The sequence below is a fragment of the Belnapia moabensis DSM 16746 genome, from assembly GCF_000745835.1.
GTDB lineage: Bacteria > Pseudomonadota > Alphaproteobacteria > Acetobacterales > Acetobacteraceae > Belnapia > Belnapia moabensis.
The window spans coordinates 1-53,758 of sequence record NZ_JQKB01000026.1 but is presented as its reverse complement, the minus strand read 5'-3'; the positions used below and the strand labels follow the sequence as shown (position 1 = coordinate 53,758).

At 71.9% G+C, this 53,758-nt stretch carries 57 protein-coding genes (1 of these 57 cut by a window edge); 30 read left to right on the top strand and 27 right to left on the bottom strand.

Features of this window, described 5'->3' with window-relative positions; translation table 11 throughout:
* The 4 genes from ispG to EP26_RS17135 all read right to left on the bottom strand — a co-directional run.
* Positions 1–98, bottom strand: the 5' portion of a protein-coding gene (ispG, locus tag EP26_RS17150) for a flavodoxin-dependent (E)-4-hydroxy-3-methylbut-2-enyl-diphosphate synthase (protein ID WP_043340293.1). Its footprint begins 1,033 nt before the window's first position; 98 of the gene's 1,131 nt are visible here — the first part of the coding sequence; its start codon is at positions 96–98; the stop codon falls past the left edge of the window.
* A 74-nt stretch (positions 99–172) separates the two neighbouring features.
* Positions 173–1,084 carry a helix-turn-helix domain-containing protein gene (locus EP26_RS17145; protein WP_245624435.1) on the bottom strand — a complete coding sequence of 304 codons (912 nt, stop codon included), beginning with the start codon at positions 1,082–1,084 and terminating at the stop codon, positions 173–175.
* A gap of 101 nt (positions 1,085–1,185) precedes the next feature.
* Positions 1,186–2,226, bottom strand: coding sequence for an NAD(P)H-dependent flavin oxidoreductase (locus tag EP26_RS17140; RefSeq protein WP_052389304.1), 1,041 nt, complete (start codon positions 2,224–2,226; stop codon positions 1,186–1,188).
* Positions 2,226–3,449 (bottom strand): aspartate kinase, encoded by a 1,224-nt coding sequence (locus EP26_RS17135; protein ID WP_043340291.1) that lies wholly within the window; start codon positions 3,447–3,449, stop codon positions 2,226–2,228. The genes EP26_RS17140 and EP26_RS17135 overlap by 1 nt, the downstream gene beginning before the upstream one ends.
* A gap of 108 nt (positions 3,450–3,557) precedes the next feature.
* On the opposite strand from EP26_RS17135, the gene ubiG reads away from it, so the two are divergent.
* Entirely contained in the window at positions 3,558–4,250 is a 693-nt protein-coding gene (gene ubiG / locus EP26_RS17130) for a bifunctional 2-polyprenyl-6-hydroxyphenol methylase/3-demethylubiquinol 3-O-methyltransferase UbiG (RefSeq protein WP_043340289.1), read from the top strand.
* A gap of 3 nt (positions 4,251–4,253) precedes the next feature.
* Here the strand turns inward: ubiG and EP26_RS17125 are convergent, their stop codons facing one another.
* The 5 genes from EP26_RS17125 to EP26_RS17105 form a co-directional block, all read right to left on the bottom strand.
* Positions 4,254–4,721, bottom strand: a complete 468-nt coding sequence (locus EP26_RS17125) for a DUF1178 family protein (RefSeq protein WP_043340288.1) — start codon at positions 4,719–4,721, stop codon at positions 4,254–4,256.
* Between the two features lie 99 nt (positions 4,722–4,820).
* A complete protein-coding gene (grxC, locus tag EP26_RS17120) occupies positions 4,821–5,078 on the bottom strand; it encodes a glutaredoxin 3 (protein WP_043340287.1) in 258 nt (85 codons plus the stop codon).
* Positions 5,079–5,109: 31 nt separating this feature from the next.
* Entirely contained in the window at positions 5,110–5,343 is a 234-nt protein-coding gene (locus tag EP26_RS17115; protein WP_043340286.1) for a hypothetical protein, read from the bottom strand.
* A 51-nt stretch (positions 5,344–5,394) separates the two neighbouring features.
* Positions 5,395–6,144 (bottom strand): ComF family protein, encoded by a 750-nt coding sequence (locus EP26_RS17110; protein WP_084112619.1) that lies wholly within the window; start codon positions 6,142–6,144, stop codon positions 5,395–5,397.
* The gene (locus EP26_RS17105) at positions 6,141–7,727 is read right to left on the bottom strand and encodes a rhodanese-like domain-containing protein (protein WP_043340284.1); all 1,587 of its coding nucleotides are present in this window, start codon (positions 7,725–7,727) and stop codon (positions 6,141–6,143) included. Before EP26_RS17105 ends, EP26_RS17110 begins: the two co-directional genes overlap by 4 nt.
* A gap of 79 nt (positions 7,728–7,806) precedes the next feature.
* On the opposite strand from EP26_RS17105, the gene rlmB reads away from it, so the two are divergent.
* The 4 genes from rlmB (at position 7,807) to EP26_RS17085 (ending at position 10,408) form a co-directional block, all read left to right on the top strand.
* Positions 7,807–8,586, top strand: a complete 780-nt coding sequence (gene rlmB, locus EP26_RS17100) for a 23S rRNA (guanosine(2251)-2'-O)-methyltransferase RlmB (protein WP_211259461.1) — start codon at positions 7,807–7,809, stop codon at positions 8,584–8,586.
* Positions 8,587–8,600: 14 nt separating this feature from the next.
* On the top strand, positions 8,601–9,365 hold the full coding sequence (locus tag EP26_RS17095; protein ID WP_043340281.1) for a 2-keto-4-pentenoate hydratase: 765 nt from the start codon (positions 8,601–8,603) through the stop codon (positions 9,363–9,365).
* A gap of 109 nt (positions 9,366–9,474) precedes the next feature.
* Positions 9,475–9,702: a hypothetical protein gene (locus EP26_RS17090; RefSeq protein WP_043340280.1), complete on the top strand. Its 228-nt coding sequence runs from the start codon at positions 9,475–9,477 to the stop codon at positions 9,700–9,702.
* A gap of 127 nt (positions 9,703–9,829) precedes the next feature.
* On the top strand, positions 9,830–10,408 hold the full coding sequence (locus EP26_RS17085) for a LysE family translocator (protein ID WP_043340278.1): 579 nt from the start codon (positions 9,830–9,832) through the stop codon (positions 10,406–10,408).
* Positions 10,409–10,500: 92 nt separating this feature from the next.
* Here the strand turns inward: EP26_RS17085 and EP26_RS17080 are convergent, their stop codons facing one another.
* The gene (locus EP26_RS17080; protein WP_084112617.1) at positions 10,501–10,977 is read right to left on the bottom strand and encodes a zinc-ribbon domain-containing protein; all 477 of its coding nucleotides are present in this window, start codon (positions 10,975–10,977) and stop codon (positions 10,501–10,503) included.
* A gap of 11 nt (positions 10,978–10,988) precedes the next feature.
* On the opposite strand from EP26_RS17080, the gene EP26_RS17075 reads away from it, so the two are divergent.
* The 4 genes from EP26_RS17075 to EP26_RS17060 are packed head-to-tail and all read left to right on the top strand — an operon-like array spanning position 10,989 to position 13,924.
* On the top strand, positions 10,989–11,654 hold the full coding sequence (locus tag EP26_RS17075) for a cell division ATP-binding protein FtsE (protein WP_043340276.1): 666 nt from the start codon (positions 10,989–10,991) through the stop codon (positions 11,652–11,654).
* Positions 11,647–12,543 carry an FtsX-like permease family protein gene (locus EP26_RS17070; RefSeq protein WP_043340274.1) on the top strand — a complete coding sequence of 299 codons (897 nt, stop codon included), beginning with the start codon at positions 11,647–11,649 and terminating at the stop codon, positions 12,541–12,543. Before EP26_RS17075 ends, EP26_RS17070 begins: the two co-directional genes overlap by 8 nt.
* The gene (locus EP26_RS17065) at positions 12,540–13,166 is read left to right on the top strand and encodes a YdcF family protein (protein ID WP_052389303.1); all 627 of its coding nucleotides are present in this window, start codon (positions 12,540–12,542) and stop codon (positions 13,164–13,166) included. Before EP26_RS17070 ends, EP26_RS17065 begins: the two co-directional genes overlap by 4 nt.
* A complete protein-coding gene (locus tag EP26_RS17060; protein ID WP_043340269.1) occupies positions 13,166–13,924 on the top strand; it encodes a lysophospholipid acyltransferase family protein in 759 nt (252 codons plus the stop codon). Before EP26_RS17065 ends, EP26_RS17060 begins: the two co-directional genes overlap by 1 nt.
* Before the next feature lie 225 nt (positions 13,925–14,149).
* On the opposite strand, the gene EP26_RS17055 is transcribed toward EP26_RS17060, so the two are convergent.
* Positions 14,150–14,680 (bottom strand): gamma-glutamylcyclotransferase, encoded by a 531-nt coding sequence (locus EP26_RS17055; RefSeq protein WP_043340266.1) that lies wholly within the window; start codon positions 14,678–14,680, stop codon positions 14,150–14,152.
* Between the two features lie 59 nt (positions 14,681–14,739).
* Between EP26_RS17055 and EP26_RS17050 the strand changes: the two genes are divergently transcribed.
* From EP26_RS17050 to EP26_RS33275, 5 genes are all read left to right on the top strand, one after another.
* On the top strand, positions 14,740–15,753 hold the full coding sequence (locus tag EP26_RS17050; RefSeq protein ID WP_084112616.1) for a DUF2125 domain-containing protein: 1,014 nt from the start codon (positions 14,740–14,742) through the stop codon (positions 15,751–15,753).
* A 173-nt stretch (positions 15,754–15,926) separates the two neighbouring features.
* Positions 15,927–16,199: a hypothetical protein gene (locus tag EP26_RS17045; protein ID WP_043340260.1), complete on the top strand. Its 273-nt coding sequence runs from the start codon at positions 15,927–15,929 to the stop codon at positions 16,197–16,199.
* Positions 16,200–16,289: 90 nt separating this feature from the next.
* The gene (locus EP26_RS17040; RefSeq protein ID WP_043340259.1) at positions 16,290–17,720 is read left to right on the top strand and encodes a cytochrome ubiquinol oxidase subunit I; all 1,431 of its coding nucleotides are present in this window, start codon (positions 16,290–16,292) and stop codon (positions 17,718–17,720) included.
* The gene (cydB, locus tag EP26_RS17035; protein ID WP_043340257.1) at positions 17,717–18,745 is read left to right on the top strand and encodes a cytochrome d ubiquinol oxidase subunit II; all 1,029 of its coding nucleotides are present in this window, start codon (positions 17,717–17,719) and stop codon (positions 18,743–18,745) included. The genes EP26_RS17040 and cydB overlap by 4 nt, the downstream gene beginning before the upstream one ends.
* Positions 18,726–18,839 carry a DUF2474 family protein gene (locus EP26_RS33275; protein ID WP_084112615.1) on the top strand — a complete coding sequence of 38 codons (114 nt, stop codon included), beginning with the start codon at positions 18,726–18,728 and terminating at the stop codon, positions 18,837–18,839. Before cydB ends, EP26_RS33275 begins: the two co-directional genes overlap by 20 nt.
* Here EP26_RS33275 and EP26_RS17030 read toward each other — a convergent pair.
* Genes EP26_RS17030 through EP26_RS17015 form a run of 4 tightly spaced genes read right to left on the bottom strand, consistent with a single transcriptional unit; the run spans position 18,814 to position 22,149 of the window.
* On the bottom strand, positions 18,814–19,299 hold the full coding sequence (locus EP26_RS17030; protein WP_052389302.1) for a DUF29 domain-containing protein: 486 nt from the start codon (positions 19,297–19,299) through the stop codon (positions 18,814–18,816). The two genes, EP26_RS33275 and EP26_RS17030, sit on opposite strands and share 26 nt — an antisense overlap.
* A 32-nt stretch (positions 19,300–19,331) precedes the next feature.
* A complete protein-coding gene (locus EP26_RS17025; protein WP_043340256.1) occupies positions 19,332–20,219 on the bottom strand; it encodes a prephenate/arogenate dehydrogenase family protein in 888 nt (295 codons plus the stop codon).
* Complete coding sequence (gene hisC / locus EP26_RS17020) at positions 20,216–21,307, bottom strand: histidinol-phosphate transaminase (protein WP_043340254.1); 1,092 nt, start codon at positions 21,305–21,307, stop codon at positions 20,216–20,218. Before hisC ends, EP26_RS17025 begins: the two co-directional genes overlap by 4 nt.
* Positions 21,307–22,149, bottom strand: coding sequence for a chorismate mutase (locus tag EP26_RS17015; protein WP_043340253.1), 843 nt, complete (start codon positions 22,147–22,149; stop codon positions 21,307–21,309). Before EP26_RS17015 ends, hisC begins: the two co-directional genes overlap by 1 nt.
* Before the next feature lie 99 nt (positions 22,150–22,248).
* Here EP26_RS17015 and metX point away from each other — a divergent pair, with 99 nt between their 5' ends.
* Positions 22,249–23,403, top strand: coding sequence for a homoserine O-acetyltransferase MetX (gene metX / locus EP26_RS17010; protein ID WP_043340251.1), 1,155 nt, complete (start codon positions 22,249–22,251; stop codon positions 23,401–23,403).
* Here metX and EP26_RS17005 read toward each other — a convergent pair.
* From EP26_RS17005 to EP26_RS16995, 3 genes are read right to left on the bottom strand one after another with little or no spacing between them, the layout of a single operon-like run.
* Positions 23,400–23,711 carry an AtuA-related protein gene (locus EP26_RS17005; protein ID WP_043340250.1) on the bottom strand — a complete coding sequence of 104 codons (312 nt, stop codon included), beginning with the start codon at positions 23,709–23,711 and terminating at the stop codon, positions 23,400–23,402. The two genes, metX and EP26_RS17005, sit on opposite strands and share 4 nt — an antisense overlap.
* 2 nt (positions 23,712–23,713) lie before the next feature.
* Positions 23,714–25,048: an acyclic terpene utilization AtuA family protein gene (locus EP26_RS17000; protein ID WP_043340248.1), complete on the bottom strand. Its 1,335-nt coding sequence runs from the start codon at positions 25,046–25,048 to the stop codon at positions 23,714–23,716.
* Positions 25,049–25,052: 4 nt separating this feature from the next.
* A complete protein-coding gene (locus EP26_RS16995; protein WP_043340247.1) occupies positions 25,053–26,042 on the bottom strand; it encodes a Bug family tripartite tricarboxylate transporter substrate binding protein in 990 nt (329 codons plus the stop codon).
* A 194-nt stretch (positions 26,043–26,236) separates the two neighbouring features.
* Between EP26_RS16995 and EP26_RS38160 the strand changes: the two genes are divergently transcribed.
* Positions 26,237–28,678, top strand: coding sequence for a sensor histidine kinase (locus tag EP26_RS38160; RefSeq protein ID WP_157033595.1), 2,442 nt, complete (start codon positions 26,237–26,239; stop codon positions 28,676–28,678).
* A 15-nt stretch (positions 28,679–28,693) separates the two neighbouring features.
* On the opposite strand, the gene EP26_RS16985 is transcribed toward EP26_RS38160, so the two are convergent.
* Positions 28,694–29,122, bottom strand: a complete 429-nt coding sequence (locus EP26_RS16985) for a DoxX family protein (protein ID WP_043340245.1) — start codon at positions 29,120–29,122, stop codon at positions 28,694–28,696.
* A gap of 115 nt (positions 29,123–29,237) precedes the next feature.
* Here EP26_RS16985 and EP26_RS16980 point away from each other — a divergent pair, with 115 nt between their 5' ends.
* Positions 29,238–30,188, top strand: a complete 951-nt coding sequence (locus tag EP26_RS16980; RefSeq protein ID WP_043340244.1) for a LysR family transcriptional regulator — start codon at positions 29,238–29,240, stop codon at positions 30,186–30,188.
* Positions 30,188–31,798 (top strand): GMC family oxidoreductase, encoded by a 1,611-nt coding sequence (locus EP26_RS16975; protein ID WP_043340243.1) that lies wholly within the window; start codon positions 30,188–30,190, stop codon positions 31,796–31,798. The genes EP26_RS16980 and EP26_RS16975 overlap by 1 nt, the downstream gene beginning before the upstream one ends.
* A 2-nt stretch (positions 31,799–31,800) precedes the next feature.
* On the opposite strand, the gene EP26_RS16970 is transcribed toward EP26_RS16975, so the two are convergent.
* Positions 31,801–32,589 carry an MlaA family lipoprotein gene (locus EP26_RS16970; RefSeq protein WP_052389300.1) on the bottom strand — a complete coding sequence of 263 codons (789 nt, stop codon included), beginning with the start codon at positions 32,587–32,589 and terminating at the stop codon, positions 31,801–31,803.
* Between the two features lie 77 nt (positions 32,590–32,666).
* On the opposite strand from EP26_RS16970, the gene hpnI reads away from it, so the two are divergent.
* From hpnI to EP26_RS16950, 4 genes are read left to right on the top strand one after another with little or no spacing between them, the layout of a single operon-like run.
* On the top strand, positions 32,667–33,800 hold the full coding sequence (hpnI, locus tag EP26_RS16965) for a bacteriohopanetetrol glucosamine biosynthesis glycosyltransferase HpnI (protein ID WP_043340241.1): 1,134 nt from the start codon (positions 32,667–32,669) through the stop codon (positions 33,798–33,800).
* Positions 33,801–33,808: 8 nt separating this feature from the next.
* Positions 33,809–35,251 carry a hopanoid biosynthesis associated radical SAM protein HpnJ gene (gene hpnJ, locus EP26_RS16960; protein ID WP_211259460.1) on the top strand — a complete coding sequence of 481 codons (1,443 nt, stop codon included), beginning with the start codon at positions 33,809–33,811 and terminating at the stop codon, positions 35,249–35,251.
* A 35-nt stretch (positions 35,252–35,286) separates the two neighbouring features.
* Positions 35,287–36,087, top strand: a complete 801-nt coding sequence (hpnK, locus tag EP26_RS16955; protein ID WP_043340239.1) for a hopanoid biosynthesis-associated protein HpnK — start codon at positions 35,287–35,289, stop codon at positions 36,085–36,087.
* Positions 36,084–37,049: a lysylphosphatidylglycerol synthase domain-containing protein gene (locus tag EP26_RS16950; RefSeq protein WP_043340237.1), complete on the top strand. Its 966-nt coding sequence runs from the start codon at positions 36,084–36,086 to the stop codon at positions 37,047–37,049. The genes hpnK and EP26_RS16950 overlap by 4 nt, the downstream gene beginning before the upstream one ends.
* Here the strand turns inward: EP26_RS16950 and EP26_RS16945 are convergent, their stop codons facing one another.
* Entirely contained in the window at positions 37,050–37,796 is a 747-nt protein-coding gene (locus tag EP26_RS16945; protein WP_043340229.1) for an SDR family NAD(P)-dependent oxidoreductase, read from the bottom strand.
* 227 nt (positions 37,797–38,023) lie between these two features.
* On the opposite strand from EP26_RS16945, the gene EP26_RS16940 reads away from it, so the two are divergent.
* The 3 genes from EP26_RS16940 to EP26_RS16930 are packed head-to-tail and all read left to right on the top strand — an operon-like array spanning position 38,024 to position 43,495.
* Positions 38,024–39,157, top strand: coding sequence for an efflux RND transporter periplasmic adaptor subunit (locus EP26_RS16940; protein WP_157033594.1), 1,134 nt, complete (start codon positions 38,024–38,026; stop codon positions 39,155–39,157).
* Positions 39,158–39,164: 7 nt separating this feature from the next.
* Positions 39,165–42,296, top strand: a complete 3,132-nt coding sequence (locus EP26_RS16935) for an efflux RND transporter permease subunit (RefSeq protein ID WP_043340227.1) — start codon at positions 39,165–39,167, stop codon at positions 42,294–42,296.
* Between the two features lie 8 nt (positions 42,297–42,304).
* The gene (locus tag EP26_RS16930; RefSeq protein WP_052389298.1) at positions 42,305–43,495 is read left to right on the top strand and encodes a TolC family protein; all 1,191 of its coding nucleotides are present in this window, start codon (positions 42,305–42,307) and stop codon (positions 43,493–43,495) included.
* Here EP26_RS16930 and EP26_RS16925 read toward each other — a convergent pair whose 3' ends face one another.
* The 5 genes from EP26_RS16925 to EP26_RS16905 form a co-directional block, all read right to left on the bottom strand.
* The gene (locus tag EP26_RS16925) at positions 43,496–44,083 is read right to left on the bottom strand and encodes an ABC transporter substrate-binding protein (protein WP_043340225.1); all 588 of its coding nucleotides are present in this window, start codon (positions 44,081–44,083) and stop codon (positions 43,496–43,498) included. It lies immediately after the preceding gene.
* A gap of 62 nt (positions 44,084–44,145) precedes the next feature.
* Complete coding sequence (gene trpS / locus EP26_RS16920; protein ID WP_043340319.1) at positions 44,146–45,147, bottom strand: tryptophan--tRNA ligase; 1,002 nt, start codon at positions 45,145–45,147, stop codon at positions 44,146–44,148.
* Positions 45,148–45,179: 32 nt separating this feature from the next.
* The gene (locus EP26_RS16915) at positions 45,180–45,380 is read right to left on the bottom strand and encodes a heavy-metal-associated domain-containing protein (RefSeq protein ID WP_043340222.1); all 201 of its coding nucleotides are present in this window, start codon (positions 45,378–45,380) and stop codon (positions 45,180–45,182) included.
* Complete coding sequence (locus tag EP26_RS16910) at positions 45,374–45,775, bottom strand: MerR family transcriptional regulator (protein WP_043340220.1); 402 nt, start codon at positions 45,773–45,775, stop codon at positions 45,374–45,376. The genes EP26_RS16915 and EP26_RS16910 overlap by 7 nt, the downstream gene beginning before the upstream one ends.
* Positions 45,772–48,096, bottom strand: coding sequence for a heavy metal translocating P-type ATPase (locus tag EP26_RS16905; RefSeq protein ID WP_043340217.1), 2,325 nt, complete (start codon positions 48,094–48,096; stop codon positions 45,772–45,774). The genes EP26_RS16910 and EP26_RS16905 overlap by 4 nt, the downstream gene beginning before the upstream one ends.
* Between EP26_RS16905 and EP26_RS16900 the strand changes: the two genes are divergently transcribed.
* The gene (locus EP26_RS16900; RefSeq protein ID WP_043340215.1) at positions 48,095–48,814 is read left to right on the top strand and encodes a hypothetical protein; all 720 of its coding nucleotides are present in this window, start codon (positions 48,095–48,097) and stop codon (positions 48,812–48,814) included. The two genes, EP26_RS16905 and EP26_RS16900, sit on opposite strands and share 2 nt — an antisense overlap.
* A 32-nt stretch (positions 48,815–48,846) precedes the next feature.
* Entirely contained in the window at positions 48,847–49,911 is a 1,065-nt protein-coding gene (locus tag EP26_RS16895; protein WP_043340317.1) for a trypsin-like peptidase domain-containing protein, read from the top strand.
* Here EP26_RS16895 and EP26_RS16890 read toward each other — a convergent pair.
* Positions 49,892–50,386 (bottom strand): hypothetical protein, encoded by a 495-nt coding sequence (locus tag EP26_RS16890; protein ID WP_052389297.1) that lies wholly within the window; start codon positions 50,384–50,386, stop codon positions 49,892–49,894. The genes EP26_RS16895 and EP26_RS16890 overlap by 20 nt on opposite strands.
* A 272-nt stretch (positions 50,387–50,658) precedes the next feature.
* On the opposite strand from EP26_RS16890, the gene EP26_RS16885 reads away from it, so the two are divergent.
* The 3 genes from EP26_RS16885 to EP26_RS34940 all read left to right on the top strand — a co-directional run bounded on the left by EP26_RS16885 (position 50,659) and on the right by EP26_RS34940 (position 53,472).
* Positions 50,659–51,147, top strand: coding sequence for a hypothetical protein (locus tag EP26_RS16885; protein ID WP_157033593.1), 489 nt, complete (start codon positions 50,659–50,661; stop codon positions 51,145–51,147).
* Positions 51,144–52,415: an AAA family ATPase gene (locus EP26_RS32085; RefSeq protein WP_052389296.1), complete on the top strand. Its 1,272-nt coding sequence runs from the start codon at positions 51,144–51,146 to the stop codon at positions 52,413–52,415. Before EP26_RS16885 ends, EP26_RS32085 begins: the two co-directional genes overlap by 4 nt.
* Positions 52,416–52,635: 220 nt before the next feature.
* Positions 52,636–53,472: a hypothetical protein gene (locus EP26_RS34940; protein WP_157033592.1), complete on the top strand. Its 837-nt coding sequence runs from the start codon at positions 52,636–52,638 to the stop codon at positions 53,470–53,472.
* Positions 53,473–53,758 lie beyond the last annotated feature (286 nt).

Below are 53,758 nucleotides of genomic sequence, written 5' to 3'. Positions count from 1 at the left end.
TGGACGGTGATCGGGGCGTCGCCGCCGACCGGCACCTTGCCCACCATGATCTGGCGCGACTTGCGCCGGGTGATCATCTGGTACGGGCGATAGCTCATGCGGTGAAAATCCCGTTTGGGTCCTGGCGGGCAATATGGCAGCGCGGGCACGGATGCCCAAGCCGCCTGGCGGATCATTGCGCGGGGCGAGGCGCCGGCGCGGGAGTGGCGGCCTGGAGCGGCTGGCCGGATTTCAGCCGGTCCGGCTCCAGCAGCAGGTCGCGGCGAACGGACTGGGCGCCGCCCAGGGCGGGGACGGGCTGGCCATCCACCAAGATGTCGAGGCCGCCGGCATTGCCGGTGGTGAAGAGCAGGCCGTCGCGTGGCGGCACCGTATAGGTCTCGCCGGGGCGGAGGACGCGGTTGAGGATGACCGTGCCGGTGGCGCGGTCGCGGAGCTGAATCCAGGCATCGGCCTTGGCGCGGAGGACGATACGGCCTTCCGGCGTGGCGGCCGCAGGCGGCGGCGCGGGGGGCGGCGGGGCGGCCTGGGCGTTCAGCGGCGAGGCGGCGGGGGGCGCGGCCAGCGAAGGCGGCGGGGCGGCGAGGTCGGGAGCCGGGGCGGGCGGCGGCTCTGGCCGGGCGGCCCGCTCGATGCGGGCCGGAACGGGAGGGACGGCATCGACCGTGCGGTTGCCGCTGCCGGACCATTGATACCAGCCGATATAGGCGCCGACCGCGAGCACCGCGCCGACCAGGATCACGGCGCCGGCGGGCAGGCCGCGCTCCGGCACCGGCTCGGGGAAGACAAGGTCCGTCTTGCGCTGCACTGCCGGGCCGCTGGCCTCGCGGAAGCGGCGGACGACCTCATCCTCGTCGAGGCCGAGGGCGCGGGCATAGGTGCGGACGAAGCCGACGGCATAGGCGGGGGCCGGCAGGTCGCGCACCCTACCCTCCTCCAGCGCCACCAGATAGGGACGGCGGATGCGGAGCGAGGCGGCGATGTCCTCGATGGAGAAGCCGAGGGCGAAGCGGGCGTCGCGCAGCTCCTCTCCGAGGCGGGCGGCCTCGCCGGCAGAGGGTTCGGGGCGGAAGGGGCGTTTCATGTCGTCCAACACGTTTCCGGGATGTAGACCCTGGTCGGCCTTGCGGCAAACCGAATCGCATCCCCGGTTGTACGCGTCACCCGCCCGTCACCCGTTGCGGCTCAGGCTCCGCGGCGAGCCAGGGCGGCGGCGGCCTGGCCGATCAGCTCGGCGATGATCTCCGCCGCCGGGGCCTCGCGGTCCACCATGCCGACGGACTGGCCGGCCATCAGGCTGCCGTTCTCCACATCGCCGTCCACCACGGCGCGGCGGAGGGCGCCGGCCCAGAAATGCTCGATCTCGAGCTGGGCGGCTTCCTTCGACAGCTCACCGGCCTGGAATTTGGCCAGCATCTCGGCCTGATGGGCCATGAAGCGCTTGGTGCCGGCATTGGTCAGCGCGCGGACCGGGATGACGGGGAAGCGCTCGTCGATCTGGAGTGTCGGCACGGCGTCGCGGGCGGCGCCGCGGATGAAGGCGCGCTTGAACAGCGGATGGGCGACGCATTCCGTCGCGCAGACGAAGCGGGTGCCGAGCTGAGCGCCGGCGGCGCCCATTTCCAGGTAGGAGAGCATGGCCTCGCCGCGGCCGATGCCCCCCGCCACGAAGATCGGCACCTGCTCGGCCATGGCGGGGAGGATCTCCTGCGCCAGCACGTTGAGGGAGACGGGGCCGATATGGCCGCCGGCCTCGGAGCCCTCGATGACCAGGGCATCGGCGCCGGAGCGGACGAGCTTCTTGGCGAGCGCGAGCGCCGGGGCGAAGCAGACGACCTTGGCGCCGCCCTCCTTCGCCCGCTTGATGGCCGAGCCGGGCGGGATGCCGCCGGCGAAGACGATGTGGCCGACCTTCGCCTCGAGGCAGGTCTCGACCAGCGCGTCGAGGCGCGGGTGCATGGTGATGAGGTTGACGCCGAAGGGGCGGCGCGTGAGGGCCTGGGTGCCCGCGATCTCCTGGGCCAGCCGGTCGGGCTCCATCGCGCCGCAGGCGATGACGCCGAAGGCGCCGGCATTGGAGAGGGCGGCGACGAGGTTGCGCTCGCTGACCCAGGACATGGCGCCGCCGAGGATGGCGTAGCGGCTGCCGAGGAAGGCGGCGCCGCGCTCCATCAGCCGGTCGAGGGCGGCCATGCCGGGGGCGGCGGTGGGGGTGATGCCGTCCATCAGCCGGGGCCGTCCAGGCCGTAGGCGGTGTGGAGGGCGCGGACGGCGAGCTCGGTGTAGTCGGCGCCGACCAGGACGCTCACCTTGATCTCGCTGGTGGAGATGACCTGGATGTTGATGCCCTTCTCGGCCAGGGCCCCAAACATGGTGTTGGCGACGCCCGCATGGCTGCGCATGCCGACGCCGACGACGCTGATCTTGGCGACGTCGGGGTCGGCGACGAGGCTCTCGAAGCCCATCTCGGCGCGGGCCTTCTCCAGCACGTCCTGGGCGCGGGCGAGGTCGGCCTTGCCAACGGTGAAGGTCATGTCCGTGGTGCCGTCGGCGCCGATGTTCTGGACGATCATGTCCACGTTGACATTCGCCTTCGCCAGGGTGCCGAAGACATTGGCGGCGACGCCCGGCCGGTCCGGCACGCGGCGGAGCGTCACCTTGGCGTCGTCACGGGAATAGGCGATGCCGCTCACGACCGGCTGTTCCACGATCTCGTCCTCATCCACCACCAGGGAACCTGGCTTGTCCTCGAAACTGGATAGCACCTGCACCCGCACGCGCTGCTTCATGGCGAGCTCGACCGAGCGGGTCTGCAGCACCTTGGCACCCACCGAGGCGAGTTCCAGCATTTCCTCGTAGCTGATTTGCTCCAGCTTGCGGGCGCGGGGGACGATGCGGGGGTCGGTGGTGTAGATGCCGTCGACATCGGTGTAGATGTCGCAACGGTCGGCCTTCACCGCGGCGGCGATGGCGACGGCCGAGAGGTCGGAGCCGCCGCGGCCGAGCGTCGTGATGCGGTTGCGGACGGGCTCGAGGCCCTGGAAGCCGGCGATGACGGGGACCTGGCCGGATTGCATCCGCTCGATCAGGAGGGTGCCATCGATGCTCTCGACGCGGGCCTTGCCATGGGCGGCATCGGTGATGATGGGCACCTGCCAGCCCTGCCAGGAGCGGGCATCGACGCCGATGGTCTGCAGGGCGATGGACAGCAGGCCAATGGTCACCTGCTCGCCGGTGGCGACGACCGTGTCGTACTCGCGGGCGTCATGGAGCGGCGAGAGCTCCTGGCACCATTTGACCAGCTGGTTCGTCACGCCGGACATGGCGGAGACCACCACGGCGACCTCGTTGCCCGCCTCCACCTCGCGCTGGACGCGGCGGGCGACGTTGCGGATACGGTCGAGATCGGCGACGGAGGTGCCGCCGAACTTCATCACGATGCGGGCCATGGCGGGGCGTCTGGGTCCGAAATTAGGCCGCGGCGGCGGTTGCGACCGCGCGAAAGGCGGCACAGATACCGATCCGGCCCGCGGGCCGCAACCGGAAGAGGAGCGCGCATGCCGGGACCCGGAACCGCAATCGGCGCGGAGATCGCCAAATTCGACCGGCTGGCGGCGGAATGGTGGGACCCGAAGGGGCCGATGGCGCCGCTGCACGCGATGAATCCGGCGCGGATGGGCTGGATCATCCAGCGGCTTGGCGGAAAGCTCGACGGGCTGCGGGTGCTGGATGTCGGCTGCGGGGCCGGGCTGGCGAGCGAGGCACTGGCGCGGGCCGGGGCGCGGGTGACGGGGCTCGATGCCGCGGCCTCGGCGCTCGGGGCCGCGCGGGCGCATGCGGCGAGCCAGGGTCTCGATATCGACTACCGGGAGGGGATGCCGGAGGCGCTGGAGACGGACGGCTTCGATGCCGTCATAGCCCTCGAGGTGATCGAGCATGTGGCGGACCGGGTGGAGTTCTGCCGGCAGCTGGCGCGGCTGGTGAAGCCGGGCGGGCCGGTCTTCCTCTCGACGCTGAACCGGACGCCGCGCTCCTTCCTGATGGCGAAGCTCGGGGCGGAGTACCTGCTGCGGCTGCTGCCGGTGGGTACGCATGACTGGCGGATGTTCGTCCGGCCGGCGGAGCTGGGGGCGGACCTCAGGGCGGCGGGGCTGCGCGTCGCCGACATCGCCGGGCTGAGCATGGGCGCGGGCGGCGGCTGGCGGGTCAGCCGCGATGTCGGCGTCAACTACATCGTCATGGCCCGATAGGGGCTAGTCGGCCAGCGGCACCCAGGGGATGCGGGCGACCTCGATGCCTTCGTCGCGCAGCGCCTCGGCATCGGCATCGGAGGCCTCGCCGTAGATGGCGGTGCGCTCGCTCTCGCCGCGGTGGATCTTACGGGCCTCCTCGGCGAAGTCGCGGCCGACATAATCGGCGCTCTTCTCGACCTCGGCGCGGATGCGCTGGAGGAAGGCGACCATTTGCGCCGGGATGGGCGGCGGCGGCGGGGCCGCAGGGGCCGCGGCGACGGGGGCCGGGGGCTGGGCCGGGGCCTCCTTCGCGCGGGTGCGGCCCTTCTTCGGGATGGCCGGGGCCATCAGCCGCTTGCTGACATCCTTCGAGCCGCAGACCGGGCATTCGACGAAACCGGCCTTCGACTGGGCGGCGAAGGCCTCGCTGTCCTTGAACCAGCTGTCGAAGTCGTGCCCGGCGCCGCAGCGCAGATCGTAGTGGATCATTCCCCGCTCATCCCTGGGCCCACCTGCGGGCCGCAACCGATCCGCAATATAGCCTGGCAGTCGAGCAATTCGAGTGCCAGACCCTTGCGCCGGCGGAATTCAGGCGGCGAGCAGCGGGTCCAGCCTGCCGGCGCGCTCGAGGGCGGTGAGGTCGTCGGAGCCGCCGATCGCCTGCCCGTCGATGAAGATCTGCGGCACGGTGGTGCGGCCGCCGGAGCGGGAAATGGCGTCCTTCCGCGCCTGGGAGCCGGTGGGGGCGTCGATCTCCTCGAACGACACGCCCTTCCGGCCGAGCAGCGCCTTGGCGCGCTCGCAATAGGGGCAGAACGGGATGGTGTAGATTTCGACCTTGGGCATGCCATGGAGCTTGGCACCCGGCCCATCCGGATCAAGGGCCGGGGAGGATCGCGAGGCTGAGCAGGACTGCCGCCGGGGCGAAGACCAGGGCGAGGGCCAGGGCGAAATGGCGGAGTGCGTTGTCCTCCTCCATGCTGCGGCTGGATTGAGTCGGGGCCGGGCCGGGCGGCTCGGACGGTGGCGGCGGCGGGGTGCGGCGGCTGAGGATGGGCTCGGCCGGCGGGGGCGGGATGGTGAAGGGATCGGGGTCGGGCGTTCCGGGCATCTTGCCGCATCCTTCCGTATTGGGGGACGCGGGCAGGATGCCGGATTTGCATTAAGCGGCGGTTAGCGCCGAATCGGACCGGGGATCGGGGACGCGGGCAGCGGCGAGGATGTCGACCGCGGCGGCGCCGCCATCGAGCAGGATGCGGGCGCAGGCCTCGGCGGTGGCGCCGGAGGTGAGGATGTCATCCACCAGCAGCACCCGGCGGCCGGCGATGCGCGGGCCGGCGCGGAAGCCGAGGGCGAAGGCGCCGCGCAGGACCTCCTCGCGCTCGTCGGCGCCCAGCTCGCCCAAGGGGATGGTGCGGCGGATGCGGCGGAGCAGGCGCGGCGCATAGGGCTTGCGGGCGCGGCGGGCGAGGCGGGCGGCGAGCAGCCCGGCCTGGTTGTAGCGGCGGGCGAATTGGCGGCGCCAATGCAGGGGCACGGGGGCGATGAGGTCGGCGCGGGCCAGCAGGGAGGCGCCGGCGGCGGCCATCTGGCGGGCAAGGAAGCCGGCCAGCTCGGTGCGGTCGGCATATTTGAAGGGCAGCAGCAGGCGCTGGGCGGCATCGTCGTAGCGCAGGGCGGCGCGGGCGGCGGAGAAGGCGGGGGGCTGCATCTCGCAGGTGAGGCAGAACGGGGCGGGCTTGGCGAGCGGCACGCCGCAATGCGGGCAGAGGGGCTCGGCCAGGAAGGCGAGGCCGCCATGGCAGGCCTCGCAGAGCGTGCCCTGCTCGCCGACCTCTGCCTCGCAGGTGAGGCAGTGGGGTGGGAGCACGGCATCCAGGAGGCGGATGCCGAGGCGGGCGAGGATGCTCACATCTGGCCGAAGCGGGCGTCGCCGTCGCGGGCGACCTCGTGGACCAGGTCGATCTCCCAGGAGAGGTATTCGTGCATGGCCGCCTCGACGCCCTCGTTGCGGTCATAGGGGCGGAGATAGGTGTCGAGGCAGTCGGCATCCTCCGGGGTGCGGCGGTTGGCCGCGAGGGGGAGGCCGGCCTCGCGCCAGGCGGCGAGGCCGCCGGACAGCAGGCGCACCGGGGCAGAGGTCAGGGCCTGGAGTTCGGGGATGGCGAGGCGGGCGGTGGCCTCGTCGGGCGCCGTCACCACGACCGGGCGGCCGGCGGTGAGGCGGCGGGCAAGCGCGGCGAGGCGGGTGCGGATGCCCCAGAGCGCGCCGGGGATATGCGCCTCACGGAAGTCGATGGAGCGGGAGAGCTGGACGACCTGGGCGCCGCCTTCGGCGAGCAGCGCGGAGAGCTCGGCGGGGGTGACGGTCTCGGCCTCGATGGCATCGGCCTCGGGGCAGGCGGGGCGCCAGAGGCCGGTTTCCAGCGGGCCGCTGAGGCCGTCTTCCAGCACATGGACCTCCCACTGGCCGAGCTGGCGGAGCCAGCCGCCGGCCATGCGGGCGCGGACGCCGGTGTCGTCCACCAGCACGACGCGGGCGCCGCGGACGGCGACCCACTGGTCGGTCGCCTGGACCAACTGGCCGCCGGGGGCGCTGCGGCTGCCGGCGAGGTGGCCGGCGGCGTATTCGGCCGGGTCGCGGACGTCGAGGAGGTAGGTGGTGCGGCTCGCATCCGCCATGAGGGCGGGAAGGTCGGCCCGGCGGAGGGTCTTCACCCCGGCCCGCCCGGCGAAGGCGGTGGCGCGGGCGAGGGCTTCCGGCAGGCTTTCGGGCGTACCGGGGCGGTAGGTGTCGGTGCGGCCGGTCTCGCAGGCGAAGCCGGCCAGCTCCCAGCCCATGGTGCCGTTGCGCAGCGCCACGATCTTGTTGGGCAGGCCGGCGCTGCGGAGGCTCTCGGCGCCCATGATGCTGCGGGTGCGGCCGGCGCAGTTCACCACGATGGTCGTCTGCGGGTCGGGGGCGATGTCGCCGATGCGGTAGACCAGCTCGCCGCCCGGCACGTCGATGGCGCCGGGGATGGACATGCGGCGGAACTCGTCCATCGGTCGGCTGTCGAGGATGACCATGCGCTCGCCCGAGGCGCGCATCGCCTGCAGCTCGGCCGGGTCGATGGAGGGGGTGTGGTAGTGGTGCTCCACCCATTCGCCGAAGGCCTTGGAGGGCACGTTGACGCCGGAGAAGAGGACGTAGCCGGCGGCTTCCCAGGCGGGGGTGCCGCCTTCCATGACCGAGACGTCGGTGCAGCCGATGCCCTCCAGATAGGTGGCGAGGCGCTCGGCGAGGCCGCCTTCGCCGCCATCGACGCAGGCGATGCGGGTGGCGAGGCGGGGCAGGATGGCCCGCGCCCGCAGCTCGGCGCGGGAGAGGCCGCAGGGATTGGCCCAGAACAGGTGGGAGCGGCCGAACTCGCCATCCTCGCGGGCATCGAGGATGGCGAGCTCCTGCCCGTCGCCGATCCAGGATTTGAGGGTGGCGGGGGTGATCCTCTGCATCTGTCGCGTCCTCGGTCTTGCGGCGGAGGGTATGTCGCAGGGGCATGGACAGCAACACGGGCGCGGGCCAAATGGACGCATGCGTCGATCGAGCCAGACCCCGCCCGCCCCTCGCCGTCCGCCCCAGGCTGAGGCGCGTGGAGGGGCCGGCGGGCTGTGGCTCTACGGGCTGCATGCGGTGGCGGCGGCGCTGGCCAACCCGGCGCGGCGGCTGAAGCGGCTGCTGGTGACGGAGGATGCGGAGGCGGCGCTGGCGGCGCGGCTCGGCGAGCGCTGGCGGGTGGCGCCGGAGCGGGTGGAGCGAGGGCGCTTCGCCACCTTCCTGCCGGAGGATGCGGTGCATCAGGGCGCGGCGCTGCTGGTGGAGCCGCTGCCGAACCTGACGCTCGACCGGGCGGTGGAGCATGGCTCGGGGCCGGTCCTGGTGCTCGATCAGGTGACGGACCCCAGGAATATCGGGGCGATCCTGCGCTCTGCCGCGGCCTTCGGGGCGTCGGCGCTGGTGATGCAGGACCGGCATGCGCCGCCGGAGACGGGGGCGCTGGCGCGGGCGGCCTCGGGCGCGCTCGAGATCGTGCCGGTGGTACGCGTGGTGAACCTGGCGCGGGCGCTCGACGAGCTGAAGAAGGCGGGACTTTGGGTCGTCGGGCTGGCGGGCGAGGCGCCGGTGACGCTGGCGCAGTCGGGCCTCGGCGGGCGTAGGGTGGCGCTGGTGCTCGGGGCGGAGGGCGACGGGATGCGGCGGCTCACGCGGGAGGGCTGCGACGAGCTGTGCCGGCTGCCCATCGCGCCGGAGATGGAGAGCCTCAACGTCTCGGCTGCCGCCGCGGTGGCGCTGTATGAGTTGGGGCGGAAGTAATAACGGAGGAAGCGATGGGGGCGGCGGCGGAGGCGATCCTCGAGGCGAGGCGGGGGCGGCGGGTGTTGGCGCCGCTCGGGGGCGCGGCCCCCAAGAATGAGGCCGAGGGCTATGCGGTGCAGCGCGAGGTTGCCGCGGCGCTGGGCGCCCTGCCCCCGGCCGGCTTCAAGATCGGCGCGACGACGCGGAAGATGCAGGAGTATCTCGGCCTCGGTGGGCCGGCGGCGGGGTTCGTGACGGCGGCGAGCGTCAATCCGAGCGGGACGGAGTTCCGCTTCGCGGATTTCGTCGCGCCGGGGGTCGAGTGCGAGATCGGGGTGCGGCTCGGGCGGGACCTGCCGGCCGGGCCCTGCACCCGGGCACAGGCGGCCGAGGCTGTGGGGGAGTTGTTCCCCGCCATCGAGATCGTCGAGCGGCGCTATGGCGACCTCATGGAGTTGGGGACGCCGGCGCTGATCGCCGACCAGGTCTTCCATGCTTCGGGGGTGATCGGGGCGCCGGTCGCGGGGTGGCGGGAGATCGACCTCGCTTCGGTGCGCGGCCGCTTCCACATCGGCGGAAAGGTGGTGGCGGAGGGGCATGGGCGGGAGCTGCTTGGCCATCCGCTGGAGGCGCTGGCCTGGCTCGCCGGGTCGGGGGCGGCGCGGGAATTCGGCGGGCTGCGGGCGGGGCAGGTGGTCTGGCTCGGCTCGGTGACACTGCCGGTCTGGCTGGAGGGGCCCTGCGAGGTCATCGCCGAATTCGAGGGGCTGGGGGAGGCGCGGCTCCGCTTGGTGTGATGGCGGCGGAAAGGGGGCGTTAATCGGCGATGGGGCAGGATGCAGCGGCCACCATGTGGTGGCTAAGTATTGGCTTCCGCCAGGATGGCGACAGGGATTGGGAAACCCCATGCCGCCCGCCGACTGGAATTTGCTGACCGACGACCTGCAACTCGCCCTCTCGCGCGAGGCGTTGCGCCGTGCCACGGAGACCCTGGCGGAACATGCCAGGCTGCTGGCCATCGAGATGGAACAGGGCACGCTGAGCGATCGCGGCGGGCCGGATGCGCTGCGGCTCTTCGCCGCCGTGGTGACGGCGACGAGCTACGATGCATTCGGGCCGATCGGGCATGCCTGAGACCGGGCCCGCAGCGGGCCGGGGCGGCTTCAGCGTGGTGCTCCGGCAAGCGAATACCGCCGGCTGGATGATTCCATCCGGCCGGGGTTTGCTCTAAGCGCCTCGGGACATTGCCGCCCGAGGACCCATGAAAGACCCGCTGCTTTTCGCCCTTGCCGTGCTCGCCGTGCTGGCGACGCCGGGGCCGACCAATACGCTGCTGGCGACCTCCGGGGCGATGGTGGGGCTGCGGCGCTCCCTGCCGCTCGTGCCGGCGGAGGCGGCGGGGTATGGCATCGCCATCCTGACGCTTGGCCTGGTGTTGGGGCCGGTGATGGCGGGGCAGCCGCTGCTGGCGGCGGCGCTGCGGGCGGCGGTCGGGGCCTATCTGCTCATGCTGGCCTGGCGGCTGTGGCGGCGGGGCGCCGGCGCGGTGGTGGGGGCGGGGCTGGTAAGGCCGCGGCAGTTGTTCCTCACCACGCTGCTCAATCCAAAGGCCATCGTCTTCGCGCTCGGCATCGTCCCCTTCGGCAAGGCGCCGGTGCTGCCTTACATGCTCGGCTTTCTCGCGCTGCTGGTCACGGTGGCGGTGGGCTGGATCGGGCTCGGCGCGGTGCTGGGGCGGGCGGCGGCGCGGCGGGGCATCGCCGGGGTTGTGCCGCGGCTCGGGGCGACGGCGGTGGCGGGGTTCGGCGTGCTGCTGCTGGTGGGGCCGTTGCTGCGGTAGGGCTCAATCGAAGTCCAGGGCGTGAATCGCTGGCTCGACACGGGCAAGACCGGCATCGGCTTAGCAACGGTTGGGCGGATGCCGGCCTCGGATCAGGCGCGGCCGAGCAGCACGTAGAGGCGGGCGGCGGGGGGCCAGGCGGCGGTGATCGGCGCCTGCCAGGCGAGCAGGGCGATGACGAAGCCGATGAGCACCAGCGCGGAGGCGGCCCAGGCGGCGGCGAGGGCCAGGCGGGCGCGGCGTGGCGGCTTCGGCGGGTCGATGGGCTGGTGCAGGCGGTTCTGCGTCGGGATCGGCGGCGGCAGGGGCCGGTCCGGCTCGGGCGGCGGCGGCTTCGGTGATGGTGCTTCGGGCGGCGCGGCGGGGGGCGGCGGGGCGGCCTCGGCCCATTCGTGGCGGCACTTCACGCAGCGCAGCATCCGCCCGCCGGCGATCAGCCGCTCCGGCACGTCATAGGCGGCTTGGCATTGGGGGCAATGGATGCGCATCGGGGCCGTAATGTGCGGCCCCCCTGCCCGCGCCGCAAGCGCCCGCGCACGGGCCTTGGCGTGCCGGCCCGGCGGCGGCATTGTCCGGCCCCATGGTGCGCTTCGATGATGTCGGGCTGCGATACGGGTCCGGGCCGGCGCCGGAGGTGCTGCGCGACGTCAGCTTCGTCCTGCCGCAGGGCAGCTTCCACTGGCTGCTCGGGCCATCGGGCGCGGGGAAGTCCTCGCTGCTCGGGCTGATGCATCTCGCCCTGAGGCCGAGCCGGGGGGAGGTAGAGGTGCTGGGCCAGCCGCTTTCCCGACTACGGCGCGGGGCGCTGCCGGGGCTCCGGCGCAGGATCGGCGTGGTCTATCAGGATTTCCGGCTGCTGCCGCACCTCACCGTCTTCGACAACGTGGCGCTGCCGATGCGCATCGCCGGGCGGGCGGAAGCGCAGCTGCGGGCGGATGTCGGCGAGATGCTGCGCTGGACGGGGCTCGATGCGAAGGCGGGGGCGCTGCCGGCGACGCTCTCGGGCGGTGAGCAGCAGCGGGTGGCGCTCGCCCGGGCGGTGGTGATGCGCCCTGCCCTGCTGGTCGCGGACGAGCCGACAGGCAACCTCGACGGCGTGCAGGCGCGGCGGGTGCTGGCGCTGCTGCGGGAGATGCATCGGCTGGGCACTACCGTTGTCGTGGCGACCCATGCGGAGGGTCTGGTCGCCGAGCATCCGGCTCCGGCGCTGCGCATGGAGGAAGGACGGCTGGTGGCGCATGGCTAGGCCGCCAAGAGTAAGGCGCAGCCGGGGGCGGGATCCGCTCGGGCTGCGACGGGCGCTGTCGGACCGGCTGCTGCCGGCGCTGGTGGCGGCGATGGCGTTGCTGGCGGCGCTGGCCCTCGCCGGAGCGCAGGGGGCGGCGGAGCTGACGGCGCGGTGGGAGGCCGGCGCCGCCGCGGCGGTGACGGTGCAGCTGCCGCCGGCCGCCGCCTCGGGCGGGCGGCTGGAGCGGGCGCTGGCGGCGCTCGAGGCGCTGCCGGAGGTGGCCGAGGCCAGAGTGATGAGCGAGGCGCAGATGCAGGCGCTGCTCAGGCCCTGGCTGGGCGAGGCGCCGGCAGTCGCGCTGCCGCTGGTGATCGAGCTGCGGCTGGCGGAGCTGCCGGCCTCGCCCGACGAGCTGGCGGGGCGGATCGCGGCGGCGGTGCCTGGGGGCGTGGTCGAGTCGCATGGCGTCTGGGTGGCGCGGCTGGTGGCGCTGGCACGGAGCCTGCAAACGGTGGCGCTCGCGGCGCTGGTGCTGGTGGCGGGGATCGCGGCGGCGGTGGTCGCGGTCGCGGTGCGGGCGGGGATCGCGGCGCGGCGGGCGGCGATCGCCCTGCTGCACGACATGGGTGCGACGGATACCGATATCGCCGGGCGTTTCGCCGGGCGGGCGGGGCTGCTGGTGGGGACCGGGGCGCTGCTCGGGACGCTGCTGGCGGCGCCGGTGCTGGCGGGCTTCGCCGATCTGGCGGCGCCGCTGCTCGGGCAGGTGCCGGCGGGGTCGGTGGCGGGGCTGCCCTGGGGGAGCGTGCCCTGGGCGGCGCTCGCCCTGCTGCCGCTGCTGGGCGCGGCGCTCGGCTGGCTGACGGCACAGGTGACGGTGCGGCGCTGGCTGCGGCGGCTGCCGTGAGCGAGGCGGCCCTCCGGAGCAGGAAGAGGCGGCGCTGGCTGGTGCTGGCGCCGGTGCTGGGCTTCAGCCTGCTGGTTCTCGGCTTCGGCTGGTTCCTGGTGGTGGCGGGGCAGGGGCCGGCGGAGCCGGGGCGGCATACGGATGGCATCGCGGTGCTGACCGGCGGGGCGGAGCGCGTCGAGACCGGGTTGCGGCTGCTGCGCGAGGGGCGGGCGGAGCATCTGCTCGTCTCCGGCGTGCATCCGCAGGTGACTTTGGCCGACCTGGCGCGGCTGGCGGCGCTGGAGCCGGAGGCGCTCGGCGAGCGCGTCAGCCTCGGGCCGCGGGCGACGACGACGCGGGGCAATGCCGCCGAGATCGCCGATTGGGCGCGAGCGAAGGAAATCCGCTCGCTCCTGGTGGTGACGGCGGGCTATCACATGCCGCGGGCGCTGCTGGAGCTGCGGCGACGCCTGCCGGAGGTTGTGCTGGTTGCCCATCCCGTGGTGCCGGCCAGGCTGCGCGACCCGGCAGCGGGCGGACGGGCGAGGACCTGGTCGCTGCTGGCGGGGGAGTACCTGAAATTCCTCGCAGCCTGGGCCGGCCTGCCCTACCTGCTCGGCCTGCCCCTGGATCCCCCTTGATGACCTGGCTTCGTTCTGTTCTGTTCAACATTGCCTTTTTCGGCAGCACGGCGATGGTCGCGGTGCTAGCGACGCCGGTGCTCCTGGCGCCCGGCCGCTGGACCATGCCGGTGATCCGCTTCTGGGCCTGGCTGGTGGTGCAGGAGCTGCGGCTGATCTGCGGCATCCGCCTGCATGTAACGGGGCGGGAGCACCTGCCGCAGTCCGGGCCGGCGCTGATCGCGGCGAAGCACCAGTCGGCGCTCGACACCATCATCTGGCTGCTGCTGGTGCCGCGCTGCTGCTACGTGCTGAAGCAGGAATTGCTGCGCATTCCCTTCTACGGCTTCCTCGTCGCCAAGGCGGGGATGATTCCGGTGGACCGCGAGGGCGGCGGGGCGGCGATGCGGCAGCTGCTGAAGGACGGGCGAAAGGCGATGGCGGCGGGGCGGCAGCTCGTCATCTTCCCCGAGGGGACGCGGGTGGCGCCGGGGCAGCACAGCCCTTATCAGCCGGGGATTGCGGCGCTGGCCTCGGCGACGGGGCTGCCGGTGATCCCGGTGGCGACCGATAGCGGGCGGCTCTGGGGGCGGCGGGCCTTCCGCAAGCGGCCGGGGGTGATCTCCATCGCCGTGCTGCCGCCGCTGCCGGCGGGGCTGCCGAGGCCGGTGCTGATGCGCGAGTTGGAGGCCGTCATCGAGCGGGAGACGGACCGGCTGATGGGCCTGGCCCCTGTGGATAAAACCGTGGATGAGTTGGTGCCGACCGCTGCGCCGTGAGGCCAGCCGGAGACCGCAAGCTGCTGCCGGAGCGGGGTTTTTCCACAGAGGAGGCTTGTGCAGGGCCACTCATCCACCGCACATTGCACAGGCTAACGCATTGAAATAGGCGGATATTCCGCGAGATAGCCACAAGCCGTCCCCCGGCCCCGATCACGCGCTCTTCAATGATTCGGCCGCAAATTGAAGGGGTTGGGAGAAGTGTGGATGCTTTGTTCCCGGGACTCAGCCCGGCGGCAGCAGGGCGGCGATGCGGTCGAGCGCGGCGTCGCGGATGCCGAGGTCGCGGAGATGGGAGACGGTGTTCATCAGGTAGTCCCGGTTCGCCCCCGCCTGGCCGATGCCGAGGGCGATGGCGGCGGCGGCAACCTCCGGCGCCGGGCGGCAATAGGCGGCGTGGCGGCGGTTCGCGACATAGGTGACGGCTTGTACGGTGCGGCCGTCATCAAGCAGGCGGACGGGCAGCAGGCGGCGGGTGTAGACAATCTCGCCGGCGACATTCTCCCGCGCGTCGAGATAGGCGAGGGTTTCCTCCGCCGCTTCGGGGGCGACGGCGAAGGCGACGCCGCGGCAGGCGCCGCCGCGGTCGAGGCCGAGGACCAGGCCGGGCTGCTCCGCCGTGCCGCGGTAGTGGCGGCTGGTGAGGCAGAAGCGGCGGTGGAAGCCACGCAGCAGCGCAGGGTGACGCGACTCGTAGGCGAAGCCGGGGCGCCAGATCAGCGAGCCATAGGCGAAGATATGGAGGGATTCGGGCATGCGGGTCCGGGTATCGGCAATCGCCTGCCGCGTGGGGGCGCGGTATAGCGCCGGGCATCATGCCAGCCAAGCCGAACCCCCTCCCCCGCCGTCTCCTTCTCGGGGGGCTGGCGTTGCTGCTGCTGCTCGGGCTGGGGCAGGTGGTGCTCTGGCGCTGGATGGCGGGGCAGGTGGAGGCGGGGCTCGCCGGCTGGGCGGCGGCGCGGCAAGCCGAAGGCTGGGTGGTGGAGCATGGGGCGCCGGTGCGCGGCGGCTGGCCGCTGGTCGTGCGGCTGCGGGTGCCGGATTTCCGGCTGGCATCCGAAGGGGTGGAGTGGCGGGCGCCGTCGCTCGACCTCGCCGTCGAGATGCTGCGGCCGATGCGGCTGGAGGTGGTGCTGGCGGGAGAGCACCGGCTGCGGCTCGGGGATGCGGAGGTGCCGGTGACGGCGGAGCGGCTGGTCGCGCGCCTGCCGGTCGAGCGGCGGGCACTGCCGAGCGAGGCGGCGATCGAGGGGGGCGGGCTCAGGATCGGCGGGCTGGGGGTGGCGGGGCTGCGGCTCGATCTCGAGACGCGTGAGGGCGCTGCCGAGGGCGAGACGGCGCTGGCGCTGCGGGGCGGGCTCGACGGGGTGGAGTTGCCGGTGCCGGTGGCGGGGCTGGGTGGGCGGGTGGTGCGGGCCGGGATCGAGGCGGCGCTGACCGGGCCGGTGCCGCCGCCGGGCGGGCCGCGGGCGCAGGCCGCCGCTTGGCGCGATGGTGGCGGGACGCTGGCCGTGTCGCGCCTCGACCTCGCCTGGGGGCCGGCGGTGGCGGTGCTCCAGGCGACGCTGTCGCTCGACCGGGAATTGCAGCCGATGGGGGCGGGCACGCTGCGGCTGACCGGGGCGGCGGCGGCGCTGGATGCGCTGGTGGCGGCCGGGGTGGTGGCGCCGCGCGGGGCGGGGATGGCGCGGAGGATGGTCGGCATGCTGGCCCGGGTGCCGCCGGAGGGCGGGCCGCCGCGGATCGATGTGCCGGTGACGCTGGAGCGGCAGCGCCTCGGCATCGCCGGCATGGCGGTCGGGCGGATCGGCGCCTGGGAGTGGCCGTGAGATGAGGGGTGGCCAGGCCAGGCGCGATGGGCTAGGCTCCGCCTCGATGCACACTCGCTTCCTCCGCACTGCGCGAATTACCGGCCCGGCTGCCTGAGCCGCGCCGTGGGTACGGCGCGTCCGCGCCGCCGGGTTGTCCCGCCCACCCACACGCCAGTCCGGAAGCTTCCATCATGTGCGATTCTAACCTCGTCTCCGTCCGATTTTCCGTGCTCGCCGAGAGCAGCCCGGGGCTGCTGCCGCGCCTGCTCCAGCCACTCGCCAAGCGCGACCTGACCGCCGACGCCATGACGGCGCGGCGCGAGGGCGACGACATGCGGGTGGAACTGGTGCTCGACGCCATGCCAGAGGAGATGGTGCATCTCGTTGCCGGCAACCTCGGGCAGGTGATGGGCGTGATGGAGGTGCGAGTCGTTGCCGGTTCGGCCTTGCAATTGGCCGCTTGACGGCAAAGTTAATGTGCAGCGCAACATGGCGCTGCGACGGTCTTCGCGGCCGGGACTTCCCTGACCGAGGACCGGATAAGGACTCGGCCGATGCTATGGGACGCCCTCCCCGATGCGCTGCTGCTGGCGCGCATCCAGTTCGCTTTCACGGTCACCTTCCACTTCCTGTTTCCGGCCTTCACCATCGGGCTCGCCAGCTATCTCGCGGTGCTGGAGGGGCTGTGGCTCTGGACCGGGCGGGCGGCCTATCTCGACCTGTTCCGCTATTGGCTGAAGGTCTTCGCGGTGAACTTCGCCATGGGCGTCGTCTCCGGCATCGTGCTGTCCTACCAGTTCGGCACCAATTGGTCGGTCTTCGCCGACCGCACCGGGCCGATCCTCGGGCCGCTGATGGGCTATGAGGTGCTGACGGCCTTCTTCCTTGAGGCGGGGTTCCTCGGGGTGATGCTGTTCGGGCTGGGGCGCGTGGGGAAAGGGCTGCATTTCGCGGCGACGAGCCTGGTTGCCATCGGGACGCTGATCTCGGGCTTCTGGATCCTCTCGGCCAATTCCTGGATGCACACGCCGGCCGGCTACACGATCGGGCCGGATGGGCGCTTCCTGCCGGCGGACTGGTGGGCGATCGTCTTCAACCCGTCCTTTCCCTTCCGCTACCTGCACACCATCACCGGGGCTTACCTGACGACAGCGATGATCGTCGGCGCGGTGGGGGCTTTCCACATCCTCCGCGACAGGCGGAATGAGCGGGCGCGGCTGATGTTCTCCATGGCGATGTGGATGGCGGCCTGCGTCTCGCCCATGCAGGCCGTATTCGGCGACATGCAGGGGCTGGTGGCGTTGGAGCACCAGCCACAGAAGGTGGCCGCCATGGAGGGGCACTGGGAGACGCAGCGCGGCGCGCCGCTCATCCTGTTCGGCATGCCGGACATGGAGCGGGAGGAGACGCGGATGCGGGTCGAGGTCCCTTATCTCGGCAGCCTGATCCTGCGGCATAGCCTGGATGGCGAAATCCGCGGGCTGAAGGACTTCCCGCCCGACCAGCGGCCGACCAATGTGCCGCTGGTCTTCTGGTCCTTCCGCATCATGGTCGGCATCGGCTGCCTGATGATCGCGCTCGGCGCGGTCTCGCTCTGGCTGCGGTGGCGGGGGAGGCTCTACGACACGCCCTGGTTCCAGCGATGGGCGGTGGCGATGGCGCCGGCCGGCCTCATCGCCGTCACCTTCGGCTGGATCACCACGGAGGCGGGGCGGCAACCCTTCACCGTCTATGGGCTGATGCGGACGGCAGAGAGCGTGAGCCCGATCGCGGCGCCGGCGGTCGCGGCCTCGCTGGCGGCCTTCGTCATCGTCTACTTCTGCGTCTTCGGCGCGGGCATGTGGTACCTGTTCCGCCTCGTCGGCAAGCCGCCGCTGCCGCAGGAGGAAGGGCCGCGGAACGACCAGCCGATCCGCACCGCTGGCATCACGCCCGCGCCCTCGGCACAGCGGCCGCCGGCGCGGCACCCGGAGCCCGCCGAATGACCGCCGAGACGATCGCCACGATCTGGGCCTTCCTGATCGCCACCGCCGTCTTTCTCTATGTCTGCATGGACGGGTTCGACCTCGGCGTCGGCATCCTCTTCCCCTGGATCAGGGGGCAGGAGGATCGCGATGTCTCGGTCAACACCATCGCTCCGGTCTGGGACGGGAACGAGACCTGGCTGGTGATGGGGGGTGCGGGGCTCTTCGCCGTCTTCCCGCTGGCCTATGCGACGATCATGCCGGCGCTGTACATGCCCATCATCCTGATGCTGCTGGCGCTGATCTTCCGCGGCGTCTCCTTCGAGATGCGCTTCCGCGCGGCGACGGAGGGGCAGCGGCTCGCCTGGGACCGGGCCTTCTCCTGGGGGAGCTACGCGGCGACGCTGTGCCAGGGGGTGGCGCTCGGCGCCTTCGTCCAGGGGATCGAGGTGGAGGAGCGGGCTTATGCCGGCGGCTGGTGGGACTGGTTGACGCCCTTCTCCTGCCTCACCGCCGTCGCGCTGGTGGTGGGCTACGGGCTGCTCGGCGCCTGCTGGCTGGTATGGAAGACCGAGGGCGAGTTGCAGGACCAGGCGCGCGGGCTGGCGCGCGGGCTCGGCGTGCTGACGCTGCTGCTCATCGCGCTGGTGAGTGCGATCATGCCCTTCCTGCTGCCGGAGTTCCGGGAGCGGTGGTTCGCCTTCCCGGCGATCCTGACGGCGCTGCCGGTGCCGGTGCTGGTGGTGTTCCTCGGGTGGCGGATGTTCAAGGCGCTGAGGGAGACGAATGGGCATCCGTGGCGGGACGGGCTGCCCTTCCTCTGTGCGCTCGGGCTATTCTTCCTCGCCTATACGGGGCTCGGCATCTCCATGTGGCCGATGATCGTGCCGCCGGAGCTGACGATCTGGGATGCGGCGGCGCCGCGGGATTCGCAGCTCTTCCTGCTGGTCGGGGCGGCGGTGCTGATCCCAATCATCCTGGCCTATACCGGCTACGTCTATTGGTTGTTCCGGGGGAAGGTGAAGCATGGCGAGGGGTACCATTAGCCGCTGGCTGTGGTTCCTCGGGCTCTGGGCGGCGGGGGTGGTGACGGTGGGGGCCGTCGCCATGGTGCTCAGGACGCTGATGAAGGCGCTGTGAGCCGGGCCAGAAGGGCGTCAATATCGGCCTCGGGGGCGAGGAGTTCGGCGAGGGTATAGGGGCAGGCGGGGGGCAGCGGGCGCGACGGGCCGCCCATCGCCTGGAGCTTACGTTCGGCGAAGCGGTGCGCCCGGCGCCATTTCTCGGTCAGGCGAAGCCGTTGCGCCATACTGGGCGAAAAACGGTCCCGCGCGCTGTCCAGGGCCGCCTGGGCTTCGGCCAGCCAGTGCTGCACCGGCTCCGGCTGGGGTGAGGCATGGGCCAGCAGGAGGTGGCGCAGCGCGACCTCGATCAAGCTCTCGGTCGCGTTGAGTTCGCTCCGCCCCACGCTTTCGACCTCGTCGATCAGGTTGGTCCAGTCGACGGCGTCATTCACCCGCTCGCCGGCGGCGAGGCGGCGGAGCAGATCGGCCTGCTGCTCGGACCAGAGCAGAATGTCGCGGTCGTAGAGCCCGTCCATGGGCAGAAGATAGGGCGCGGCGAGGCTGGGCGCTACGCTTGCTTCCGCTCGATCAGCCCCCGCCGGATGCGGCGCCCCCGCCGGATGCGGTCCTCGATGAAATCCGCCTCGCCCCAGCGGACGGCGCGGGCCAGGGCGTGGCTGTCCTCGGTGAAGCGGGCGAGCATCTCCAGGAGCGCGTCGCGGTTGTTGAGGAAGATGTCGCGCCACATGTCGATGTCGCTGGCGGCGATGCGGGTGAAGTCGCGGAAGCCGGAGGCGGCGAATTTCAGCACGGCCTCGCGCGTCTCTTCGGCCAGGTCATCGGCGGTGCCGCAGATGGTGAAGGCGATGAGGTGCGGCAGGTGGGAGACGATGGCGACGACCTTGTCATGGGTCGCGGCGTCCATGCTCTCGACGGTGGAGCCGGCGCGGCGCCAGAGCTCGGCCACCCGCTCCTGCGCGGCGCGGTCGCCGCCCGGCAGCGGGGTGAGGATGACGTAGCGGCCCTCGAAGAGCGTTGCGAAGCCGGCATCGGGGCCGGAATGCTCGGTGCCGGCCATGGGGTGGGCGGGGACCAAGTGGACGCCCGGCGGCAGGAGAGGCGCGAGGTCGCGGATGACGCTGCCCTTGGTGCTGCCGACATCGGTGAGGATGCAGCCGAGCGAGAGATGCGGCGCGATCTGCGCCATCACCCCAGCATAGGCGCCGACGGGGACGCAGAGAATGACGCAATCCGCACCCGCGACGGCGCGGGCGGCGTCCTCCTCGACCACATCGGCGAAGCCGAGCTCGCGGATGCGAGCCAGCGTCTCCGGCTTGCGGGTATGGGCGACGATCGTCTCCGCGATGTCGCCCCGCTCCCGCGCCAGCTGGGCGATGGAGCTGCCGATGAGGCCGGCGCCGATGAGGCAGAGGCGCCGGAACAGGGGCTCGCTCATGTGGTGCCGTGCATGAAGCCCGTCAGCGCGTCGAGCACCATGCCGCACTCCTCCGCGGTGCCGATGGTGATGCGCAGGCATTGCGGCAGGCTGTAGCTGGCCATGGCGCGGACGATGAGGCCGCGGGACTTCAGCGCCGCGTCGGCGCCCTTGGCGCGCTCAGTGGTGCCGAAATCGGCGAGGATGAAATTGCCCTCGCTCGGGTGGACGGTGATGCCGGCGGCGCGGAGGCCGTCGGAGAGCTTCGACCGCCATTCGCTGTTGTGGGCGACGGACTTCTCGACCCAGCCGGGCTCAGCCAGCGCCGCGATGCCGGCGGCCATGGCGGGGGCGTTGACGTTGAAGGGGCCGCGGACGCGGTTCAGCACGTCGGTGATGTGTGGCGGCGCATAGGTCCAGCCGAGGCGCACGCCGCCGAGGCCGAAGACCTTGCTGAAGGTCCGCGTCATGATGGTGTTGGTGCCGGCCTCGACCAGCGCCACGCCCGGGTCGTAGTCGGGGCGGGTGACGTATTCGGCATAGGCGCTGTCGAGGACGAGCAGCACGTCCTCGCGGAGGCCGGCGCGCAGGCGCTCGATCTCGGATTGCGGCAGGATGGAGCCGGTCGGGTTGTTCGGGTTGGCGAGGAACATCAGACGGGTGCGGGGCCCGACCGCGGCGAGCAACGCATCGACATCGGCGGTCAGGTTCCGCTCCGGCACCTTGATGATGCGGCAGCCGGCATAGCGGCCGGCGATGTCGTACATGACGAAGCCATGGGCGCTCATCACGAGCTCCGTGCCTTCGCCGCCATAGGCCATGATGATGTGGCCGATCAGCTCGTCGGAGCCGTTGCCGCAGACGATCTTCTCCACGTCCAGGCCGTAGCGGGCGGCGATGGCCTGGCGGAGGGCGGTGCTGCCGCCGTCGGGGTAGCGGTGCAGTTCCGTCGCCAGCTTCGCATAAGCGGCCTGGGCGCCGGGGGGGACGCCGAAGGCGCCCTCGTTGGAGGAGAGCTTGATGATGCGGTTGACGCCCGGAATCTTCGACTCGCCGCCGACATAGGGCTCAATCGAGAGGATGGAGGGGCGGGGCAGCAGGGTGGGCATCAGCCGATGTCTCCTCTCTCGGGCACCGCGTAGAAACCCAGCGGCAGGGCACGGTCGACGGGCAGGGCGGCGAGGCGGGGGTCGCCCGCCTCGAGCACGCCATCGACCTCGACCAGGGCGCGCAGCACGCCGCCGTCGCGGCGAAGCTGCATCATGCAGGGGGCGAGGCCGGCGGAGGCCAGCGCGGTGGCGAGCTGGGCGCGGCTGCGATCCGCCATCGCCTCGATGCGCAGGAGGGAGCGGTCGGCGCCGCTCGGGTCCGGCGCGCCGGGGGCGAGGGCCAGGGCCTCGGGCCGCGGCTCCGCGCTGTAGAAGGGCAGCCGGGCGATGACCTGGAGGCGGGGGCTGTCGAGGCTGGTCCACCAGGCCTCCTCGGGCGCCTCGGCTTCCTCCGGCAGGGGGAGGACGGCGACCTGGGCCTCGCCGGCGGCGACGGCGGCCAGCGCGCGGGTCGCGGTCGGCAGGGTGCGGAGCGGCGTCAGGCTGCCGAAATGCTCGCGCGCGACGCGGCCGAATTCCGGGGTGCGGGCATAGACCGCGACGGTGAAGCCGCCCTGCTGGGCGGAGGAGGCGGCGAGAATCTCGCGCCAGAGCCGGACCAGCGCCTCGGGTGGCAGGGCGCCGTGGTGGCGGGCGAGCAGGCGGCGGAGGATCATCGCCTCTCGGCCGGGGCGGAGCGGGCTCGGGCTGCCGGCCTTGGCGCGGCTGGCAGCGAGGCGGGCGACGACCTCCGCCCGGCGCATCACCAGATCGTGCAGCGCGTCGTCCAGCGCATCGATCTCCGCGCGGGCGGCGGCGAGCGGGTTGGGCGCGGCGGGGTCGAGGGTGGTGTCGGGGGTCATGGTCCGGGCGTCTTTGCCCGGCAGCTTTAGACGCGTGGTGGCGCCCCGCCAAGGCCAGCCGTTGAAGACCCGGGCCGGGGGGCCTATTCCTCGCTTGCCATGTCAACACACGTCGCCCCCTTCCCGCAGGTCGACCACCAGCGCGCCCTCTTCCCCGAGGGGCTGGCGCTGGATTGCGGCATGGCGATCGCGCCGCTCGCCGTCGCCTACCGGACCTACGGGCGGCTGAACGCGGCGCGGAGCAATGCCATCCTCGTCTGCCATGCGCTGACCGGCGACCAGTACCTGGCGGAGCCGCAGCCGCTGACGGGGAAGCCGGGCTGGTGGCAGACCATCGTCGGGCCGGGGCGGCCGCTCGATACCGACCGCTACTTCCTCATCTGCGCCAATGTGCTCGGCGGCTGCATGGGCTCGACCGGGCCGCGCGACGAGATGACGGATGCGGAGGGGCGGCCGATGGGGCGGCCCTGGGGGACGGATTTCCCCAATGTCACCATCCGCGACATGGTGCGGGCGCAGAAGAAGCTGACGGACCACTTAGGGATCGAGCGGCTGCTGGCGGTGGTCGGCGGCTCGATGGGCGGGATGCAGGTGCTGGAATGGGCGGCGACCTTCCCCGATGCGGTCTATGCGGCGGCGCCGATCGCCACGGCCGCCTATCATAGCGCGCAGAACATCGCCTTCCACGAGGTCGGGCGGACGGCGGTGCATGCCGACCCGGACTGGCGCGGCGGGCGGTACTGGGAGGAGGGGCTGGTGCCTGCCAAGGGCCTCTCCGTCGCGCGGATGGTGGCGCATATCACCTACCTTTCCGAGCAGGCGTTGACGCGGAAATTCGGGCGCCGGCTGCGGGGGGCGAGCGCGCTCACCTTCCTCGAGGATGTGTTCGAGGTGGAGAGCTACCTGCGGCACCAGGGCAGCACCTTCGTCCGCCGCTTCGACGCCAACAGCTACCTGACCATCACCCGGGCGATGGACTACTTCGACATGGCGGCGGAGCATGGCGGGGATTTGTCGGCGGCCTTCCGGGGGACGCGGACGCGGTTCTTCGTCGCCTCCTTCTCCTCGGACTGGCTGTTCCCGACCACCGAGAGCCGCGCCATCGTCCGGGCGCTGAACGCGGCGGCGGCGAATGTCAGCTTCGTCGAGATCGCCTCCGACAAGGGGCACGACGCCTTCCTGCTGGAGGAGCCGGACTTTCACCGGGCGCTGGGCGGGTTCCTGGCGGGGTGTGCGGATCGGCTCGGCGTCTAGGCCTCGTCCGGCAGCTCGATCTCCAGCATCGCCGAGGCCAGGCACTTGCCATGGGCGTCGAGGGCGAGGGAGCGGGTGACGCCACCGCCCAACGCGCCCTCCATCACGAAATTCAGGGCGCCGATTCCGGGCAGGGCATAGCGCCGGACCTCGCCATGGACGATGCCGCTGAAATGAGCGCGGACGCGCTCCGGCGTCAGCAGGCGCTCGAGGCGGGCATAGTCCTCGGCGCGGTAGGCGATGACGCCGATGGAGGAGGTGTCGCCCTTGTCGCCGGCGCGGGCATGGGCGAGGTCGCGGAGCAGCATCGTCAGGCCTCCAGCCAATGGAGCGCGGGGCGGGCCATGGCGGCAGGCACCAGGCAGGAGCGCATGCCGATGACCTCGCGGACCGAGGTCGTCACGCCGCCGCCGCTGGCGGGGCCGTTGAGGTAGAGGCTGTCGACCTCATGGCCGATGCGCTCGGCCGCCGCGGCGCTGGCGCAGCGGCCGATGACGCGGAGGCGGACCTCGCGGGGCTCGGCGGGCGCGGAGCCGGCGCCGATGATGGCGTCGAGGCCGATGAGGTCGAGGCGGAGGTCCTCGGCCTCCAGGCCGATCAGGCGGAGGCGCTCGCGCACCACCGCCCGGGCCAGCTCGCCGCGGGCCAGCGCGCCCGGGCCGGCATAGGAGATCTGGCCCTCGCCGAACCAGCCCTCATGGCAGCCGACGGAGACCTTCAGCATCCCCGTCCGCGCGGTGCCGGTGCCGCCGGTGATGCGGACGGCGTCCTCGCCGGCCGGGTCCAGGCGGACGCCGGTGAAGTCGGCGGCCACGTCGGGTTGCAGGTAGCGGGCGGGGTCGTGCACCTCGTAGAGCAGCTGCTCCTTGCAGGTGGCGGGCGTCACGCGGCCGCCGCTGCCGGGGACCTTGGTGAGGAGCGCGTCGCCGTCTTCCGTCACCTCGGCCAACGGGAAGCCGAGGCGGGCGAGGTCGGGTACGTCCTTGAAGCCTGGGTCGGCGAAGTAGCCGCCGGTCACCTGGCCGGCGCATTCCAGCAGATGGCCCACCACCGTGCCGCGGCCGAGGCGGGGCCAGTCCTCCAGCGACCAGCCGAACTCCCGGATCATCGGGGCGAGGAACATGGCGGGGTCGGCGACGCGGCCAGTGACGACGACCTCGGCGCCGCCGGCTAGCGCCTCGGCGATCGGGGCGGCGCCGAGATAGGCATTGGCCGAGACCAGCCGGTTGCCGAGGCCGGCCACGGTGCCGCCCTCATCGAGCGGAGTCTCGGTGCCGCGGAGGGCATCGGCCACGTCGTCGCCGGTGAGCGCCGCGACCTTGAGGCCGGCGAGGCCGAGGCCGCGCGCCACCTCGGCCACCTTGCGGGCGGCGGCGAGCGGGTTGGCGGCGCCCATGTTGGTGACGATGCGGATGCCCTGGCGGCGGCAGGCGGGCAGTACGGCCTGCATCCGGGCGGCGAGGAGCTTGTCGTAGCCCGCCTCCGGGTCGCGCTGTCGGGCGAGCTGGGCGAGGGCGATGGTGCGCTCCGCCAGGCATTCGAAGACGAGGTAGTGGAGGCCGCCCTGCTCGGCCAGTTCCACGGCGGGGTCGATGCGGTCGCCGGAGAAGCCGGCCCCGGCACCGATGCGGATGCTGCGCGTCATGGCCTCAGTCCGGCTTGATCTGGGCGGTCTGCACCACCTCTCGCCACTTGGCGATGTCGGCCTCCAGCCAGGGGCGGAATTCGGCGGGCGGCATGCCGACGGGCTCCAGCCCCTGCTCGATGAGGCGCGGCCGCAGCTCGGCATCACCGAGCGCCGTGGCGAGGGCGGCATGGATGCGCTCCGTCACCGGCGCCGGCAGGCGGGCGGGGGCGAAGAGGCCATGCCAGGCGGCGACGTCGAAGGGGGCGACGCCCTGCTCCTCCACCGTCGGCACCTCCGGCGTCCAGGGCAGGCGGCGGTTGGAGGTGGTGGCGAGAGCCTTCAGCCGCCCGTCGCGCACCAGCGGCAGCACCGCCGTCACCTGGTAGATGGTCATCGCCACCTGACCGGCCATGATGTCGCTCAGCGCCTGCGGGGCGTTGCGGTAGGGGACATGCTCCAGCGCCGCGCCGGTCTTCAGCTTCAGCAGCTCGCCGGCGAGGTGGGAGGAGGTGCCGTTGCCGGCCGAGGCGTAGGAGGCGCCGCCGCGTTGGGTTTTCGTCCAGGCGAGGAACTCCTGGAGGTTGCTGGCCGGGACGTGGTTGCCGACGACGAGCAGGTTCGGCGCGGTGGTCACCAGCGAGATCGGGGTAAAGTCGCGCAGCACGTCATAGGGCAGGCGCGGCATCAGCGAGGCATTCACCGAATGCGAGGCGATGCTGCCCATGCAGAGGCTGTAGCCGTCCGGCGCCGACTTGGCGATGGCGTCGGAGCCGACGATGCCGCCGGCGCTCGCCCGGTTCTCGACGACAAGGCTCTGGCCCAATTCCTGGCCCATGCGCGGCGTGACCAGCCGGGTCATGATGTCGGTGCTGGTGCCCGGGGCGAAGGGCACGACGACACGGATCGGCCGGTCCGGCCAGCCCGCCTGGGCGGCGGCGGGGCGGATCAGGGCGGGGGCGGCGAGCAGCCCGGCACCGGCGAGGAACAGGCGGCGGCGCGGCAGGGGTTGCAAGGCAGGTCCTCCGTTCTCGTGCGGGCGGAGGTAAGCCTGTCCGGCCGCACCGGGCAATGCCCGGCGCGGGCCAGTTTCAATTCGATAACGGTTCGGTCAAAACCGTGCCGAGGGGCCGAGATCGATCTCGACGCGGCAAGGGTTCTTCGGGATAAAACAAAATCCGGCAATCATTGGCGGATAGAATAGGCCCGGTGATACACTCCGCCCTCCCGCGCGCGCACCCTGTCTGGGTGCATCTCGTCACCTTCGCGCTCTCGATCGTCGTTCCGTTGTGGTGCCTGCTCGGACTCGTTGCCTGGACCTCGGTGCAGCAGGCCCGGCGCGAGAACCAGCAGCAGACGATGCTCGTCGCGCGCAACCTGGCCCTCGAGCTGGACCGAGAGCTGGCCGGCTTCGGCGGCATCCTGCACGCCCTGGCGACCTCGCCGGCGCTGCAGGACGGCGACCTCCGTCGGTTCCACGAGCAGGCGGCGCGGGTGGTGCCGGCGGGCGGGGCGATCGTGCTGCGGGACCGGTCGGGACAGCAGCTGATCAACACCCTCTTCCCCTTTGGAACGCCCCTGCCGGTCAGCACCGCCCCGGCCGTCCTGGAGGCGGATGCCTGCGTGTTCCGGACACGGGCCAATTGCGTCTCCGACCTCTACACCGGCACCACGGACCGCCAGCCCTATGTGCTGCTCGACGCGCCGGTCTTCCGCGAGGGCGAGGTGGTGTTCGCCCTGAACATCGCGGTCCGGGCGCGGCACATGGCGTCGCTGCTGGAGGCGCACCGGCTGCCGCCCGGCTGGGGGGTTTCCATCCTCGACCGCCGCGACCGGATCGTCGCGCGCATGCCGGACCATGACCGCTACGTCGGAAACTTGGCCAGTGCCTCGCTCCGCGAGAACGCGACTGAGGACGAGGGCAGTGTCCGCAGCCTGAACGTCGCCGGGGTGCCGGTCTGGGGCGCCTATGTCCGGCTGCCGGCCTGGGGATGGCGCGTGGCCCTCGGCGTACCGGAAGAGGCGCTCGACGCGCCGCTGCGGCGATCGGCGCTCTGGCTCGGCCTGGTGGGGCTGCTGGCGGTCGGGGCGTCGGTGGCGGCGGCGCTGCTCTATGTCCGCCGCCTTGCCCGCCCGATCCGGGCGCTCGGCCGCGCCGCCGCCGAGGTGGGCGCCGCGCGCGCGGTGGGCCCGACGACGATCTGCGAGCTCGACCAGGTCGCCGTGTCGCTGGCATCCGGCGAGGAAAGGCTGCGCCTGGCCCAGGAGGCGGGCCGCATCGGCACCTGGGAGGTGGTGGACCTGACCGCCGGGCGAGCGGTGGTGAGCGTGTCGCAGGTCCGGCTCTACGGCATGCCGGCCGAGGCGGCGCCGCACGGCTTCGGCTGGGATGCCTGGCTCGCCCGCATCCATCCCGACGACCGGGCGCGTGTCGAGGCGACGGTGCATGCCGCGATCACCTCGGGGGCTGCCTATGACGACGAGTTCCGCATCCTCCGGGCGGATACGGGCGAGGAGCGGTGGATTCGTGCGCATGGGCGCTGGTCGGCGGGTGGCGGCCAAGGCACTGCGCGCTTCGTCGGGGTCAATATCGACGTGACCGAAGCCAAATGCGTCGAGGCCGCGCTCGCGGCCAGCGAGGCGGAGTTCCGCGCCATCTTCGAGAATTCAGTGGTCGGCAAGGCGCAGGCGGAGCTGGCCACGCTGCGCTTCCTCCGGGTCAACCGCTCCCTCTGCGAGATCGTGGGATACGAGGAGGCCGAGCTGCTCGGGGGAATGACCTACCTCGATATCATGCACCCGGCGGACCGCGCCGCCAAGGAGGCGGAGTTCCGCGAGGCGATGGCCGAAGGGCAGCCCTACCGCACGGAGAGCCGGCTGCTGCACAAGGATGGCGGCCTGCGCTGGGTGATCCTTTCCGCGGTGCTGCTGCCCCGTGCGCCGCTGCGGGGGGCGACGATGATCGCCACGATGCAGGACATCACCGAGCGAAGGCTGGCGGAGGAGCGCCAGACGCTGCTGGCGCGCGAGGTGGACCACCGGGCGAAGAACGCGCTCGCGGTGGTGCAGGCGGCGCTGCGGCTGACGCCGAAGACCGAAGCACGGACCTTCGCCAAGGTGATCGAGGGCCGCGTCGGCGCGCTGGCCCGCGCGCAGACGTTGCTCGCCGAGGGGAAGTGGAGCGGTGCGCAGCTGCGCACGCTGATCGAGGGGGAACTCGCGGGCTTCGTCGGCAACGATGAGGGTGGCGCGCAGCCCCGGGCGCAGCTGGACGGGCCGCCCCTGCTGGTCGCCACCGAGGCCGCGCAGCCGCTCGCCATGGCGCTGCACGAGCTTGCCACCAATGCGACCAAGTATGGCGCGCTGTCGGTGCCGGGTGGGCTGGTGACGGTCGCCTGGACGGCGGACGAGGCGGCGGGGATGCTGCTGCTGGACTGGACCGAGACGGGCGGCCCGCCGGTGCCGGGCTCGCCGATGCGGCGCGGCTTCGGTTCGCGCGTGCTTGCATCGACGCTGCAGCAGCTCGGCGGCGAGGTCGCCCTGGACTGGCGCCCGGACGGCCTGGCCTGCCGGCTGCGGGCGCCGCTGTCCCGGGCCATCGCGGAACGGCAGGCCCGCCTGCTGCCGCAGGAGGCGGCGGTCCCCGGCTGAGGACCGCCGCGCGGGTCAGGCAATGGCGGGGCGCCGGGCGGCGAGGCGGGCGCCGTCCAGCGCCCAGGCGCCGGCGCCGAGCCCGGCCTGGACCAGCAGCGTCACCGTCCAGAAGGCCGGGTACTCCCAGCCGCCGCCGGGGGCGCTGAACACCCAGCCATTGCCGGTGTGCTGCAGCATCGCGCCGAGCATGAGCGGCACGAGGGCGAGGCTCACCCAGCGGGTGGCGAGGCCGGCGATCAGCGCCAGGCCGCCCAGGATCTCGGCGGCGATGACGACGGCGCCGAGCGCGGCCGGGTAGCCGATGCTGGCGAAGTAGCCCATCGTCCCCGCGAGGCCGAAGGTGCCGAGCTTCAGCACGGCGCCATGGGCGAGGAACATGACGCCCTGGGCGATGCGCAGCAGGGCGGTGGCATAGGGGGTTGTGGCGGAGGTTTCGGGCATCGGTCTGTCTCCAAAAAGGGATGTGCGATGCCGGGAAGGTGCCGCGCCGCCGCCCCTGCTTCCAACGCAGGGATGGAACGTCCATCATCACGCCGGTGAATGATACGGGGCGTGAATGGCCGGTCTCGGCAGCCTGGACCTCAACCTGCTGCGCGTCTTCGATGCCGTCGCGCGCGAGCGGCACGTCACCCGCGCGGCGGAGCGGCTGAACCTCTCCCAGCCGGCGGTCTCCAATGCGTTGGCGCGGCTGCGGCATGCGCTGGGGGATGAGCTGTTCCTCCGCCGTCCGGGCGGGGTGGAGCCGACGGCGCTCGCCCTCAGCCTGGCCGGGCCGGTGGCGGATGCGCTCGACCGGATCGGCGAGGCGATCTCGGCCCAGGCGCCCTTCGACCCGGCGACGACGGAGCGCATCTTTCCGCTGGCCTTCAGCGAGTATGCCGAAGCCGTGCTGGCGCCGCCGCTGCTCGCCCGCATGGCGGAGGAGGCGCCGCATGCGCTCCTCGCCATCAGCCATGCCGACCGGACGAATTGGGAGGCGCTGCTGGAGGGCGATGTCGCCATCATGGCGGTCGGCGTGCTGCCGGAGCCGCCGGCGCTCTACACCCGGCTGCGGCTGCTGCCGGAGGGGTTCTGCACGCTGATGCGGGCGGACCATCCGCTGGCCGAGGGGGAACTGACGGTCGAGCGCTTCACCAGCGTGCCGCATCTGCTGCATTCGCCGAACGGGTCGCGCAGCGGGGCGATCGACGACATGCTGGCGGAGATCGGCCACAAGCGGCGGCTCGGCGCGGTGGTCGCGCATCTCTCGGCGGTGCCGGACATCCTGCTGCGGACGGAGATGATCATGACGCTCTCCTCCCGCCTTGCGGTGCGGTTGGCGGAGACGCATGGGCTGGCGCTGCGCGATCCGCCGGTGGCGCCGCGGCATACGCGGCTGTCGCTGCTCTTCCATCGCCGCTTCGAGGCGGATGCGGGGCATGCCTGGATGCGGCGGCTGGTGCTGGCGGTGGCGCGGGGGGTGGAGCCGCCGAGCGGGTTGCAGACCGGGCCGGAGCTGATGGAGTGATGGGGCCCTTCGACTATGTCGTCGTCGGCGGCGGCAGCGCGGGGTGCGTGCTGGCGGCGCGGCTGAGCGAGGACGGGCGGGCGAGCGTCGCGCTGGTCGAGGCCGGGGGGCGGGACCGGCACCCCTATATCCATATCCCCGCCGGCTATGCGCGCATCCTCGGGCATCCGCGCCTGACCTGGGGGTATCGGACGGAGCCCGATCCGGGCACCGCCAGCCGCGCCCTCGACTATCCGCGCGGGCGGGTCTGGGGCGGCTCCTCCTCGATCAACGGGCTGGGGCATGTGCGGGGGCACCCGTCGGACTACGACCTCTGGGCGCAGAAGGGATGCACGGGCTGGGGGTGGGATGACCTGCTGCCCTATTTTCAGAAGCACGAGGCCTATGCGGGCGGGGGCGAGGGGCGGGGCACCGAAGGGCCGCAGAGGGTGGAGGCGCTGGCCGACCGCCCTCCCCTGCTCGACCACCTGGCTGAGGCGGCGCGGGCCATCGGCCTGCCGGTGCAGCCGGACATGAACGGGCCGGTGCGGGAGGGTTTTTCCGAATTTCAGCAGACCAGGCGGGGGCGGCGGCGCATCTCGGCGGCGCGGGCCTATCTGCATCCGGCGCTCGGCAGGCCGAATCTGACGGTGATCGATGAGGCGATGGCGCTGCGGGTCGTCGTCAAGGAAGGAAGGGCGACGGGGGTTGCCATCCGCCGGGGCGGGGTGGAGCAGGTGGTGGAGGCGCGGCGGGAGGTTATCCTTTCAGCCGGGGCGATCGGCTCGCCGCAGTTGCTGATGCTCTCGGGGATGGGGCCTGGGGAGGCGTTGCAGGGTCTCGGCATCCCCGTGCTGCGGGACATGCCGGGGGTCGGGGCCAATCTGCAGGACCATTACATCGTCCGGCTCGGCTACCGGCTGGCCTCACATCGCTGGTCGGCCAACCGGCGCATCCATGGCTGGCGGCTGCCGGTCGAGGCGATGCGCTGGGCACTCAACGGGACGGGCGTGCTGACCTGGTCGCCGGGGATGTTCTCGCTCTTCGCCCGCACGGCGGCGGGGCTGGAGGCGCCCGACATTCAGATCAACGGGGGGCCGCTCTCCTGGGCGGAGGTGCCGGGCGAGGGGCGATGGCCGGGGCTGGCGATCGGCACGCCCGAAAGCGCGCCGGGGATGACGATCGGCGTTTGGCAATGCCGGCCGGAGAGCCGGGGTAGCGTCAACCTTGCCTCTCCCGATCCGGCCGTGGCGCCGCGCATCGCCCCGCGCTACCTGGCGACGGAGGGCGACCGGGCCTGCGTGCTGCGCGGGCTGCGCCTGGCGCGACGGTGGATGGCGGCAGCGCCGCTGGCGGGCATCGTCGCGGGCGAGTCGCGGCCGGGGCCGGTGGCGGAGAGCGATGCCGACCTGCTCGACTTCGCTCGCGCCACGGGCGGCACCGTCTATCACCCATGTGGGACGGTGCGGATGGGGGCAGACCCGGACGCGCCGCTCGATGCGGCGCTGCGGCTGCGAGGCGTCGAGGGGCTGCGGGTGGTGGATGCCTCGGTCTTTCCGGACATCCCGGTCTGCAACATCAACGCGACGGTGCTGTCCGTCGCGGAGAAGGCGGCGGACCTGATCCGGTAGCCTCAGTTGGCGCCGGGGTCGTCCAGGACCTCGATCGAATTGGTCGTGGTGCGGCCCAGCTCGGCGTTGCGGTGCTGCTGCCAGAGGCTGCGGAGGCGCGCATAGGCGTCGAGCGAGCCGTTGCGGACCTCGTCCAGCGTCTCGATGTTCTGCTCGCGGGTGTCGAGCCCTTCCACCGCGCCGCGGCCGAGATTGGCGCCGAGCGGGATGAAGTAGCTGAGCGGATTCATGAAGCCGTTGACGACGGAGCCGGTCAGCTCGCGTGGGTTGGAGGGGCCGACGATGGGCACCATCAGGTAAGGCCCGTCCGGCAGGCCCCAGGTGTAGAGGGTCTGGCCGAAATCCCGCTCCAGCCGCGGCGGGCCGCCGAACTGGGCGAGGTCGAACATGCCCCCGAGCCCGGCCGTGCTGTTGAAGACGAAGCGCAGCACGGTCTGCGCCGATTCCAGCGGCCGGCCTTGCAACAGGCTGTTGGCGGCGACGGCCGGTTCGTTCAGGTTGCTCAGCACGTTGCGGATGCGGGTGCGGGTCCAGCCGCCGACGGAATTGCGGTAGAAGACCGCGGCCGGGCGGATGGCCGCGTCATCCACGGCGAAGTTGAAGTCGAGGACGCGGCGGTTGGTCGCCTCGTAGGGGTCGGTCGGGTCGGTCGGCGCCGTCACCGTCACCGGCAGGGCCGTGCCGGTGATGTCGGTCGCGGTGCGGCCGCTGGAGGCGACGACCTGCCGCCCGTCCCCCTGTTGGGCGCAGGCGGCGAGGAGCAGGACGAGGAGGGGAGCTATTCGGCGCATCGGACCAACCGGCAGGGGGAAGGCGACGCTAACGCAAAGCGCGAGCGCGCGGCACCCCGCATCGCGGCACCCCGCGCGTGCTTGATCTGCTCCTCGCTATCCCGGCGCTGGCTGGAGCGGTGACGGCGGTGATGGGGGCGCGTGCCGTCCACCGGCTCGGCCGCATTGCGCCGCCGGCGGGGCCGGCCCTGCCTGCCAGCATCCTGAAGCCGCTGCATGGGGCGGAGCCGGGGCTGCGGGAGAACCTGCTTTCGACGCTCGACCAGGAGCATGCGGCGCCTTTCGAGGTGCTTTTTGCCGTGCCCCAGGATGCCGATGGGGCGGGGCCGGTGGCGGAGGCGGCCATGGCGGACCGGCCGGATGTTCCGGCCCGGCTGGTGGTCGATCCGCGCATCCATGGGCCGAACCGCAAGGTCTCGCAGCTCGTCAACCTGGCCGAGCGGGCCGAGCACCCGGTGCTGGTGGTCGCCGATGCCGATATGCGGGTGCCGCCGCATTGGCTGACGGCGGTGACGGCGCCGCTGGCGGACCCTTCGGTCGGGCTCGTCACCTGCCTCTACCAAGGGGCGCCGGCGGAGCCGGGGCTGTGGTCGCGGCTGGGGGCGCTCGGGATCGACTGGCAGTTCCTGCCGAATGCGGCGCTCGGCGAGGCGATGGGGCGGGCGAATGGCTGCTATGGAGCGACCATGGCGCTCAGGGCGGAGACGCTGGAGCGGATCGGCGGCTTCCGGGCGCTGGCCGGGTTGCTGGCGGATGACCATGCGCTTGGGGCGGCGGTGCGGCGGCTCGGGCTGCGGGTGGTGGTGGCGCCGGTGCTGCCCTTGCATGTCCAGGCAGAGGCGAGCCTCCCTGCCCTCTTCGGCCACGAATTGCGCTGGGCGCGGACGCTGCGGCTGCTCGACCCACGCGGCTATTGGGGGATGGGGCTGACCTATCCGCTGGTGCCGGGGCTGCTGGCCGCATTGCTGGCGCCGCGGGGGCTGGCGGTGCTGGGGGTGGCGCTGGCGGCGCGGCTTGGGCTGGCCCTCACGGTGGATGGGGTGCTGGGGCGACCCTGGCGCATGGCGCGGCTGGCACTTCTGCCACTGCGCGACGTGATCTCCTTCGCTATATGGGGGGTTGGGCTTGCCCGCGGCACGGTGACGTGGCAGGGCCAGCGATATCGGATGGACCGCGAAGGCCGCATGGCCGAGGCGCGGGTTGGGGATTGATTCCGGCGATGATGCGTACCCTGTTCCTCCAGGCTCCCTCTTTCGACGGTTTCGATGGCGGCGCCGGCTCGCGCTACCAGGCGCGGCGCGAGATCAAGAGCTTCTGGTTCCCGACCTGGCTCGCCCAGCCGGCCGCGCTGGTCGAGGGCTCGAAGCTGGTCGATGCGCCGCCGCACCGGCAGAGCCTGGCCGACGTGGCGCCGATGGCGCGCGACCACGACATGGTCGTGCTGCACACCTCGACGCCCTCCTTCAGCTCCGACGTGAAGGTGGCGGAGCGGCTGAAGGCCGAGAACCCGAACCTCAAGGTCGGGCTGATCGGCGCCAAGGTGGCCGTGCAGGCCGAGGAGAGCCTGCGCGATGCGCCGGTGGTAGATTTCGTCGCTCGCAACGAGTTCGACTTCACCGTGAAGGAAGTCGCCGAGGGGCGCGACTGGGGCTCGATCAAGGGCCTGTCCTGGCGCAACGGGCAGGGCGTGCTGGTCCACAATGCCGACCGGCCGGTGCTGGAGGACATGGACAGCCTCCCCTTCGTCTCGCCGATCTACAAGCGCGACCTCGACTACAAGAAGTACTTCATCGGCTACCTGAAGCACCCCTATGTCTCGATCTACACGGGCCGGGGCTGCAAGAGCCGCTGCACCTTCTGCCTCTGGCCGCAGACGGTGGGCGGGCATCGCTACCGGACGCGCAGCGTCGGCAACGTCATCGAGGAGATCCGGTATATCCGGGACAATTTCCCGGGGCTGAAGGAGATCTTCTTCGACGACGACACCTTCACCGACGACCTGCCCCGCGCCGAGGCGATCGCGCGCGAGATGGGCAAGCTCGGCGTCACCTGGTCCTGCAACGCCAAGGCCAATGTGCCGCGCGAGACGCTGAAGGTGCTGAAGGATGGCGGGCTGCGCCTGCTGCTGGTCGGCTACGAGAGCGGCAACCAGCAGATTCTGCACAACATCAAGAAGGGCATGCGGATCGACGTCGCCAAGCGGTTCACCAAGGATTGCCATGAGCTCGGCATCATGATCCACGGCACCTTCATCCTCGGCCTGCCGGGCGAGACGACGGAGACCATCCGCGAGACCATCCAGTTCGCCATCGAGACCAACCCGCACACGCTGCAGGTCTCGCTGGCGGCGCCTTATCCGGGGACGTTCCTGTTCGACCAGGCGCAGAAGGAGGGCTGGCTCGACACGGCGCATACGGAATACGTCGATGCGCATGGCGTGCAGATCGCGCCGCTGGCCTATCCGCATCTCAGCCATACCGAGATCTTCAACGGCGTCGAGGAATTCTACCGGAAGTTCTATTTCCGGGCGCCGAAGATCGCCTCGATCTGCGGCGAGATGATCCGCGACCGGCAGATGCTGGTGCGGCGGCTGCGCGAGGGGGTGGAGTTCTTCCACTTCCTGCGCGAGCGGAAGACGGCGGGGGAGCAGCAGGCCGCCTGACTGGAACGCCCAGGGCCCCTGGCCCGGGGATCGTTATGACCGCTCGCCTCATCTTCAATGCCGATGACCTCGGCCTCGCCGGGCCGGTGAATGCCGCGATTGAGCAGGCGCACCGCGAGGGCGTGCTGACGGCGGCCAGCCTCATGGTCGGCGAGCCGGCGGCGGCGGAGGGGGTGGAGGTGGCGCGGCGCAATCCGCGGCTGGCGGTCGGGCTGCATCTGACGCTGACCGATGGCACGCCGACCCTGCCGCCGGAGCGGATTCCGGCCCTTGTCCAGGCGAATGGGCGCTTCCGCGATGATATGGCGGGGCTTGGGCTCAGCCTCGCCGTCTCTCGCGCCGCGCGGGCGCAGCTGCGGGCGGAGATTGCGGCGCAATGCGCGGCCTTCCGGGCGACGGGGCTCGAATGCGACCACCTCAATGCGCATAAGCATTATCATCTGCATCCGGTGATCGCTTCCATGGCCTTTGCCGAAGCGGCGCGCACGGGCATCCGCACGGTGCGCATCCCCTATGAGCCGGGGGCGGGACGGGCGCTGGCGCCACTGATCCTCTGGCTGCGGCGGCTGGCGGCGCGGCATGGGCTGCGGGCGCCGGATCGTGTCGTCGGGCTTGGCTGGACGGGGGCCTTCACCGTGGGGAGGTTGGCGGGGGCGCTGGCCAAGCTGCCGCCGGGTGTAACCGAGCTGTATTTCCATCCGGCGACGGAGGGCGGCTTCCCCGGCGCGGCGCCGGGTTATCGCTATGCGGAGGAGCTTGCGGCCTTGGTCGATCCGCGGATTCGCGCCACCTGCGCCGGACTCGCGACCGGCGGCTATGCGGCGATGCTGGCGTGAGCCGGCTCGGGCTGCTGCTCGCGGTCGGGGGGCTGGCCGGGGCGCTGCTGCTGATCGGGCAGCAGGACCTCAGCGAGGTCGGCGGGTTGCTGGCGACGGCCGGGTTCGGGCTGGTGCTGGCGGCACTGGCGCATGTGCCGTCGATGGCGCTCAACGGCCATGCCTGGCGGCTGCTGCTGCCGCGGGCGCGGCGGCCGGGGCTCGGGGCGATGACAGCCAATGTGTGGATTCGGGAATCGGTGAACGGGTTGCTGCCGGTGGCGCGGATCGGGGGGGAGATCGCCTCCTACAGGCTGCTGCGAGGCGAGGGCGTCGCGGTGGCGCCGGCGGCGGCGAGCCTGATGGTGGATATGGCGATCTCCATCCTCAGCCAGCTTGGCTTCGCGTTGCTCGGCCTCGCATTGCTGGCCTGGGCGGGGGCGGGGATCGGCTGGGGTGCCACCGGGCTCGGGCTGCTGGCCGGGCTTGCCATGGCGGGCGGCTTCATCCTGGCGCAGCGGGCGGATGTCCTGTCGCGGCTTGCGCGGCTGCTCAATGGGGTGGCTGCGGGGCGCTTCCCCGGCATTGCCGCGCATTCGGCGAGGATCGACCGGATGACGCGGCGCATCTGGCAGGTGCGGGGGGCGATTGCTGGGTGCTTCCTCTGGCAGCTTGCCGGGTGGCTGGCGGGGTCGCTCGAGATCTGGATCGCGCTCGCGGCGCTCGGCTACCCGGTCTCCATCGCCGAGGCGGTGGCGATCGAGGCGATGATCCAGGCGCTCTCCTCGGCCGCCTTCCTCGTGCCGGGGGCACTGGGGTTGCAGGAGGCGGGGTTCCTCGGCCTCGGCCTGCTGCTCGGCCTGCCGGCGGAGGCGGCGGCGGCGCTCGCCATCGCCCGCCGCCTGAGGGACCTCATCATCTTCCTGCCGGGGCTGCTGGCCTGGGTCTGGATGGAGCGGCGGATGGTGCCGCAGCCCTCCTGATCATTCCTTGTGGACGCGGAGCGGGCCGAAGCTCTGCACCACCGGCATCACCTGCAGCAGGTTGACGTTCACCCGGGCCGGGCGGGTCGCCACCCAATGGACGATGTCGGCAATGTCCTCCGGCGTCAGCGGGTCGGTCCCGGCATAGACGCCGGCGGCCTTCTCGGCATCGCCGCCGAAGCGGACGGTCGAGAATTCCGTGCCGCCGACGAGGCCCGGCTCGATATCCGTCACCCGCACCTTCGTGCCGTGCAGGTCGGCGCGGAGGTTGTAGCTGAACTGGCGGACGAAGGCCTTGGTGGCGCCGTAGACATTGCCGCCGGGATAGGGCCATTCTGCCGCGGTCGAGCCGATGTTGAGGATGTGGCCTGCATTGCGCTTCACCATGCCCGGCAGCACGGCATGGGTGACGTACATCACCCCCTTCACGTTGGTGTCGAGCATTGCCTCCCAGTCGTCGAGCGAGGCCTCCTGCGCCGGGGCCAGGCCGCGGGCGAGGCCGGCATTGTTCACCAGCAGGTCGATGGCGGCCCATTCGGCGGGGAGGCCGGCGATGGCCGCCTCGACCGCCGCCCGGTCGGCGACGTCGAGGGCGAGCGGCAGGACTTGGCCGGGCAGCTCGGCGGCCAGGGTGTCCAGCCGCTCCTGCCGGCGGCCGGCGGCGATGATGCGGGCGCCGTCGGCCGCGAAGCGGCGGGCGATGGCGAGGCCGAATCCGGCCGTGGCTCCGGTGACGAGGACGATCATCATGCATTCCTTCGCGCGGGCGTGATCGAGGCCAATGCGGCCGGGGATTGAAAAATCTTACGGTTTGTCCATCTCCCGCCAGTCGGCCGGCGCTGTAGACTACCGTCAAGGTGGCATGTTCCCATTCATATGGGCACCTGTTGAGCCGATGTGCCACCGCCCGGGCGGTTGGTGCTAAAATAGGGCGCTGAGCCATGCGCCTCCCGACCCATCTGGAGGCATAGACCGTGCGAATACCCCTCGGCGCGCCCTTTCTCGCGTGCGCCCTGTCCACCCTGCTGCTGCTGGCCCCGCTGCCGGTGCAGGGGGTGGAACCCGCGCCGAACGAGGTACAGATCCCGATCGACGAGCGGCAATACCGCGCCGCCGGTATCGAGGTCGTGCGCGTCGAGGCTGAGGGGGGCACCACCCAGACCATGCTGCCCGGCACGGTGAGCGTGCCGCCGCAGCAGCTGCGCGTCGTCGCCTCCCCGGCGGCCGGGCTGGTGGAGTCCATCCTGGTCGCGCCGAACGAGCCGGTGAAGGAGGGCCAGCCCATCGCCCGGCTGCGCAGCACGGACCTGCTGGAGGCGCAGCGCACCTATCTTCAGGCCCTCTCGGCCGAGAAGCTGGCGGCCGAAAAGCTGCGCCGCGACGAGCAGATGCACCGCGAACGCATCATCGCCGAGCGCCGCCTGCTGACCACCCGCGCCGATTACGACTATGCCCGCACCACCTTGCAGGAGCGCGAGCAGATGCTGGCGCTGCTCGGCATGGCGGAGGTGGATATCAGCGCCGTCCGCGACCAGCGCCGCATGGTCCCGGCGCTGACCGTCAGCGCGCCGGCCGATGGCGTGGTGCTCGAGGTCCGCGCCACGGCCGGCGAGCGCATCGCTCCCGCCGCGCCGCTGTTCAGCATCGCCCAGCTCGACCCGCTCTGGATCACCTTGCAGATGCCGCTGTCGCAGGCGAACGCCATCACCCCCGGCACCCGCGTCGGCGTGCCGGGGACGCCGGCGCAGGGCGAGGTCATTCGGCTCGGCCGCGCGGTGGATGCCACCACGCAATCGCTCGCCGCGGTGGTCGAGGTCACGGACGGGGCGGAGGCGCTGCGGCCTGGCCAGGTGGTGACGGCGAGTGTCGCGCTCCGCCCCAACGGCACGCCGCAATGGCGGCTGCCCGCCGGCGCCGTGGTGCGCCATGCGGGCCAGTCCTGGGTCTTCGTCCGCAGCGCGCATGGCTTCCGCGCCCGGCCGGTGGTGGTGATCGCCGAGACCGCCAGCACCGTCTCCATCCGTGCCAGCCTCACCACGGAGGACCAGGTGGCGACACGCGGCATCCTCTCGCTGCTGGCCGAACTCACCGAGATCTACGGGGGCTGACCGCACCATGCTGATGCGCCTTGTGTCGCTGGCCTTGAGCCAGCGGCTGATCGTCGCGCTCGCCACGCTCGGCCTGATCGCCTGGGGGGTGAACGCCTACCGCAAGCTGCCGATCGACGCCTTCCCCGATGTCTCGCCGACCCAGGTGCTGGTGGCCATGCAGGCGCCCGGCCTGCCGCCGGAGGAGCTGGAGACCCAGGTCACCAACCCGGTCGAGCTGGCGATGAAGGGCATCCCCGGCCTCGTCAACATCCGCTCCATCACGCGCTATGCGACGGCGCTGATGACCTTCGAATTCGCACCGGGAACCGACATCTACTGGGCGCGGACGCAGGTGGACCAGCGGCTCGACGACCTCGAATCGCAATTCCCCGACGGCGTCTCGGGCGGCCTTGCCCCGGTCATCACGCCGCTCGGCGAGATGCTGATGTTCACGCTGGAGGGCGGCACGCTCTCGCCCATGCAGCGGCGGACGCTGCTCGACTGGGTGATCCGCCCACAGCTCCGCGGCCTGCCGGGCGTCGCCGACGTCAACACCCTCGGCGGCCATGTGCGGACCTATGAGGTGGCGCCCGACCCGGCGGCGATGGCGGCGCGCGGCATCACCACCGCGATGCTGGCCGAGGTGCTCGGCCAGAACAACCGCAACGACGGCGCCGGCCGCGTGCAGGACGGCGAGGAGGCGCTGCTGGTGCGCGCCGAGGGGCGCATCCGCACGCTGGAGGACATCCGCGCCATCGTCGTCGTCTCGCACCCGACCGGGGTGGTGCGCGTCGGCGACATCGCCGATGTGCGGTTCGGGGCGCTGGCGCGCAACGGCGTCGTCACCCGCAACGGCGAGGGCGAGGCGGTCTGGGGCATCGTGCTCGGGCTGCGCGGGGCGAATGCGCGGACCGTCGTCAACGGCGTCACCGCGAAGCTCGACGAGATCCAGAAGACGCTGCCCGAGGGGGTCAAGATCAGCATCTTCTACGACCGGAACGACTTGATCGAGAAGGCGGTCTGGACGGTGCAGAAGGTGCTGCTGGAGGCGATCGCCCTCGTCACCGTGCTGCTGATCCTCTTCCTCGGCAACCTGCGTGCGGCGCTGGTCGTCTCGCTCGCCCTGCCGCTCTCGGTGCTGTCCACCTTCGGGGTGATGTCGCTCTACGGGCTCTCGGCCAACATCATGTCGCTCGGCGGCCTGGCCATCGCCATCGGCCTGCTGGTCGATTGCGCGGTGGTGGTGGTGGAGAACGTGGCGCACCGGCTCTCGACCATGGAGGGCAAGCCGAACCTCAAGGCGCGCAGCCAGGCGACATTGGAGGCGGTGCGGGAGGTGGCGGTGCCGCTGGTCTCGGGCGTCGTCATCATCGTCACCGTCTTCGTGCCGCTGCTCTCCTTGCAGGGGTTGGAGGGGCGGCTGTTCGGGCCGGTGGCGCTGACCATCATCTTCGCGCTCTGCGCCGCGCTGCTGATCTCGCTCACCGTGGTGCCGGCGCTCGCCGCCTCGGTGCTGACGGCGGGCGGGCATGGCAAGGAGCCGTGGCTGGTCCGCAAGCTGCACGCGGTCTACGATCCCTTCCTCGCCTGGGCGATGAAGAACCCGCTGAAAGTGGGCGGCGCGGCACTGGCCGGGCTGGGCCTGGCGGTGTTCCTGTTCGGCCGCATCGGCTCCACCTTCATGCCGGTGATGGACGAAGGTACGCCCGTCGTCACCCTGCGCAAGCACCCCACCGTCAATGTCGACCAGGCCGCCGAGAGCGACCTGCTGCTCCAGCGCGAGATCATGCAGCGGGTGCCCGAGGTGCGCGGCATCATGGGCCGCGCCGGCGCCGACGAGCTGGGCATCGACCCGGTCGGGCTGAACGACAGCGACCTCTTCCTCACCATCGCGCCGCGCGAGGAGTGGCGCGACAAGAAGAACCGCGACTTCGTCATCAACGAGGTGCGCAAGGTGCTCGATGCCTTCCCCGGCATCTCCTACGCCATCAACCAGCCGATCGACATGCGGGTGCAGGAGATGATCATCGGTGCCCGCGGCGACGTGGTGGTGAAGGTCTTCGGCTACTCGATCGGCGAGCTGAACAAGATCGCCCGCCAGGTGGAGGAGACGGTGAAGGACATCCAGGGCTCCTCCGATGTCTTCGCCCTGCGCAACGAGGGGATGAAGTACCTCCGCGTCGAGATCGATCGCTTCGCCGCGGGGCGGCTCGGCCTCAACGTGCGCGAGGTGCAGCAGGCGCTGCGCGTCTGGGTGGACGGGCGCGACATGGGGCTGGTGCTGGAGCAGGAGCGGCGCATTCCGCTGATGTTGCGTGGCGAGGGCAGCCTGCGGCGTTCCGCCACCGACCTGCAGCGGCTGGTGCTCGCCCTGCCGGGCGGGCGGACCGTGGCGCTCTCGCAGGTCGCGCGCATCGCCGAGGAGGAGGGGCCGATCCAGGTCATCCGTGAGGGTACGCAGCGCTACGCCACCATCCTCGCCAATGTGCGCGGGCGGGACCTCGTCGGCTTCGTCGCCGAGGCGCAGGCGGCAGTGGCGCAGCGGGTGGAGCTGCCGCCCGGCTACCGCATGGAATGGGGCGGGCAGTTCGAGAACCAGCAGCGCGCCTCGGCGCGGCTCGCCGTCGTCGTGCCGATCGCGCTCGGCATGATCTTTCTGCTGCTCTACTTCACCTTCGGCTCGGCGCGGCAGGCGGCGCTCGTCTTCTGCAACGTGCCCTTCGCGGTGATCGGCGGCGTGGTGGCGCTCTGGGGCTCGGGCGAATTCCTCTCGGTGCCGGCCTCGGTCGGCTTCATCGCGCTGATCGGCATCGCCGTGCTCAATGGCGTGGTGCTGGTCTCCTACATCAACCGGCTGATCGCCGAGGAGGGGCTGTCGCTGGTGGATGCGGTGCGCGAGGGAGCGAAGCGGCGGATGACGCCGGTGATCCTGACGGCGACCATCGCCGCCTTCGGCCTCGTGCCCTTCCTCTTCGCCACCGGGCCGGGCGCCGAGATCCAGCGGCCGCTCGCCGTGGTCGTCATCGGGGGCCTGGTCACGGCGACGGTGCTGACGCTGGTGCTGCTGCCGATCCTCTACTCCCGCTTCGCCCTGCCGAAGGCGGAAGCCGAAGCAACATCAGCCCCGGCCGGCGCCAAGCCGGTGCCTGCCGAGTGATGCCGACGATGCGTCCGATCCTGCTTCTGCTCGCCCTTCTGCTCGCGCCCGTGGCGGCGCATGCGCAGGGCGACTCGCTCCTCGCCCGGCATCTCGACCAGGCAGTCTCGCTCGATGCCGCCAGCCGTGGCCTCGCCGCCCAGCGCGGGGCGGTGGCGGCACGGAGTGCCCAGGTGCGCTCACCCATCGCCGGCTCCCCGGCCGTGATCGGCGCCTGGCGCACCGATACCCGCGGGCCGCGCGAGGCGCTGCAATTCGACCTTGAAGTCGGGGCCCCGCTCTGGCTGCCGGGCCAGCGCAGCGCTCTCGGCAACACGGTGGCGACGGGCGTCACCGAAGTGGAGCGCCAGCTCGCCCAGCGCCGGCTGGAAGTGGCCGGGCTGCTGCGCGAATACTGGTGGAACGCGGTGCTGGCGGCGCGCGAGCAGCGCCTGGCCCGCGACCGGCTGGCGACGGCGCGGGACATCGCCCGCGACGTGGGCCGCAGGGCGCAGCTTGGCGACATCCCGCCCTCCGACAGCCTGCTGGCGCAGAACGAGACGCTGGCGGCGGAACTGGCCCTGGCCGATGCCGAGGCGGCGCTGATCGCCGCGCGGGCCACCTACGCCACGCTGACCGGCGGCGCCGAGCCCGACCTGCCGCCGGAGCCGCCGGCGCCGCGCCGTGCCAGCCATCCGCTGCTCGTCGCCGCCGAGGCGAGCCTCGCCCGCGCCGAGGCGGAGGCGCGGCTGGTGGCCGTGACGCCGCGCGACAACCCGGAGCTCGGCCTGTTCGGCCAGAACCAGAGCGGCAACGTGACGGAGCAGGGCGTCTCGCTCGGCCTGCGCCTACGCGTGCCGCTGGCGACCGAGGCGCGGAATGCCCCGCGCCGTGCAGCGTCCGAGGCGGACATCACCCGTGCCACGGCGGTGCTGGCCCAGCAGCAGCGGCTGGTGCGGGCCGGGGTGCTGGCGGCGGAGCAGGCGCTGCGCGCGGCGGAGGAGGCGGCGCGGATCGCGCGCCAGCGGCTCGCCGTGGCCGATCAGCAGTTGGATACGGCACGCCGGGCCTTCCGCGCCGGCGAGACGGGCATCTTCGACCTCTACCGGGTGCGGCAGCTCCAGCTCGAAGCCGCAGGCGCCGAGGCGCGGACGGCGGTGCAGCTCGGCCGGGCGCGGTCGCGGCTCAACCAGGCGGTGGGGTATGCGCCGGGGCTGTGATCAGCCCCGCAGCGCCTCCGCCGTCCGCCGCCGCAGCTCGGCGACCAGCCGCTGTGCCCCGCCGTCGCGGAGCAGGCCGGCGAATTCGGAGCGGCGGCTGGCCAGCTCGCTGATCGTGCCCGTCAGGTAGACATCGACGATGCGGCCCTCGCGCAGCAGGTAGTTGATCTGCACCGGCGAGTCGCTTGGGCGGAGGATGCGGGTCTCGACCAGCACGTCGCCGTTCGGGCGCGGCGTGCTGCCCTGGATCTCGAAGCTCTCGCCGCCATAGCCGTCGAAGCGGTTGGCATAGGTGGCGATGGACCAGTCGCTGAAGGCCGCCACCAGCGCCTGCTGGTCGGCCGGGGAGATGGTGGTCCAGGACGGGCCGACGGCGATGCGCGTCATGGCCGGCAGGTTGAAGACCTGCTCCATCACCGGCCGCAGCCGCTGCTCCCGCCCGCGGACGCCGAGGCTGCGGGCGTTCCTCATCACATCGAGCAGGGCGGCGTTGAGCCGCTCGATCGGCGCCGTCTGCGCCCGGGCGGCGGGAGCGAGGGAGAGGGCCGCGAGCGCGGCGAGCAGGGTGCGGCGGGAGGGCGTGTTCATGCGGCGCCCTCTAGCATGGGGTGGCCCCGGCCTGCGATCCGGGACCGGGATCACATCAGGCTTTACCGCGGCAGGAAGCCGACGATGCGCTCGGCCTCGGTGACAATGGGGTCGGCGATGGCCGCCGCCCGGTCGGCGCCGAGGCGCAGCGCAGCGTCGAGCGAGGCCGGGTCGTCCAGCAGGCGGCGCATCTCGGCCTGGATCGGCGAGAGATGCGCGACCAGCGCCTCGGCCAGCACCTCCTTGAAGGCGCCGAAGCCCTTCCCGCCATGCTCGCGCAGCACGCCATCGGGCGTGGTGCCGGTGATGGCGGCAAGGATGCCGACAAGGTTGCGCGCCTCGGCGCGGCCTTCGAGCCCGGCAACCGCCTCGGGCAATGGCTCCGGGTCGGTGCGGGCGCGGCGGACCTTCAACGCGATGGCGTCGGCGTCGTCGGTCAAGTTGATGCGCGACTGGTCGGAGGGGGACGACTTCGACATCTTCTTCGTGCCATCGCGGAGCGACATGACGCGGGCGGCGACGCCCTGGATCAGCGGCTCGATGCGAGGGAAAAAGCCCTCAGCGGAGAAGTCGTGGTTGAACTTCTCGGCGATGTCGTTGGCCAGCTCCAGGTGCTGCTTCTGGTCGTCGCCGACCGGCACCAGCGTCGCCTTGTAGGCCAGGATGTCGGCGGCCATGAGGTTCGGATAGACATAGAGGCCGGAGGAGGCGGCCTCGCGGTCCTTGCCGGCCTTGTCCTTGAACTGGGTCATCCGGTTCAGCCAGCCGAGCCGGGCGACGCAGTTGAAGATCCAGGCCAGCCGCGCATGGGCGTGGACATGGCTCTGGATGAAAAGGATGCAGCGCTTCGGGTCGAGCCCGCAGGCGATCAGCGCCGCGGCCATCTCCCGCGTCTGGGCCGCCAGCTCCTTGGGGTCCTGCCAGACGGTGATGGCGTGCAGGTCGACGACGCAATAGATCGCGTCATGCGTCTCCTGCAACGGCACCCAGTTGCGGATGGCGCCCAGGTAGTTGCCGAGGGTCGGGATGCCGGAGGGCTGGATGCCGGAGAAGACGCGCTGCATGGCGCGGTTGATCCACCCGCCGGACCCGCAGGTCAAGCGGCGCTTGTGACCTTGTAGCCCTCTTCCTCCACGGCGGCGGTGACCGCCTTCGGCTCGGCCCCGGTTTCCGCCCGGACGGTGCCGGTGGCGAGGTCGATGGCGACCTCCGCCCGAGGGTCGAGCGCGCGGATGGCCTCGGTCACGGCGCGAACGCAATGGCCGCAGCTCATGCCTTCGACATGCAGGGTCAACATGGGTGCTTTCCTTCCAGACCATCGAGGATGGGGCAGTCGGGCCGGGCATCGCCGTGGCAGTGCGCGGCCAGGTGACGGAGGCTCTCGGCCATGCGGCGGAGGCTTTCGGCCTTCTCCTCCAGCGCGGCGACATGGGCGAGGGCGATGGCGCGGACCTCGGCGCTGGCCCGGCCCCGGTCCTGCCAGAGGGCGAGCAGGCGCCGCACCTCCTCCAGCGGGAAGGCGAGGTCGCGGGCGTGGCGGATGAAACGCAGCACGGCGATGTCGGCCTCGGCGTAGCGGCGGTAGCCGTTCGCCTCGCGGGCGGGGCGGAGCAGGCCGATCGACTCATAGTGGCGGATCATCTTCTCCGAGACGCCGGAGGCGCGGGCGGCCTCGCCGATGCTAGCGGTCATGGGCGCCACCTCGCCAGACGCAGGGCATTGGCCAGGACGGAGACGGAGGAGAAGGCCATCGCCGCGCCGGCCAGCATGGGCGAGAGCAGGCCGAAGGCGGCGAGCGGCAGGCCGATCAGGTTGTAGCCGAAGGCCCAGCCGAGATTCTGCCGGATGGTCCTGAGCGTTCGCCGTGTCACCGCGAGCGCCGCCGGCACCAGCGCCGGGTCGGGCCGCAGCAGGGTGATGCCGGCGGCCTGGATGGCGATGTCGGTGCCACTGCCCATGGCGATGCCGAGATCGGCGGCGGCGAGCGCCGGGGCGTCGTTCACCCCGTCGCCGACCATGGCGACGCGCTCGCCCTCCGCGCGCCAGGCGGCGATGCGGCCGGCCTTGTCGGCGGGAAGCAGTGCGGCGGCGGCCTCCGCGATGCCGAGGCGGGTGGCGACGGCGGCCGCTACGTCAGGGCTGTCGCCGCTCAGCATGGCGGTCTTGGCGCCCATGCGGGCGAGGCTGGCGATGGCGACGGCGGCGCCCGGCCGCTCGGTGTCCTCGAAGGCGAGAAGGGCGAGGACGTGGGTGCCTTCGATCAGCCAGGCGGGTGTCATCGTCGCGGGGACGGCGAGGCCGGACGGGTCGGCGCCGCTCTCGGCCAGCAGGCGGGGGCTGCCGAGCAGCAGGGCGCGGCCCTCGACGGTGCCGGCGACGCCGCGGCCGGGCAGGGCGCGGAAATCGGTGGCTTTCGGCAGCGCTGGTCCGGCGCGGTCGAGCACGGCGCGGGCCAGCGGGTGCTCGCTGCCGGCTTGCAGGGCGCCGGCGAGGCGCAGCGCCTCGGCCTGCGTCACGCCCGGCACGGTGGTGACCGAGGCTAGGCGCGGGCGGCCTTCGGTCAGCGTGCCGGTCTTGTCGAAGGCGACGAGGGTGATGGCCCCGGCCCGCTCGATCGCCTCCGCATCGCGGATGAGGATGCCAGCCCGCGCGGCGGCGCCGGTCCCGGCCATGATGGCGGCCGGGGTGGCGAGGCCGAGGGCGCAGGGGCAGGCGATGACCAGCACCGCGACCGCGCGCAGCACGGCGGCCTCGGCCCCGGCGCCGGCGAGCAGCCAGCCGATCAGCGTCAGCGCGGCGATGCCGACCACGGCGGGGACGAAGACGGCGCTCACCCGGTCCACCAGCCGCTGCACCGGGGCGCGGCTGGCCTGGGCGGCGGCGACCAGGGCGGCGGTGCGGGCGAGCACCGTCTCGGCGCCGACGGCGCGGACCTCCACCACCAGCCGGCCGTCGAGGGCGATGGTGCCGGTGGAAACCGCATCGCCGGGGCCACGCGCGACAGGGCGGCTCTCGCCGGTGAGCGCGCTCTCGTCGATGCCGGCCTCGCCCTCCTCGATGCGGCCATCGGCCGGGATGCGCTCGCCGGGGCGGGTGACGACGCGGTCGCCGATGACGAGGGCGGCGGCGGGGACGTCCTCCTCCGCGCCATCGACTAGGCGGCGGGCGGTGCGGGGGCGGAGGGCGAGCAGCGCCTCGATCGCTGCGCCGGTCGCGCGGCGGGCGCGGGCCTCGAGATACTTGCCGAGCAGGATGAAGAGGATGACGACCGCGCTCGCCTCGAAATAGAGGTGATGCCAGCCTTGCAGCAGCCCCCAGAGTGATAGGCCGAAGGCGGCGCTGGTGCCGAGCGCCACCAGCAGGTCCATGTTGCCGGTGCCGGCCCGCAGCGCCGCCCAGCCCGACCGGTAGAAGCGGGCGCCGAGCCAGAATTGCACCGGCGCGGCGAGGGCCAGCTGCACCCAGCCGCCGGGCATCCAGTCCTGGCCGAATGCCATCCCGATCATGCCGAGGAAGAAGGGCGCGGTCAGCAGCGCGGCCAGCAGCAGGTCGCGCCGCTCCCGGCTGCCCTCGGCGGCGCGGATCTCCGGCGTGCTCTCGCGGAGCGTGTAACCGGCGCGCTGGATGGCGGCGGCCAGCGCGGCTTCCTCGGTGCCGGCGACGGCGCGGACCATGACGCGTTCGGCGGCGAGGTTCACCTGCGCCTCCAGCACGCCGGGGAGGCGGCGGAGGGCACGTTCCACCCGGCCGGCGCAGGTGGCGCAGGTCATCCCGGCGATGCCGAGGTCGAAGCGGGCCTCGGGCACGGTGTAGCCGGCCTTGGTCACGGCCTCGATCAGCGCCGGGAGGGGCGCCGTGCCCTCGATGGCGGCGCGCCCCGTCGCCAGGTTGACCCGGGCGGAAAGCACGCCTGGCACGCGACCGAATGCCCGCTCCACCCGTTGGGCGCAGGTGGCGCAGGTCATGCCGGCGATGGGCAGGCCGAGAGTGGCTGGGAGGGGTGCTTCGGGCATGGCGGGGATATGGGGCCTCCCACAATGGGAGGGTCAAGGGCTGGAACCGCCAGAGGTTGCCATCGCCGTCGAGGCCTGGCGCCAGGCTTGGCGGCCGGAGCGGCTTCGCCTGCTGCTGCTGGCTGAGAGCCATATGGCGGGCTCGGCGGAGGAGCTGGCGGTGCCGCTGGGGCCGGCGCCGGGCTGGCCGATGGTGGCGGGCTTCGTGCGGCATCTCTATTGCCCGGCCTATGGCGAGCCTTCGCTGGCGCCCGCGGTGGCCCGCAATGCAGGGACGCCGCAATACTGGCGCCTGCTTGCCGCGGCCGAGGGCAGCACGGCGCCGACCCGCGCGGCCTTCCCGGCGGTGGAGGCGCGGCTTGCTGCCAAGCTCGCCTTGCTGGAGCGGCTGCGGCGAAGGGGGGTCTGGCTGACCGATGCCTCGCTGGTGGCGGTCGCCGGGCCGGGCGGGGCGCGGGTGTCGCCGGCGGCTTACGGCGCGGCGCTGCGGGAGAGCTGGCGGCTGCATCATGGCGTGGTGCTGCCGGCGCTCGGGCCGGCGGGGGTGGTGGTGATCGGCCTTGGCGTGGCGCGGGTGCTGCGGGCGGAGCTGGAGGCCGCCTTCCCCGGCCGCTGGCAGGCGGTGCCGCAGCCGATGGGCGCGCGCGGGGCGGCCGCCGCGGCGGCGATGGTGGGGGCGCTGGCCGAGGCGCTGCGGCGTCACGCCCCGGGCGATTGACTATGCCGCGCCCGCGTCCGACATCCCCAGCCATGCCGCACCCGTTCCGCCTCGCGCTGCTCCTCCTCCTGCTCCTGCCGGGCGCTGCCTTGGCCCAGGGACAGCCCTTCCATGTGGTGAACCGCACCGGCGTGCCGGCGAAGGAGCTGAACGCCGTCCGCACGCCGCGCGGCGCGGCGAGCGACTGGGGGCGCAACCTGCTCTCGCCCGACCGGCCGCTGGCGCCGGGCGGCGGCTTCCGCGTCAACCCGGCCGAGGCTGCCGGCTGCCGCTTCGACCTCCGCCTGGTGCTGGAGGATGGGCGGGAGGCGATGCTGCAGAACCAGGACATCTGCGCCAACCGCGAGCTGGCGTTGGAGGCGGCGAGCCGGCCGCTGCCCTCGGGCAAGCCGGCGCCGGCCACCGCTGCGGTGGTGCCGCCGCCTTCCAACGTGCCGCAGCAGCGGCCGAACCAGAATGCCCGCAACGTCTCGACCGGCAGCGGCTTCCTCGTCGCGCCCGACCGGGTGCTGACCAACCAGCATGTGGTGAATGGCTGCGACCGCATCGTCATGCGCGCGCCGGATGGGCGCTGGCTTGCCGCAGTGCCGCCGGCGCGGGTGGACAACGATCTCGACCTTGCCCTGCTCGCGGTGCCGGGGCTGCCGGGGCCGGCGCTGCCCTTCCGCAGCGGGCCGGCGGTGCGGCGGGGCGATGGCGTCGTCGCCTATGGCTTCCCGCTGGCGGGGCTGCTCTCCTCCGATGCCAAGCTGACGCGGGGGGAGGTCAACGGGCTCGCCGGCCTCGCCGACAACCGCAACCAGTACCAGATCAGCGCCGAGGTGCAGCCGGGCAACTCGGGTGGGCCGCTGCTCGACATGCATGGCAATATCCTCGGCGTCGTCGTCTCGAAGCTGAATGCGCAGCGCATCGCCCGTGTCACCGGGGATATCGCGCAGAACATCAATTTCGCGGTGAAGGGGGAGGCGGCGCAGGTCTTCCTTCGTCGTGCGGGCCTCAATCCGCAGGTGGCGGAGAGCAGCGGGCCGGAACGCGGCGCGGCCGATGTCGGCGAGATCGCCAACCGCAGCACGCTCTTCATTCGCTGCGAAAAGTAATCCACCACAGCAGACAGGCAGCGAGGAGCAAGGCCAGCCAGCTCCCCGCCAGGGCGGGCCCGGCGCAAAAGGTATCGATCGCCAGGCCGACCAGCAGCGGCACCGCGCCGAAGCCCAGATGGGCGAGGACGAAATAGCCGGCGACGGCGCGCGCCCGCTCCTCGCCCGAGGCGGCCTCGGCCACCGCGGCGAGACCGCCGGGATAGACGAAGCCATAGGTGCCGATGCCGACCACGGCGCCGCCGAGCAGGAGCGGCGCCATCCCGGCCCCCGTCGCGCCGAGGAAGGTCAGCCCGGCGCCGAGCAGCAGGATGCCGAGGCCGATCCGCACCGCCCGCCGCGGCGCGACGTGGCGGAAGCCGCGCTGGGCGATGACGCCGATCAGCATCATGCCGCAGGCGGCGAAGGGGCCGGCGAGCGGCTGGCCGCCCGCGGCGAGGGTCGATTGTACGGCGGTCAGCACCGTCCCCGTCACGCCCCATCCGGGGAGGATGGCGCAGGTCGTTGCTAGAGGAGTTGTGAACGGTCCAACCGGGAGATAGCCCCATGCCGTTTAGCTGACGAGTCCCCTAAAACGCCGAAACCCTCCCTTGGGGAAGGGAGGGTCCGTAGGCGTCGTCTGAACTGTGGTGTGTTGAAGGTGCAGACTTCTCCACACGCGGGAAAACTAGCACTCGTCCCGCTTATGGCAGAAGATCGCTGCGCTTTCAACACATCGATTCCGCAACTCGATGTGAGTTGGCTGTCATGCACGACGAACCTGTCCATTACGTTGACGATCCAGATGCGGATCGGGGCGACACACCGCTGAACGGCCCGGACGACTGGATTCGGGCCTCGATGGCACGGGCGGAGGACCGCCCTACCCTGACCGCCTGGGACCGCATCGGTCTGGCCCGCCTCCCGGTGGTGATGCGGTGGATCGACCTGCCGCTGCATTGCCATGACTGGCGCCCCGGCGAGCTGATCTGGTGGCCGGAGAGCCAGAGTGGCTTCGTGTCCCTGTTCGGCAATACCTGGCCGAGCGTCGGGGCGTTGATCGACCGGCGGACCGGCTACTGGCGGCTGCGCCGGGTCTGGTGGACCGGCTGGCGGCAGGTCCACAGCGAGACCGTCCAGGGCGGCACGCTGGCCGGGCTGGTGGCCTTCCGCCTGGGGATCGAGCCCCACGAGGCGGCGGAGCGTTTGCTCCGTTGGCAGCGGGCCGAGACCTCCGGGTCGCGGAGGGCAGCATGACCGAGGAGGAACTCGCCGCTTTTCGCGCCTCCCCTCACCCCGAGCGGGCGAACCCGGAGTACTGGGAGGAGCCCGAGCCCCGCAAGCAGAACCCCTTCACCGTCCATCCGGGCGGTGCTGGGAGCACCCTGTTCCGCCCGGCGCGCTTCCCCGATCCGGGGAGCATCCCGCCCCGGCAGTGGCTCTATGGCGACCTGCTGCTGCGGCGGTACCTCACCGTCTTGGCCGCTCCCGGCGGCGTCGGGAAGACCTCCCTGACGATGGGAATCGGCCTCTCCCTGGCGTGCAACCGCCCACTGCTCGGCGATCGCGTGCATGCCGGCGGCTGCCGGGTGCTGTTCTGCTCGCTGGAGGATTCGGAAGACGAGTTCGACCGGCTGACGGCGGCCTTCGCCCGGCACCACCGCTTGGATGTGGACGAGTTGCGGGGCCGGGTCTTCGTGCGGTTCGGCCGGGAGGCGCCTCTGGTGCTCGCCGCGCTGAGTTCGGGCGAGATGGTCTACCCCGATGAGGAGGCGATGACCCACTTCGTGCGCGAGGAGGGGATCGGCGCGGTGATGGTTGACCCTTGGGTCAATGCTCACATGCTCAACGAGAACGACAACGCCCAGGTCAACGAAGCGGCACGGGCGATCATCCGGGTCGGGCAGGCTACCGGGGCCGGCATGCTGGCCTCGCACCATACCCGCAAAGGGGCCGAAGCCGGCAATGCCGAAGCCTCGCGCGGTGCCGGCGCTCTCACCAACGCCTCGCGGGTGACCTACACCCTCACGCCGATGGATGAGAAAAGCGCGGAGACCTCCGGCATCGCGGAGGATGAGCGGCCCTTCTACACCCGGCTGGCCCGCGCCAAGGCCAACCTGTCGCCGCGGGACAAGGCGCGCTGGTTCCGCCTGCGGAGCGTCAACCTCGGCAATGGCACTCCCGATTATCCCGAGGGGGATAACGTCCAGGCGGTGGAGTCCTACCAGCCCGCCGGAGTGTTCTCGCGCCTTTCGGATGCAGATGTCGATGAGGCGCTGGCCGAGATCGATCGCGGCGGCCCTGGTCCGGGCGAGCGCTACACCGACAGCGCCAAGGGCGGGGCGACCCGGTGGCTTGGCCATTACTTGGTGAAGCGCTTCGGCATGAATGAAACCCAAGCGAAAGCCATCGTCACCACATGGTTGAAGAACGGCCTGCTAGTTGTGCGGGATTACACCGATTTCCGGCAGCGGAAAACGGTGTCCGGTCTGTATGTGGATCGTTCCAAACGGCGGCCGGTCTGATGCAGTTGGGTTTGCGCCATATCCGGGGGTTCGGGGCGCATATGGCGCAATATGGCGCAAACCGGGGGCCGGAGGGCGGCTTGCGCCATATGCGCCAAATAATCCTTCTCCCTCGGAGAAGGATTATTTGGCGCGATCATATGGCGCAGAACGCCGCCCGGAGGGGATATGGCGCAGATATGGCGCAATACAGCGCAAGTTACCCTGGGATGGCTGGGTGGTGGAGAAGCACTCGTGGAAGTTCTGCCGCTTCCTATTCCAGCGCTGGGGCATCGTGCTGGAGTTCGGCGAGTACTCCCGCCTCAAGCGCGCCGCGGCCCAGGTCAAACCCATGGAGGGGCAGCCCGACCTGCGCCCGGTCGTGCATGAGCGCACCGGTACCGCCCTGCTGGTGGGGGTCAACAAGCTCGGCCAGCCGATCTTCTGCCGGCCTGCGCCCCGCGACGCGGCGGCGGAGTTCCGGGCGGCGATCGCGGCCCGTGAGGCCTGGCTGCCGAGAAGGCCGCCAGGAAGGCTGCTGAGGCGGCAGCGGCCAAGCCCGCGGTTACAAACCCCCGGTCAAGGCGCGGAAGGCTCCAGAGGGCAAGCCAGCGGCAAAGCCTGCGCCCATCGTGCCCATGGTGCCTGCCGGCCCGGTGAAGGTGGTCCAGCAGGGCACCACGTTGCGCCTGTTAGGGGCTCTCAAGCCGAAGGTGGCACCACCCCCACCACCGCGGCTGGAACCGGCTCCGCGAAGACAGGGGCGGAAATGAGGGCGAAACCTGGGCGTCGGATGGTGGAGGTGACGGTGGAGCATGTCTGCCGCCACACCGCGACGCACAGCATCCCGCGGGCTCGGCAGTCGGACCCATACGATATGCCGCTCATGGAACTGGTAGCAGGCATGTGCCCGGCCTGCGAGGCGCACCACCGGAAGATCGCCGATGATGCTAGGCGGGCGAGAGCCCCCGAGAATGCGCTGGCCCTTGGGGTCGATATGGCAGAGTCCATGCGCCGCCTGTCCATCGAGCTGGATCTGGATGCCGAGGACTGGGGCTGCGAGCTGGACCCCAAATGAGGCAAGCCCGGCTAACCTGTGGTAATTCGGCATTATCGCATGTGATCGGGAGGCTGGCTCATGGCCGCTTTGGAGGCTCTCCCAGAATCCATCCAGCACCGCTCTGGCCCGCGACATCAGCAGCGGCAGGTAGACTTGATTTGGGTGGTTCCCTTTCGCCAGTGCTTCGGCCGATGGTGCTAGGATCCAGCAGCGGGTGGCACCCATGACCTCGGATCCAATCGGCCTTCCTGTGCAGCAGCGCGACCAGCTCAACGAGCTACGGGGCGAGGTCCATGCCTTGAAG

Coding starts and splice junctions, on each gene's coding strand:
- EP26_RS17145 (WP_245624435.1), bottom strand. CDS start 1,084: ATGAAACGCCCCTTCCGCCCCGAACCCTCTGCCGGCGAGGCCGCCCGC.
- EP26_RS17140 (WP_052389304.1), bottom strand. CDS start 2,226: ATGGACGGCATCACCCCCACCGCCGCCCCCGGCATGGCCGCCCTCGAC.
- EP26_RS17135 (WP_043340291.1), bottom strand. CDS start 3,449: ATGGCCCGCATCGTGATGAAGTTCGGCGGCACCTCCGTCGCCGATCTC.
- ubiG (WP_043340289.1), top strand. CDS start 3,558: ATGCCGGGACCCGGAACCGCAATCGGCGCGGAGATCGCCAAATTCGAC.
- EP26_RS17125 (WP_043340288.1), bottom strand. CDS start 4,721: ATGATCCACTACGATCTGCGCTGCGGCGCCGGGCACGACTTCGACAGC.
- grxC (WP_043340287.1), bottom strand. CDS start 5,078: ATGCCCAAGGTCGAAATCTACACCATCCCGTTCTGCCCCTATTGCGAG.
- EP26_RS17115 (WP_043340286.1), bottom strand. CDS start 5,343: ATGCCCGGAACGCCCGACCCCGATCCCTTCACCATCCCGCCCCCGCCG.
- EP26_RS17105 (WP_043340284.1), bottom strand. CDS start 7,727: ATGCAGAGGATCACCCCCGCCACCCTCAAATCCTGGATCGGCGACGGG.
- rlmB (WP_211259461.1), top strand. CDS start 7,807: ATGCGTCGATCGAGCCAGACCCCGCCCGCCCCTCGCCGTCCGCCCCAG.
- EP26_RS17095 (WP_043340281.1), top strand. CDS start 8,601: ATGGGGGCGGCGGCGGAGGCGATCCTCGAGGCGAGGCGGGGGCGGCGG.
- EP26_RS17090 (WP_043340280.1), top strand. CDS start 9,475: ATGCCGCCCGCCGACTGGAATTTGCTGACCGACGACCTGCAACTCGCC.
- EP26_RS17085 (WP_043340278.1), top strand. CDS start 9,830: ATGAAAGACCCGCTGCTTTTCGCCCTTGCCGTGCTCGCCGTGCTGGCG.
- EP26_RS17080 (WP_084112617.1), bottom strand. CDS start 10,977: ATGCCGCCGCCGGGCCGGCACGCCAAGGCCCGTGCGCGGGCGCTTGCG.
- EP26_RS17075 (WP_043340276.1), top strand. CDS start 10,989: ATGGTGCGCTTCGATGATGTCGGGCTGCGATACGGGTCCGGGCCGGCG.
- EP26_RS17070 (WP_043340274.1), top strand. CDS start 11,647: ATGGCTAGGCCGCCAAGAGTAAGGCGCAGCCGGGGGCGGGATCCGCTC.
- EP26_RS17060 (WP_043340269.1), top strand. CDS start 13,166: ATGACCTGGCTTCGTTCTGTTCTGTTCAACATTGCCTTTTTCGGCAGC.
- EP26_RS17055 (WP_043340266.1), bottom strand. CDS start 14,680: ATGCCCGAATCCCTCCATATCTTCGCCTATGGCTCGCTGATCTGGCGC.
- EP26_RS17050 (WP_084112616.1), top strand. CDS start 14,740: ATGCCAGCCAAGCCGAACCCCCTCCCCCGCCGTCTCCTTCTCGGGGGG.
- EP26_RS17045 (WP_043340260.1), top strand. CDS start 15,927: ATGTGCGATTCTAACCTCGTCTCCGTCCGATTTTCCGTGCTCGCCGAG.
- EP26_RS17040 (WP_043340259.1), top strand. CDS start 16,290: ATGCTATGGGACGCCCTCCCCGATGCGCTGCTGCTGGCGCGCATCCAG.
- cydB (WP_043340257.1), top strand. CDS start 17,717: ATGACCGCCGAGACGATCGCCACGATCTGGGCCTTCCTGATCGCCACC.
- EP26_RS33275 (WP_084112615.1), top strand. CDS start 18,726: ATGGCGAGGGGTACCATTAGCCGCTGGCTGTGGTTCCTCGGGCTCTGG.
- EP26_RS17030 (WP_052389302.1), bottom strand. CDS start 19,299: ATGGACGGGCTCTACGACCGCGACATTCTGCTCTGGTCCGAGCAGCAG.
- EP26_RS17025 (WP_043340256.1), bottom strand. CDS start 20,219: ATGAGCGAGCCCCTGTTCCGGCGCCTCTGCCTCATCGGCGCCGGCCTC.
- hisC (WP_043340254.1), bottom strand. CDS start 21,307: ATGCCCACCCTGCTGCCCCGCCCCTCCATCCTCTCGATTGAGCCCTAT.
- EP26_RS17015 (WP_043340253.1), bottom strand. CDS start 22,149: ATGACCCCCGACACCACCCTCGACCCCGCCGCGCCCAACCCGCTCGCC.
- metX (WP_043340251.1), top strand. CDS start 22,249: ATGTCAACACACGTCGCCCCCTTCCCGCAGGTCGACCACCAGCGCGCC.
- EP26_RS17005 (WP_043340250.1), bottom strand. CDS start 23,711: ATGCTGCTCCGCGACCTCGCCCATGCCCGCGCCGGCGACAAGGGCGAC.
- EP26_RS17000 (WP_043340248.1), bottom strand. CDS start 25,048: ATGACGCGCAGCATCCGCATCGGTGCCGGGGCCGGCTTCTCCGGCGAC.
- EP26_RS16985 (WP_043340245.1), bottom strand. CDS start 29,122: ATGCCCGAAACCTCCGCCACAACCCCCTATGCCACCGCCCTGCTGCGC.
- EP26_RS16980 (WP_043340244.1), top strand. CDS start 29,238: ATGGCCGGTCTCGGCAGCCTGGACCTCAACCTGCTGCGCGTCTTCGAT.
- EP26_RS16975 (WP_043340243.1), top strand. CDS start 30,188: ATGGGGCCCTTCGACTATGTCGTCGTCGGCGGCGGCAGCGCGGGGTGC.
- EP26_RS16970 (WP_052389300.1), bottom strand. CDS start 32,589: ATGCGCCGAATAGCTCCCCTCCTCGTCCTGCTCCTCGCCGCCTGCGCC.
- hpnJ (WP_211259460.1), top strand. CDS start 33,809: ATGATGCGTACCCTGTTCCTCCAGGCTCCCTCTTTCGACGGTTTCGAT.
- hpnK (WP_043340239.1), top strand. CDS start 35,287: ATGACCGCTCGCCTCATCTTCAATGCCGATGACCTCGGCCTCGCCGGG.
- EP26_RS16945 (WP_043340229.1), bottom strand. CDS start 37,796: ATGATCGTCCTCGTCACCGGAGCCACGGCCGGATTCGGCCTCGCCATC.
- EP26_RS16935 (WP_043340227.1), top strand. CDS start 39,165: ATGCTGATGCGCCTTGTGTCGCTGGCCTTGAGCCAGCGGCTGATCGTC.
- EP26_RS16930 (WP_052389298.1), top strand. CDS start 42,305: ATGCGTCCGATCCTGCTTCTGCTCGCCCTTCTGCTCGCGCCCGTGGCG.
- EP26_RS16925 (WP_043340225.1), bottom strand. CDS start 44,083: ATGAACACGCCCTCCCGCCGCACCCTGCTCGCCGCGCTCGCGGCCCTC.
- trpS (WP_043340319.1), bottom strand. CDS start 45,147: ATGCAGCGCGTCTTCTCCGGCATCCAGCCCTCCGGCATCCCGACCCTC.
- EP26_RS16915 (WP_043340222.1), bottom strand. CDS start 45,380: ATGTTGACCCTGCATGTCGAAGGCATGAGCTGCGGCCATTGCGTTCGC.
- EP26_RS16910 (WP_043340220.1), bottom strand. CDS start 45,775: ATGACCGCTAGCATCGGCGAGGCCGCCCGCGCCTCCGGCGTCTCGGAG.
- EP26_RS16900 (WP_043340215.1), top strand. CDS start 48,095: ATGGCGGGGATATGGGGCCTCCCACAATGGGAGGGTCAAGGGCTGGAA.
- EP26_RS16905 (WP_043340217.1), bottom strand. CDS start 48,096: ATGCCCGAAGCACCCCTCCCAGCCACTCTCGGCCTGCCCATCGCCGGC.
- EP26_RS16895 (WP_043340317.1), top strand. CDS start 48,847: ATGCCGCACCCGTTCCGCCTCGCGCTGCTCCTCCTCCTGCTCCTGCCG.
- EP26_RS16885 (WP_157033593.1), top strand. CDS start 50,659: ATGCACGACGAACCTGTCCATTACGTTGACGATCCAGATGCGGATCGG.
- EP26_RS32085 (WP_052389296.1), top strand. CDS start 51,144: ATGACCGAGGAGGAACTCGCCGCTTTTCGCGCCTCCCCTCACCCCGAG.